This window comes from Hansschlegelia plantiphila, assembly GCF_027922265.1.
GTDB lineage: Bacteria > Pseudomonadota > Alphaproteobacteria > Rhizobiales > Methylopilaceae > Methylopila > Methylopila plantiphila.
On sequence record NZ_BSFI01000006.1, the window covers coordinates 114,865 to 170,748 of the forward strand.

Below are 55,884 nucleotides of genomic sequence, written 5' to 3' on the forward strand. Positions count from 1 at the left end.
GCTCCCGCTACAACACGAACACCGGGGTGCTGACGACGCCGATGTTCGAGGCCGTGTTCGCGCGGGTGCGCAGCTATCTCGGGTAGGGCTGCAGCCTCTACCCCCGGTCGCGCATGATCCGCGACTTGTCGCGGTTCCAGGTGCGCTCCTTGTCGGCCTCGCGCTTGTCGTGGAGCTTCTTGCCGCGGGCGAGCGCGATCTCGACCTTGGCGCGGCCGTGGTCGTCGAAATAGATCTTGAGCGGCACGACCGTCATGCCCTCGCGCGTCACCGCGCCGGAGAGCTTGTTGATCTGCGCCTCGTGCAGCAGCAGCTTCCGCGGCCGCTTGGCCTCGTGGTTGAAGCGGTTGGCCTGCAGATATTCCGGGATGTAGGCGTTGTAGAGGAACATCTCGCCGTTGAACTCGCCGGCGTAGGCTTCCGAGATCGTCGCCTTGCCGCCGCGCAGCGACTTCACCTCGGTGCCGACGAGCGCGATGCCGGCCTCGATGGTCTCGCCGATCTCGTAGTTGTGCCGCGCCTTGCGGTTGTCCGCGACGATCTTGTAGCGCGGGTTCGGCGCCTTGGCGTTCATGGGATGTACTTAAGCGGCGTTCAGCCGTGCGCCAAGGCGCGCACCGGCGAAGAGCTCGGCTGGATCAGTTCGGCGTGCTCGAGCGCCGCCCGCATCCGGGCGCGGTTCGCGTCGGAGCACGGCACCATCGGCAGCCGCATGGTCTCCGAGCAGCGGCCGAGGATCGCGAGCGCGACCTTAGCCGGGCCCGGATTGGTCTCGCAGAACAGGTCGGTGTGCAGCGGCAGCAGGCGATCCTGATAGGCGAGCGCCGAGGCGAAGTCGCCGGCGATGCAGGCCTCCTGGAAAGCGGCGCAGGGCCCCGGCGCGACATTCGAGGCGACGGAGATGCAGCCGTGGCCGCCATGCGCCATGAAGCCGAGCGCGGTGACGTCCTCGCCCGAGAGCTGGATGAAGTCGGTCCCCATCTTCTGCCGCTGCAGGCTGACGCGGGCGACGTTCGCGGTCGCGTCCTTCACGCCGACGATGTTCGGAAGCTCGAACAGCCGCGCCATGGTGTCGACGCTCATGTCGATCACCGAGCGACCGGGGATGTTGTAGATGACGATCGGCAGACCGGTGGCCTCGGCGACCGCGCGGAAATGCGCGTAGAGGCCGTCCTGGCTCGGCTTGTTGTAATAGGGCGTGACGATCAGCAGGCCGTCCGCGCCGTCCTTCTCCGCCCGCTTGGACAGCGCCACCGCCTCGGCCGTCGAATTGGAGCCGGCGCCGGCGATCACCGGCACGCGCCCTCTCGCCTCCTCCACGCACCAGCGGACCACGTCATTGTGCTCGTCATGGGTCAGCGTCGGGCTCTCGCCCGTGGTGCCGACCGGAACCAGCCCGTGGGTGCCTTCCGCGATCTGCCAGTCGACGAGCGCGCGGAACGCGCCTTCGTCGAGCGCGCCGTCCTCGCGCATCGGCGTCACGAGCGCGGTGATGGAGCCGTGGAACTGGGGCTGGGTCATTGATCTGCGGCTTCTGTCACGGACGGGCGCGGACGCCCTGATCGCGGAGGTGTGAGTGCGACGCCATGCCTGCGTCACGTTCGGCCGCCCTTGATACCCGCGCAGGAGCGCGACGGGAAGCCCGCGGCGCGGCTTCCGGGCCGGCGCAGACCGCCCTCTCGGTTAGCATTTCGTAAAGCGCATACGACGAAACTGAGGCTTCAAGACCGTCCGTCGCCCGGGTCATCCCCCCGCCCGGGCCCCGAACCGCAAGTCGAGAGCCATGTTCGCGTTCAACGTCCTGCTTCGCGGCGTCGCCGTCGCCAGCCTGTTCGCCGCTGCGCCTGAGGCGATGGCGGCCGAGGTCGACGCTGACGCATCCTCCGCCCAGACCCTGGCCTCGGCCGAGATCGTGGTCGCCTATGACACGACGGTCACCGGCGCGATCTCCTCGAGCTCGCGCGCGGCGCCGAGCCCCAGCGTGTCGTCGGGAGACGTTGCGCAGATCAGAGCGGCGATCGCCGCGTTCGAGCGTGGCGACGTCTCCGGGGCCCGCGCCCTGCGCTCCTCGATGACCGATCCCGGCGCCGCCACGCTCCTCGACTGGCTGTCGATCCGGCTGGCGTCGCGGACCTGCGGTTTCGCGCAGATCGACGCCTTCTATCGCGCGCATCGCGACTGGCCGTTGGCGAGCATGGTGCGCCGCCGGGCGGAAGAAGCCCTGTGGCTCGAAAACGTGCCGGCGCCGACCGTGCGCGGCTTCTTCGCGGCCAACGGCAAGCCTGAACGCGCCGAGGGCAAGCTGGCGCTCGCCCGCGCGCTGCTCGCCTCCGGTAACCGCGAGGCCGCGGCGTCTCTGGCGAAGGATGCGTGGCGGACCGAGGAACTCGGCGGCCCGCTGGAAGGCCAGGCGCTCTCGACGTTCGGGTCGCTGCTGTCGGCCTCGGACCATCGGACCCGCGCCGAAATGCGTTTCCTGAACGACCAGGTCGACGCCGGCATGCGCGCCGCGGCCCGCGCCGGCGGCGCTTATCTCGCGGTCGCGAAGGCCCGCGCCGCCGTCATCCGCAAGCTCCCGAACGCCAACGCTGCGCTTGCAGCGGTCCCGAACTCCGCCCGCTCCGATCCCGGCTATCTGTTCGCCTTGGCCAAGTTCAACCGGCGCGCAGAGCAGCCGAAAGAAGCCGCTGCTGCGCTCGGCCGGGCGCCGCGCGGCGGCGCGTCTCTTGTGGATCCCGACGCGTGGTCCGTCGAACGGCGCGTCGTCGCGCGCGACCTGCTCGACATCGGCGACGCGCGCGGCGCCTATCAGGTGCTGGCGCGCGACGAGCCGAGCTCCGACAGCGACAAGGTCGAATCGAACATGCTGGCCGGCTTCATCGCGCTCCGGGCGATGGGCGACGCCAAGACCGCCTATCGCCATTTCGGAGCCGTGCAGCGCGAGGCGACGATTCCCGGCACGCTGTCGCGCGCGCTCTACTGGCAGGGCCGCGCGCTCGAGGCGATGGGGGACCAGGGCTCGGCGCGCGTCGCCTATGAGCGCGCCGCCCGCTACGTCACCAGCTATTACGGCCAGATCGCCCGCTCGCGCCTCGGCCTGCGGGACCTGCCGATCCGCTCGCTTCCGACGCCGACCGCGACCGACAGGGCGACCTTCGGCGCCCGGCTTTCGGTGCGAGCCATCGATCTGCTCTACCGCGCCGATGAGCGCGAGCTCGCGCTGCCGCTTGTCGCTGCGCTCGCCGACGATCTCAAAAGTCCCGGCGAGGTCGTGCTGCTCGGCGCGATGACCCAGCGCTACAAAGACCCGCGCGCCACGCTCGTCGTCGGCAAGGCCGGCATCAACAACGGCTTCGCGGTCGACGCCCTCGCCTATCCGACCGGCGGGATACCGAGCTACCGGCCGGTCGGCCCGTCGATCGAGGTCCCGGTCGTTCACGCGATCGCGCGGCAGGAGAGCGCGTTCAATCCGAAGGCGGTCAGCCACGCCAACGCCCGGGGTCTGCTGCAGATGCTGCCGACGACGGCCGCGAAGACCGCCAAGAACGCCGGCGTCGCCTTCGATGCGAGACGCCTGACCTCCGACGCCTCGTTCAACGCGCAGCTCGGAGCGGCGCATCTCGGCGAGCTCGCCCGCGACTTCAACGGCTCCTACGTCATGGTGTTCGCCGCCTACAACGCCGGCGCCAGCCGCGTGACCCAGTGGGTTCAGCGCTACGGCGACCCGCGCAAGCCGGACACCGATCCGGTCGACTGGGTCGAGCGCATCCCCTTCACCGAGACGCGCAACTACGTCCAGCGGGTGATGGAGAACACACAGGTCTATCGCGCCCGCCTCGGCGGCCGCACCGCGCTCCTGATCGACCGCGACATGACCAGCGGCGCCAACCGCTGAGAGCCTAGCCAGAAGCGCACCGGGACACGAGGGCGGCGCAATCAAAACGAATAAAGCCCCGGCGGTGGTCCCGCCGGGGCTTTTCGTTCGGCGTCTATCCCAGCGTCAGAACGCGACCTGCGTCCGGAAGCCGATGACCTTGGCGTCCTTCAGGCGATGGGCCGGACGATCCGGGTCCGGGTCGCCGCCGCCTGGGCGGACGATGTACTGGAAGAACGGCTGGATGTTGAGCCAGCCCGTAACCTTGGCCTGGTAGGAGGCCTCGACCACCATCTCGGCCTTGTGCAGCGGGTCGCCGGCGGCGCGGTCCAGGTCGCGCTGATCCTTGCTGACATGGGCGTAGGCGAAGGCGACGCCGAACACGTCGTCGGCGCGGTTCGGCACAAAGCCCTTGGCGTCGAAGCCGAGATCGAAATACCAGTCGACGAGGTTGCGGTTCGACTGCGGCGCGACGACAGCGCGCGCGAACACCGACAGGCTTCTCGGGTCGGACGGCGTCGGATCCTTGAGATCGCCGCCGCCTTCGGATCCCTGCCAGATCGTCTGGTCGATCACGCCGTAGAGCGCGTAATTGCCTTTGCGGCGCTCGCCGGTCTTGATGTCGTCGAAGTGCAGCGAATTGTACCAGCCGCCGACCTTGTAGGTTCCGGGCAGGCCGGCAGTCGACTTGTAGATCAGCTCACCGATCGCAAACGCCCCGTCGTTCACGGGGAAGTCGAGATTGTGCTTGTTGCGGTCGTCGCGCCCGGCGGGGTCGCCGTTGTAGAGACCGCCCTGGACGCTGAACGCCTCGTTGAACTCGTAGGACGCGTAGACGCCCGGCGTCGGGACGGGATAGGCGGGGCCGCCGCTGTAGAGGTCCGTTCCGTTGAGGCCCGGCCAACCGAAGGTCGAGTTGACGAACAGGCCAGCGGTGTCGCTGGTCGCGAAATCGCCGTCGGCCGCCTGCTGGCCGATCTTGATGACCAGCTTGTCGTCCAGCAGCTTCTGCTTGAAGTAGACCTCGCCGAGCAGGTTCGCGTGCGGGAACTCGATGTTCGAGATCGGCAGCAGGTTGCCGGTCTCATGGCTGCTCAGCCCATGGCCGCGGATGAAATACGCGCCGGCGTAGATTTCACCGCCGGTCCAGCCGACGAGCTTTTCCAGATCGAGCGTCAGGCCGAGCTGCAGCAGGCTGGTGAAACCCTTGCCCTTCTTCAGACCGCCGCCGAGGTTGTAGCTGCTGTCGGCGGTCAGATCGATGTCGATCTCGACCCCTGACTCCCTCAGCTTGGTGCGCGCGCCGCCCCAGTCGCCCGTCAGCTTGCCGCGCTCGGCGAAGTCCCCGGTCAGCTGCGCCGGCTCGTCGTCGCCGGCGAAGGCCGGGGTCGCGGACAGCGCGGCGTAGCACAGCAGCGATCCGGCGACGCCCTTGGCCAGCATCGCGCTGCGCTTGCTCATCATTCGATTCATGGTCTGCCCCAAAGATGCGTCGTTGCGGCGAACCCCTTCGCCGCAATCCGCTTCGGCTCCAGAGCGGAGCCGCAAAGCAAACCTAGAGGGAGCGGATTGTTCGCACAAACGCGTTATGGCGCGTTGCATGGAAACGACCCTGATCGACCGCGTCACGTCGCAAATTTACAACAGAGGATCGTGATTTATATTTATAATTACTCTAAATGACATCGACGCGGCGGCGAGACGAAGCCATCTCCGCGCCCTAGCCGACTGAGCGATCTCGGCGCCAGCGACACGACAAGAAAACGGCCCCGCCGTGAAGCGGGGCCGTTTCGTTTGCATTCAGATCAGACTGATCAGAAGTCGCGCTGGACGCGGAGGCGACCGACGAAGGCGTCGTCGTCCTTGCCGCCAGTGTAGGCGACATCCGCCTTCTTCAGGTTCTTGATGTAGACCAGCTCGCCGCCGATATCGAGCTTCTTCACCGGCGACCAGATCAGGTTCGCGGCGATCATGCCGCTCTTCCAGTCGGCGTCGACCTTGCGATAGTTGACGCTGATGTAGGTCGCCTGAAGGGCGGAGCGCCAGGTCGGGCTCCAGTAGTGCAGGATGCCCAGGTTGGCGTTGATCGCCCGGGTCTTCTCGATGTCGCCGTTGACCAGCACGAAATCGCGCTGCGGGTTGTAGCTCGAGATGTTCTGCGTGGTGCCCGATCCGACGTTGACGTCGCCGAGACCGTTGTAGGAGAGGCCGGCGCCGTCGGTGTAGCCGGCCTGGCCCCAGAGGAAGTCGCCCTTGGCGAGAGCCGGCAGGTTGAGCTTGAAGCCGGCCTGAACGCCCCAGCCCCATGAGCTGTCGCCGCCGCCGCCGCCGGTGCCGCCGCCGAAGGTCTCGGTGAAGTTGTGATTGGTGCTGATCTTATGCGCGACGCCCGAAATCTGCGCCTCGCCCCAGCCCTGCTTCACGCGGACGTTGGCGACGATGTCCGGAATCTCCTGACCGGAGTTCGGCGCGCCGTTGGGAGCGGTGTTGCGATAGCGGGCGGTCGCGTCTTCGAGAGCGATCGACGCGGAGAAGCCGTCGAACTGCGCCGTATAGGCGAGAGCCGGGACCGTACGGTCGGAGACGAACGGGTTGGTGAACGTCGGGTAGGGCTTGAAGTCCCAGAAGGAGTCCGTGACGCCCGCCGTGAGGCCCGCGAACTGGACATAGGCCTGGTCGAACAGCGAGTCGTCCGCGTCGAGGCCGGTCAGGCCATTCGAGATCTTCGCGTCCTGACCGACGCCGCCGGTCTCGCGCTGCAGCTGCAGGCGGATGAAGGTGCGGATCGTACCGTATTCCGACTCGGTGCGCGCATCGAACCAGACGCGGGTGCGGACACGGTAGCCGGTGCGGTTGGCGCTGTCGGACTTCGTGTCGCCGGCGGAGTTACGGACCAGCTCGCCGCTCGTCATTTCGAGGCGGGCGAAGCCGCCGATCTGGAGGCAGGTCTCGCTGCCCGGGATGTAGAAGAAGCCGGCGCCGTAAGCGTCGCAGACCTTTACGTATTCGACCGGCTCAGCGCCGGGCAGATCAGCGGCGCTCGCGCCGGTGACGCCGACGAAGGCGGCTGCAGAGGCCAACGCAATGCTTTTGACCAGTTTCATATCAGACTTCCCCCGAATTCAACGGTTCCGGCGAGCTACAGAAACGCTGCGCCCGTACTCTCTTTCAGAACCGCCGACCCCCGACGATCCTTGGCGCCGAGCTGTGCTCCGCGCTTGCAAACCGACCTTATTCGTGGCGACGACGTGTGCAAGCGCGATCATCATTGTGACGGTTCCAAGTTCAGGCTTTGCTATGCCGTGTGACTGGAATGCCACGGGATCGGCTCCAGAACGCCTGATTTTCCACGGATCCTGCCGACCGTTCGACGCGCCGCCGTCAGCCCGGGCGGCGTTCCGAGCGGATTCAGAGCCGCCTTAATTCAAGGCAGACGCGAGTCGCCGCCCCGATCAGCCGCCTTGACCTTGGCCACGGCCGAGCGTCACCCTCCAGCGTGTCCCGAGCCAGAAAACCGAGATCTGATATGTCCGCGAGCACCGGCGCCGCGCTTCCCAAGGGAGATGGCGCGACGGAACCGCCCCCGGTCGGAAAGGCGGCCTTCCTCGGCGGCTTGCTGGCCTTTGTCTCGGCGGTCGCTTTTTCGGTCGTCGGCGTGGGCCACAGCCGGAGCATCGAGGGCGACGCCAACATCCAGTACTGGGTGGTCGTCGCGCTGGTGGCCGGCGCGCTCGCGGTGGTGACGACGGGGCTCGCGCGAACCACGGCGCGGTCGCGCCTCGGCGAGGCGGCGCGGCGCGCGGCGGTCGCTCTCGCAGCCGTCGGGCTTGTGCTGTTCGTCTGGGAGACTGTCGCGCTCGGTTTCGGCGCCGAGGCCGGTCCGGTCTCCTACGCCATTCATCTGTTCGCGCGCTGAGGCTCAGCCGAAAGCGCAAGCGGGCGTCGCATTGTACGCGCGCGCATCGTCTGGTACGCATCGGTCATTCGCTTCGGTTCCCGACCGGGATCAAAAGGGAATCCGGTGAGGGGTCTCGGACCCCGATTCCGGAGCTGCCCCCGCAACTGTGAGCGGTGAGCGGCGCGCCAGAGACCCAAGCCACTGGATCCGTTCGATCCGGGAAGGCCGGCGCGACCGCTGCGACCCGCGAGCCAGGAGACCTGCCGGCGTGAGCAACGCCAACGCCCTCGGTGGGAGGGCATGAAAGGCCTTATGATGTCGAACGTCTCCTCCGCCCCGACCTCCGCCGCCGCGCTCGCCCCGGCCCGCGCGCTGCCGATCGTGTTCGCCGCCCTGCTCGGCGTCGTGCTGATCGCAGGCTCCGGCTTCGCCTCGACGCCGGCGCTGCACAACGCGGCGCACGATCAGCGCCACGCCATCGGCTTCCCCTGCCACTAAGGGGATAAGTCATGCACATCTTCCGGAATATCGTCTTCGTGGCGGCCCTCGTCGGGCTCGCCGCGGGCCTCGTGCTGACCGTTCTCCAGCAGTTCGGCACCGAGCCGCTGATCGTGAAGGCGGAGGTCATCGAAAAGGCCAACGCCGCGAAGGCCGAGGCTGCTCCTCACGAACACGCCGCCGGCCATGACCATGGCGCGGGCGAGGAATGGGAGCCCGCGGACGGCGCCGAACGCTTCGGCTGGACAGTAGTCGCGAACGTCGTCAGCGGTGTTGGCTTCGCCCTGTTGCTGGTCGCGGCGAGCGAACTCAAGGGCGGCTTGAAGTCGTGGCGCGAGGGCCTGCTGTGGGGCCTCGCCGGCTTCGCCGTGTTCACCCTCGCCCCGAGCGTCGGGCTGCCGCCCGAAGCGCCGGGCGTCGAGGGCGCGCCCTTGATGGACCGGCAGATCTGGTGGATCGCGACCGCCGTCGCGACGGCGATCGGGCTTGCGCTCATCGCCTACGGCAGGTCGCCGCTCACCGCGCTCGCGGCCATCGTGCTGATCGTCGCGCCGCACATCGTCGGCGCGCCGCAGCCAGCCGAGGCGCCTGCGATCCCGCACGATCTCGAGCACGGCTTCGTGGTCGCGGTCATCGTCACCGGCTTCCTGTTCTGGGCCACGATCGGAACGCTCGCGGGCGTTCTCCGTGGCCGGTTCGCGGACGCCTGAGGCGGCGATGCCCTCGCCCGCTCCGCGCGGGTCCGTCACCCTCGTCCTCGGCGGCGCGCGCTCCGGAAAGAGCCGCTTCGCCGAGGGCCTCGTGACCGCGTCGGGCCTCGAGCGCGTCTATGTCGCGACTGCGCAAGCCTTCGACGACGAGATGCGGGCGCGGATCGCCGCGCACCGCGACAGCCGCGGCGGCGCCTGGCGCACGGTCGACGCTCCTCGAGACCTCGCCGCGGCGATCGACGCCGAAGCGACGGAAAATCACGCAGTGATCGTCGACTGCCTGACGTTGTGGCTGAGCAACGCATTGTTGGCGGACGCTGACATCGAACATGAAGCGGGACTGCTTCTCGAAGCGCTCGTCCGCGCGCGCGGTCCGGTCGTTCTCGTCTCGAACGAGGTCGGCTCAGGCATCGTCCCCGACAACGCGCTCGCCCGCGCGTTCCGCGACCATCAGGGCCGCCTCAACCAGCGCGTCGCCGCCATCGCGGACCGCGTGACGCTGGTGGTGGCCGGCCTCCCTCTCGACCTCAAGCTCCCCAAGGAGCCCTCATGACCGAACCCGTCAAAATCCCCGCCACCGTCGTCACCGGCTTCCTTGGCGCCGGCAAGACCACGCTGATCCGCCACCTCCTCCAGAACGCCGGCGGCCGCCGCATCGCGCTGATCGTCAACGAGTTCGGCGACGTCGGCATCGACGGCGACGTGCTGCGCGCCTGCGGCAGCGACGCCTGCGCCGAGGACGACATCGTCGAGCTTGCGAACGGCTGTATCTGCTGCACGGTGGCCGACGACTTCATCCCGACGATGGAGAAGATCCTCGCCCGATCCCCGGCCCCCGACTGCATCGTGATCGAGACCTCCGGCCTTGCGCTGCCGCAGCCGCTGGTGAAGGCGTTCCGCTGGCCGGAGATCGCGACCCGCGTCACCGTCGACGGCGTCGTGACGGTGGTCGACGGACCGGCCGTGCGAGACGGCCGTTTCGCCCATGACGAGGAGGCGCTCGCCGCTCAGCGCGCCGCGGACCCGAACGTCGACCATGACGATCCGATCGAGGAGCTGTTCGAGGACCAGGTGCGCTCCGCCGACCTGCTGGTGCTGCACAAGGCGGACCTGATGTCCGAGGCCGAGCTTCTGCGCGTGAAGGCGGAGGTGATGAGCCACGCCACCGCCGGCGTCCGCGTCGTGGCGGCCTCGAACGGCGCGCTGCCCGCCGACGTGCTGCTGGGCCTGCTGAGCGGCGTCGAGGACAAGATCGACGGCCGTCCGACCACCCACGAGATGGAGGGCGAGACGCAGCACGATCACGACGATTTCGACAGTTTCGTCGCCGATACGCCGGAAGCCGCCGACGCGGCGGAGCTGGAGGCGCGGGTTCGAAAGGTCCTCGACGCTCACGACGTGCTCCGTCTGAAGGGTTTCGTGCCTGTCGCCGGCAAGGCGGCGCGGCTCGTGGTGCAGGCGGTCGGATCGCGGATCGACACCTATTTCGACCGCCCCTGGCGCGACGGCGAGGCCCGCAAGGGCAGGCTCGTCGTGATCGGCGAAAAGGGGATCGACCGCAGCGCGATCGGGGCCGCGCTTGGGGGGTGAGCCTCCGCGCTCGCGTCCCGGCCGAAGAGCCGGGACCCGGACACGCAAGGGGTTCATAATTGAACGAACCGGCGCCGCTCAGATTGACGAGCGCCGCCGCTCCGGGTTCCGGCTCAGGGCCGGGACATCATGTCGAGCTTGAAGGAACCCGATGCATCTCCTGAAGGCTCAAGGCCAGCCGATCGGCGACGGGACGGAGGCGGTCGATCTCGACCTGTCGCCGGCCGACATCGTCATCGTGTCGGCCGCCGACACGGAGATCGCAGGCCTCGCCCGCGCGCAGGCTGCGCTCGGGCCGGGCGCGCCGAGCCTGCGGCTCGCGAGCCTCCAGAAGCTCCGCCACAACATGTCGGTCGACCTGTTCCTGGAGAAGACCGTCGCGCGCTCCAGGCTGCTGGTGCTGCGCCTGCTCGGCGGCGCCGCCTACTGGCCCTATGGCGTCGAGGAAAGCGTGCGGATCGCCAAGCGCCACGGCGTCAGGCTCGCGGTGATGCCGGGATGCGGCAACGCCGACCCGGACCTGATCGCCCGATCGACCGTGCCGGCGGCGGAGTCCGAGCGGCTTTGGCGGACGCTGGTCGAAGGCGGGCCAGACAATCTTTCCGCCGCTTTGCGCGCCTGCCGGTCGTGGCTCGACGGCGCGCCGCCGCCTGACGAGCCGAAGCCCGTCCCCGCCGCCGGCCTGTTCTGGCCGGGGCTGCCCTCGCCCGACCTCGACGTGATCCGCGCGCGGTGGCCGGAAGGCGCGAGCGTCGCGCCGATCGTGTTCTACCGCGCGCAGTTCCAGGCGGGCGACGTCGCGCCCGTCGAGGCGCTGGTCGCGGCGCTGGCGGAACGCGGGTTAGGCGCGCTGCCGATCTACGTCTCTTCGCTGAAGGACGCCGCGGCGGCCGCCTTCGTGCGCGAGACCTTCGCGGCGACCGCGCCGGACGTCGTGCTGAACGCGACCGCCTTCGCGGTGTCGAAGCCCGGCGCCGAATGGGCCGCGACGCCGCTCGACTCGGCGGATGCGCCCGTGCTGCAGGTCGTCTTCGCCGGCATGGACCGCGCGACCTGGGAGGGCTCGCCACGCGGCCTCGGCGCGCGCGATCTCGCGATGTCGGTGTCGCTGCCGGAGATCGACGGCCGGCTGATGACCCGCGCCGTGGCGTTCAAGTCCGCGGGCCGGTTCGATCAGGCGACCGAGACCGAAGTCGTCGCGCTGGAGCCCGTCGCCGACCGCATCGGCTTCGTCGCCGACCTCGCCGCCAACTGGGCCGGCTTGCGCCGGACGCCCAGGAGCGAGCGGCGCATAGCGCTGATCCTCGCGAACTACCCGACCGGGGCGGCGCGCCTCGCGAACGGCGTCGGGCTCGACACGCCGGCGAGCACGGCGGTGATGCTTCGGGCTCTCCGGGACGCCGGTTACGACGGCGAAGAGGCGCCGGAGACCGGAGCAGCGGTCGTCGCGGTGATGACGGCGGCTCTTGAAGCTTCGCTGACGTCCAGGCAGAGGAGCGCTGCTCTTCACCTCTCCCCGGCGGGGAGAGGTCGGCGCGCAGCGCCGGGTGAGGGGGTCCAGCCGTCTCCGAATAACGCGAAGGCCCCCTCACCCGCCGCGGCTGACGCCGCGTCGACCTCTCCCCGCCGGGGAGAGGTGAGCGGCGCCGACGCGCCGCTCCTGTCGCTCGAAGCCTACCAGCGCTTTCTGGATTCGCTTCCCGCCGCCGCACGCGACAAGATGCTCTCCCGCTGGGGCGCGCCCGAGAGCGACCCCACTTTGGACGCGGAGGCCAACGCCTTCCGCCTCGCGATCCGCCGATACGGCAATCTCGTCCTCGGCGTGCAGCCGTCGCGCGGGTTCGACGTCGACCCGAAGGCCGCCCATCACGACCCCGACCTGCCGCCGCCGCACGGCCACCTCGCCTTCTACGCGTGGCTGCGCGAGAGCTTTGGCGCGCAGGCGATCGTCCATGTCGGCAAGCACGGCAACCTCGAATGGCTGCCGGGCAAGGCGCTCGCGCTGTCGGCCGACTGCTTCCCCGAGATCGCACTCGGTCCCCTGCCCCACGTCTATCCCTTCATCGTCAACGACCCCGGCGAGGGCGCGGCGGCGAAGCGCCGGACCTCGGCGGTCATCGTCGATCATCTAACCCCGCCGCTCGCCCGCGCCGAAGGAACAGCGAGCCTGCGCGAGGTCGAGACGCTGGTCGACGAATACGCCGAGGCTCAGGGGCTCGATCCGCGCCGCGCGAAACTGCTCGGGCGGCAGATCCTGGAGCGCGCCGCGGATCTCGGGCTCGACCGCGACTGCGGCTTCTCGATCGCCGACGATCCGGACGACGCGCTGAGCAAGCTCGACGCCTTCCTGTGCGAGGTGAAGGAGCTTCAGGTCCGCAACGGGCTCCACGTCTTCGGCCGCTCGCCGGTCGGCCTGAAGCGGGCGGAGCTTCTGGTCGCGCTCGCCCGCCCGCCGCGTGGAAGCCGGCCGGGCGACGCGTCGCTGCTGAGGGCGCTCGCGGGCGATCTTGGGCTCGAGGGCTTCGATCCGCTCGCCGCGGATTTCGCCGCGCCATGGACGGACCCAAGGCCCGAGAGTCTCGCCGGCCTGTCGGACGACGCCTGGCGCACGGCGGGCGATACGGTTGAGCGGCTGGAAGCGCTGGCCCTGCAGCTGGTGGCGGAGACGGTCCAGACCCCACCGCCGTCGTCCTCCGGCTTGACCGGAGGACCCATGTTCGACATCGAGCTCGACGCCCGAGATGGGTGGTCCGGTCAAGCCGGACCACGACGGGGAGTTTTGGCTTCGGACGGAACGCACGTTTCGCTCCCCGCCACTCACGCGGTGCTCGACGAGATCGCGACCGTCATCGCCCCCCGCGTCGACGCATCCGGCGCGGCCGAGCTCGCCGGCCTGCTGACGGCGCTCGACGGCCGCTTCGTGCGCCCCGGCCCGTCCGGCGCGCCGACGCGCGCGCGGCTGGACGCGCTGCCGACGGGACGCAACTTCTTCGCGCTGGATCCGCGCTCGGCCCCGACCGAGGCCGCATGGACGCTCGGCCGCAAGGCCGCCGACGTGCTCTGCCGCCGCCACTACCAGGACCACGGGGAGTGGCCGAAGCGGCTCGCGATCTCGGCCTGGGGCACAGCCAACATGCGCACCGGCGGCGACGACATCGCCCAGGCGCTCGCGCTGATGGGCGTCGCGCCGCAATGGGAGGCTGGATCGAGCCGGGTCGTGGGACTGGAGGTCCTGCCGCTCTCCGAGCTTCACCGGCCCCGCATCGACGTGCTGTTCCGCATCTCGGGCTTCTTCCGCGACGCCTTCCCGTTCCAGATCGACCTCATCGACGAGGCCGTGCGGCTCGCGGCCGACCGCGACGAGCCCGACGACGCCAATCCGATCGCCGCCCGCGTCCGCGCGGAGCGCGCGGCCGGGCGCGTGGCGCATTCCATATTCGGCGCGCGCCCCGGCGCCTACGGAACCGGGCTCGCGCCGCTGCTGAACGAAGGCGCATGGGAGACGCGCGCGGACCTTGCCGAGGCCTATCTCGCGGCGAGCGGCTTCGCCTATGCGCAAGGGATCGAAGGCGCGCCCGCCCGCGCCGAGCTCGACGCGCTGGCGGGAAGCGTCGATGGCGTCGTGCAGACGCAGGACGCACGCGAATACGACCTGCTGGACAGCGACGACGTCCACGAATTCGCCGGCGGCCTGTCGGCCGCGGTCGAGAAGCTTTCAGGCAGCGCGCCTGCGATCTACCACCTCGACACCTCGCGCACCGAGACGCCGGTCGTGCGCTCGCTCGCCGAGGAGATCGCGCTCGTCGTGCGCGCCCGCGCCTCGAACCCGAAATGGATCGCCGCGATGCGGGAGCATGGCCACAAGGGCGCGGCCGAGATGCTGGCGACGGTTCAGAACCTCTCGGGATTCGCAGCCACAACCGACGCCGTCGGCAGCCATCAGTTCGACGCGCTCTACGACGCTTATCTCTGCGACGCCGAGACCCGCGATTTCATCGCGGACGCGAATCCGCACGCGCTGGTCGCGATGGCCAAGGCGTTTCTGGAGGCCGAGCGACGCGGCTTCTGGCGCCCGAAGCGGAACAGCGCCGCGCCCGACCTCGCCGCGCTCGTGACCTCCAAGCCAGATGGCTCCGCTCTTCACCTCTCCCCGGCGGGGAGAGGTCGGCCCGAAGGGACGGGTGAGGGGGAACGGTCTTATCCGGATAAGGCGGAAGCCCCCTCACCCGCTCGGCTTCGCCTCGCGACCTCTCCCCGCCGGGGAGAGGTGAAGAGCGCCGCGCCACGCGCGCCGCACATCAAGACGGAGGCCCCATGACCACCGAAGATCCCGCCCGCCACGCCGAGAAGATGAAGGCCCGCAAGGCGCATCAGGACAAAATCGTCTCCGAGCGCCAGTCCGAAAAGGGCCTGCTGATCGTCCACACCGGCAAGGGCAAGGGCAAGTCGACCGCCGCGTTCGGCATGGCGATGCGCGCGATCGCCCATGGCATGAAGGTCGGCGTCGTGCAGTTCATCAAGGGTCCGTGGGAGAGCGGCGAGCGCGACCTGCTGCGCAGGTTCCCCGATCAGGTCGAGGTCCACGCCATGGGCGAGGGCTTCACCTGGGAGACGCAGGACCGCGAGCGCGACGTGAAAGCGGCGCGTGAGGCCTGGGAGATGTCGAAGCGGTTCATCGACGATCCGGACGTGAAGCTCGTCATCCTGGACGAGCTCAACATCGTGCTGCGCTACGACTATCTCGATCTGCAGGAGGTGCTGGCGGCGCTGAAGAACCGGCCGGCCGACTGCCACGTCGTCGTCACCGGCCGCAACGCCAAGGACGAGATGATCGAGCTCGCCGACCTCGTCACCGAGATGACGCAGGTGAAACATCCGTTCCGCGACGGCGTGAAGGCGCAGGCGGGGATCGAATTTTGAACTTGCCGCCCCGTCCGTGATGCGCCCCCCCACTCCCGCGATCATGTTCCAGGGCACCGGCTCGAACGTCGGCAAGTCGCTGGTGGTCGCAGGGCTCTGCAGGCTGCTGGCGCGCCGCGGCCTCGCTGTCGCGCCGTTCAAGCCGCAGAACATGTCGAACAACGCGGCGGTGTCGGCCGACGGCGGCGAGATCGGGCGGGCGCAGGCGCTGCAGGCGCGGGCGGCGGGGCTCGCGCCCGTCGTCGACATGAACCCCGTGCTGCTCAAGCCCGAGAGCGAAACCGGCAGCCAGGTGGTGGTCCAGGGCCGTCGGCTCGGCAGCTACAAGGGGCGCGCCTATGCCGACCTCAAACCGTCGCTGATGCCCGCCGTGCTCGAAAGCTTCGAGCGGCTGGCGGCGTACGCCGACATCGTACTGGTCGAGGGCGCCGGGAGCGCGGCCGAGGTCAATCTCCGAGCCAATGACATCGCCAATATGGGATTCGCAGAGGCGGCTAACGTCCCGGTCGTCCTGATCGGCGACATCGACCGCGGCGGCGTGATCGCGACCCTCGTCGGCACGCATGCGCTGCTGCCGGCGCAGGATCTCGCCCTCATTCGGGGGTTCCTCATCAACCGCTTCCGCGGAGATGTTTCGATCTTCAATGAGGGGCTTAGAACGATCTCTTCACGCACTGCTTGGCCCTCGCTCGGCGTCGTGCCGTGGTTTTCAGACGCCGGCAAACTACCGGCCGAGGATTCGGTCGACCTGGCGTCGCGGACCCGGAACGCTTCCGGCGCGGTGAAGATCGTGGCGCTATCCCTGCCGCGGATCGCGAATTTCGACGACCTCGACCCGCTCTCGCTGGAGCCGGGTGTGGCGCTGGAGCTGTTGCCGCTGGGCGCGCCGATCCCGGCCGACGCCGACCTCGTGCTGATCCCGGGCTCCAAGGCGACGATCGCCGATCTTGCCGCGCTCAAGGCCTGCGGGTGGGAGTCCGACGTCATCGCGCATGTCCGCCGCGGCGGCCGCGTGATCGGGCTCTGCGGGGGCTACCAGATGCTGGGCAGGCGCGTGGCGGACCCAGACGGCGTCGAGGGCCCTCCCGGCGAGGCGGTTGGGCTCGGCCTGCTCGACGTCGAGACGGTCCTCGGCGGCGACAAGACGCTCGCCCGCGTCTCGGGGCGCCATAGGGCGAGCGGCGAAACGGTCGCGGCCTATGAGATTCATATGGGACGCACCTTCGGACCCGACTCGGCACGCGCGCCGTTCGAGATCGACGGCCGGCCCGAGGGGGCCGCGTCAGCGGACGGGCGCGTGATCGGGTGCTATCTCCACGGCGTCTTCGCCGAAGACGGCTTCCGGCGGGCGTTCCTCGCCCAGCTCGGCCTCACGCCGGGCGGCTTCTCCTACGAGGCGACGGTCGATTCCACGCTCGACGCGCTGGCGGACCATCTCGGGGCGCATCTCGACGTCGACGCGATTCTCGCGATCGCGCGGTCGCGGGCGTGAGCGCGCCGTCAGCGCGCCGCGAGCAGGGCGGCGCCGAGGACCAGCGCGATCAGGCCGGCATGCACGAGGCAGGCCGCCCGGAAAAGCTTGAGCGAGACGATAAGATCCGCGGGCGTCGCCGCTTGACGGCCGCCCGCGTTCATCCAGGGGTCGTCGACCAGCGCGCCGGAATAGACGCGCGGACCGCCCAGCGCGAGGCCGAGCGCGCCGCCCATCGCCGATTCCGGCCAGCCGGCGTTGGGCGAGGCGTGACGGCGCGCGTCGCGTCCCATGGCGGCGAGCCCGGCGCGCGCGTCACGTCCCGTGAGGAGCGCGGCGATCACCACCACAAGTCCGGACAGCCGCGCGGGGATCAGGTTCACGAGGTCGTCGAACCGCGCCGACGCCCAGCCGAAGGCGCGATGCAGCTCGGTCTTGTGGCCGATCATGCTGTCGGCGGTGTTGATCGCCTTGTAGGCGAACAGGCCGGGCAGCCCGAACAGCAGGCACCAGAAGGCCGGCGCCACCACGCCGTCGGCGAAGTTCTCGGCGCACGATTCGATCGCCGCCCGCGAGACGCCGGCCTCGTCGAGGCGCTTGGGGTCGCGCCCCACGATCATCGACACCGCCTGCCGGGCGGCGTCGAGCCCGCCCGCCGCGAACGCCTTGCCCACCGCCGCGACATGGTCGTGCAGGCTGCGCTGGGCGATGAGGATCGACGCGACCGCCCCCTCCAGAACCACGCCGAACGGGATCGTGCCGAAGGTCCGGGCGATCAGCCCGCCGACCAGTGCTGCTCCTGCGATGATCACGACAAGCGCGACGACGCCCCGGCGTCTTCGCGTCGCCTCGTCGAGCTCCAGCCGGTTGAGCCGCTTGTCGAGCCAGCCGATGGCCCGGCCCATCACCACGACGGGATGGGCGAGCCGCCGCCATACGGGGGCCGGATCGCCGAACGCCGCGTCGACGGCGAGCGCGATCAGCAGGAGCAAGGCGTTGTGAACGAGGTACAAGGCGTCGGTCGCTCCATCGGCCGCGGCGACGGGAGTCTCGCGCGGGCCGCGAAACTCCGCGACACGGCGGGCGCCGTCAACGCATTCCCGGAGACGATTTGAGATGACGGCGAAGACCACCCTCACCGTCTGCAGCACATGCCGCCCGGACGGCGCGGCCGACGCCGAGCCTCGCCCCGGCGCGCTGCTCGGACAGGCGGTCGCCCGCGCGCTCGATGGATCGGACGCCGGGCTAAGGATCGAGGCGCGCGCCATCGCGTGCCTCTCAGCATGCTCGCGCGCCTGTTCGGCCTCGGTCGCCGCGCCCGGCAAGTTCGCCTATGTCATCGGCGGGCTGGAGCCGGCCGACGCCGAGGCGCTGATCGCCTTCGCGACGGCGCATGCCGAAAGCGCCGACGGCGTGCCGCCGTGGCGCGCCCGACCGGAGAAGATCCGCAAGAGTACGGTGTCGCGCACCCCGCCTCCCGGCGTCGCGCACCCGCTGGTCGCGGAGATCGCGGGCGAGGACGCCCTCACCCCCCGTCGATGACGTGCAGGAACGAGCCGCAGATCCGGCCCGAGGTCAGCCCGGCCCCGGCGCCGTCGCCCAGACGAAACAGCGGCTCGCCCTCCTCGTGGAGGATCGTGGCGTAGTGGAATTCATGGGCGCGGTAGGCCGCGCCGGCGGGGCCGAGCGCGCCATCGCTTGCGAGCGCGGCGCTCCGGTAGCCGAGATGCAGCCTGCGCGCGGCGAACGATGTCCCGACCTTGAGCAGACCGAGCATCTCGTGGAACGCGCCGTCGGCGTCGACGATCCCCTCCCCCAGCGTCATGTACCCGCCGCACTCGCCATAGATCGCGGCGCCGCGGTTCGCGGCGGCGCGCACGCCTGAGCGGAACGTCCCGGCGGACGCCAGCCGCCCGCCGTGAAGCTCGGGATAGCCGCCGGGCAGGAAGATCGCGTCGGCCGCCGTGGCGGGCGCCTCGTCTGCGAGCGGAGAGAAGAAGCTCAGCTCCGCCCCGGCCTCGCGCCAGCCGGCGAGCAGATGCGGATAGGAGAAGCGAAACGCGGCGTCGGCGGCGACCGCGATCGTCTGGCCGAGCGGCCGCAGGGGCGGCGATGCGAGCCGCGCGCCGGGCCTCGGAGCGGTCCGCGCGATCGCCCGCAACGCGTCGAGATCGACATGGGCGGCGACGAGCCGCGCCGCCGAGGCCAACAGGGCGTCGAGCTCAGGCAGCTCCTCGGCCTGCACGAGACCGAGATGCCGCGACGGCGTGCGCAGCTCCGTCGTCCGGGGCAGCGCGCCGATGACGGGAACGCCCGCCGCGTCGCAGCCCGCGCGCAGCAGGGCCTCGTGGCGCGGGCTCGCGACGCGGTTGAGGATGACGCCCGCCACCTCGACGTCGTCGCGGAAGTCTGCGAAGCCGCGCGCGATCGCGCCGGCGGACTGGGCCATGCCGGAGGCGTCGAGCACCAGAACGACCGGCGCGCCGAGCATGGCTGCGACGTCTGCCGTCCCGCCATGGCCTTCGATTCCACGCTCCGCCGCATGATCGAAAAGGCCCATCACCCCCTCGACCACCAGAATCTCCGCGCCCCTGCCCGCCTCATGCGCAAGCGCGAGGGCCCGGTCGCGGCGCATCGCCCAGCCGTCGAGGTTGAGGCAGGCGCGGCCGCTCGCAGCCTCGTGGAAGCGAGGGTCGATATAGTCCGGGCCGATCTTGGCGGAGGCGACGGCGACCCCTGCGTCGCGGAAGGCCCGCAGCAGCCCCAGCGTGACGATGGTCTTGCCGGAGCCGCTCGACGGCGCGGCGACCACGACGGCGCGCGCCATGGTCAGGCTTCTACGAGCGCTGGCGCGATCGGCGCGAGCACCGGCGCGAGATCGACCACGCGGCCGATCACGATCAGCGCGGGCGCCTCCGCGCCCGGCGCGTCGCCCGCCGCGAGGCGCTCGAGCGTGGTGCGCAGGACCGTCTGGCGCGGCGTGGTGGCGTGGCTGACGACGGCGACCGATTCGTCGGGCGCGCGGCCGGCGGCGAGCAGGCTCGCGCCGATCTCGCGCATCAGCCGGACGCCCATGTAGATCACAAGCACCGGCGAGCCGGCCGCGAGCGCCGCCCAGTTCAGCTTCTGGGAAAGGCCGCCCGAGGCGTCGTGCGCGGTCACGAAGGTGACGGACTGGTTCACGTCACGATGCGTCACGGGGATGCCCGCCGCGGCGAGGCCGCCGATTCCGGCGGTCACTCCCGGCGCGACGCGGAACGGCGTTCCCGCCGCCACGAGCCCCTGCGCCTCCTCGGCGCCGCGGCCGAAGACGTAGGGGTCGCCGCCCTTCAGACGCAAAACGCGCTTGCCTTTGCGGGCCGCCGAAACCAGCAGCGCGGTGATGTCGGACTGTTTCGGGGACGGGCAGCCGGCGCGCTTGCCGACGAACACGAATTCGGCTCCGCCGCCCGCGAGCCTCAAAACGTCCTCATTCACCAGCGCATCGAAGAAGATAATATCGGCCTGAGCGAGGGCCCAGGCCGCCTGCAACGTGAGAAGGCCAAGATCGCCCGGCCCTGCGCCGACGAGCCACACGCAGCCAGCCGGAAACGGCGGCATCGCGTGGGCGAGCGCCGCAGGAAGGACGACGGGAGAACGCGGGAGGGCGCCATGAGGCAGAGCGGGCGACATGCGGCGGACCATGCCTATTCGGCCCCGTCCGCACAATGCGCGAGCGTGCGGCGGACCGGACAAAACGCCGGATACGGGAGGGCGTATTGACCGCAGCGGCGGCGGCGCCCTCCGCTGGACCACGCATCCTCGTGCTGGGGGGCTCGACGGAGGGTTTCGCGGCCGCCGAAGCGCTCGCCAACCTCGGCTATGACGTCGTCTCCTCCTTCGCTGGTCGCACCAGACGTCGCCGCCACGCGGCGGGCGCCGAGCGCATCGGCGGATTCGGCGGGGTCGACGGGCTCGCCGCCTACCTTGCGGTCGAGGACGTCGCGCTGGTGGTCGACGCCCTGCATCCCTTCGCCGCGACTATGAAAGCGAACGCCGCGGCCGCCTGCGCCGAGGTCGGCGCGCCTCTGATCCACATCGATCGCCCGCAATGGGCCCAGGACCCGCGCGACGACTGGCGCCTCGCGCCGGACGTCGCGACCGCGGCGGCCATGACGCCCGCGACCGGCGGTGTGTGCTTTCTGACGATCGGCCGCCAGCAGATCGACTGCTTCGAGAAGCGCACCGACCTCGACCTGCTGATCCGCGTCATCGACCCGCCGGAGCGGCCGTTCCGTCATCCCCGCGCGAGCTTCCTCTGCGCCCGCGGACCCTTCAGGCTGGATGCGGAGCGCGCGCTGTTCGAGGAGCGCGGGATCACATGCCTCGTCACCAAGAACAGCGGATCGGCGGCGGCCGAGGCGAAGCTGATGGTCGCGCGCGAACTCGGCCTACCCGTGGTGATCGTGGACCGGCCGCCTCCCCCTGGCGGCCAGGCGTTCGCGAGCGTCGAGGAGGCGGTCGCAGCCGCCGCCGCGCTGCTCGGCGACGAAACGGCGTGGTAAGGTCGCCGACCGATCGACCGCGCAGAAGCTGAACGCCATGCCGTCCGCCGCCGCCTCGCTTTCAGCCCCGCGCGCTTTGCGGTGGCTCACGGTCGTCGGAATCGGCGAGGACGGCGCCGGCTCGCTGTCGGACGACGCGCGCGCCGCGTTGGCCGGGGCCGAGGCGCTGGTCGGCGGCGTGCGGCATCTGGCGCTCATTCCGGAAGACGCGACGCCGCATGCGACGCGCCATGCATGGCCTTCGCCGATGCTGCCTTTCGTCGACGTGATCGCCGGCTGGCGGGGCCGGCGCGTCGTCGTGCTTGCGAGCGGCGACCCGTTGCTGCACGGCGTCGCCGCGAACTTTCTCGGCAGGATCGATCCGGCCGAGATGGTCGTGCTGCCGGCCGTCTCCGCCTTCCAGCTCGCCTGCGCCGCCATGCTGTGGCCGGCCGCCGAGGCGCGGCTCGTCACCGCCTGCGGCCGGCCGGTCGAAACGCTCGCGCTCGAACTGTTCGACGGCGCGCGGATCGTGCTGTTCTCCGCCGACGGCGGCACACCGGGCGCGGCGGCGCGACTGCTCGTCGAGCGCGGTTTCGGCGGCAGCCGGCTCACCGTTCTGGAGCGCCTCGGCTCGCCTCGGTCCCACGCCGTCACCCTGACCGCGCGCGATGTCGGCGAGCGCCGGTTCGACGCGCTGAACACGGTCGCGATCGAGGCGGTCGCCGGCCCCGACGCCTCCGTATTGTCGCGCACGCCCGGACTGCCGGACGACGCCTTCGTCCATGACGGCCAGATCACCCGCCGCGAAATCCGCGCGGTGACGCTCGCAAAGCTCAGCCCGACGCCGGGCGCGCTTCTGTGGGACATCGGGGCGGGATCGGGATCGATCGGGATCGAATGGATGCGCGCCGGCGGCCGCGCGATCGCGCTCGAGCCGCGGCCGGACCGGGCGGAACGTATCCGTCAGAACGCACGCCGGCTCGGCGCCCCCGGCCTCGACCTTCGCGAAGCGCGGGCTCCGGAAGGACTCGCGGGCCTGCCGGCGCCCGACGCCGTCTTCATCGGCGGCGGCGCTTCGATCGCGGGCGTCATCGAGACCTGCTGGGCGGCCCTCAAGCCCGGCGGCCGGCTCGTCGTCAACGCCGTGACGCTCGAGACCGAATCCCGGCTGCTGGCGGCGCGCGGGGAATTCGGCGGAGACCTCACGCGGATCGACGTGGCCTACGCCGACGCCGTCGGCCGCATGACGGGCTGGCGGACGGCGATGCCAGTCACCCAGTTCGCGGCGACCAAGCCGGGCCGCGCGTGACCGTCCATTTCATCGGCGCGGGCCCCGGCGACCCGGACCTGATCACCGTGCGCGGCCGCGACCTGATCGCGCGCTGCCCGGTGTGCCTCTACGCCGGCTCGCTGGTGCCGGCGGCGGTGGTCGCGTACGCGCCGGAGGGAGCGAGAGTGATCGACACCGCAGCGATGTCGCTCGACGAGATCATCGCCGAAATCGAGGCGGCGCATGCGCTCGGCCACGACGTCGCGCGGGTGCATTCCGGCGACCCGTCGCTCTACGGCGCGACCGCCGAGCAGTTTTCGGCGCTCCGCGCGCGTGGCGTTCCATACGAGATAACCCCGGGGGTCCCGGCCTTCGCGGCCGCCGCCGCGCGGCTTGGGCTCGAGCTCACGGTTCCGGAGATCGCGCAGACCGTGGTGCTGAGCCGGCTTTCGGGCCGGGCGTCGAAGATGCCCGACACCGAAACGCTGGAGGCCGTCGCCGCGCCGCGCGGCACGCTGGTGCTGCATCTCGCCGCCAGGCAGCTTGCGCGGATCGCATACGAGCTCACGCCGCTCTACGGCGCGGATTGCCCGGTCGCGCTGGTCGCGCGCGCGACATGGCCGGACGAGGCGATCGTGACGGGCACGCTGGAGGACATCGTGGAGAAGGCCGCGCCGCTCGGGATCGAGCGGACCGCGCTGATCATCGTCGGCCGCGCGCTGAATGGGATGGGCGCGAGGCCGAGCGCGCTCTATGCGGCCGAACACGACCGGCATTTGAAGCCGAAGGGTTAGCTCGGAGGGCCGCCTCCCGGCCGAACCCTAATTCGCGCGCCCGACGATCGCGCCGTTCCGGTCGACCGCGATGACCTCGATCGCGACCTCGGCGCCCCGCAAGGCCTCGATCGCCGCGGCGCGCGCCTTGGCGGCGACCGCGTCGCCGAGGCCGATCGCGCCGCCGAGCCGCAAGGCCTGCAGTCCCGTCGGAGCCGCCGCGATCTGTGCGACCAGCTCGGCGGTGGCGCCGCGCTCGGCCGCGAGTTCCGCCAGTCCTGAAAGATCCACCTGGCTGCGGCCGGAATGCAGGTCCATCGAGCCCGCGGCGAGCTTCGACATCTTGGCGAAGCCGCCGGCGATGGAGAGCTTCGGCACGGGATGGGCGCGCAGGTATTTGAGCAGACCGCCGGCGAAGTCGCCCATGTCGATCAGCGCGGTGTCCGGCAGGCCGTAGAGCCGCTTCAACGCGCCTTCGGACGTCGCGCCGACCGCCGCGCCGATGTGGGCGTAGCCGACCGCCCGGGCGACGTCGACGCCGCGGTGGATCGAGTGGATCCAGGCCGAGCAGGAATAGGGAACCACCACCCCCGTCGTGCCGAGCACCGAAAGACCGCCGACGATGCCGAGCCGCGGGTTCCACGTCCGAAGAGCGAGCGCGGCCCCGTCGCGGATCGAGATCTCGATCTCGACGTCGCCGGAAGCCCCCTCCTCCGCCGCGACCTCGGCGATGGCCGCGCGCATCATGGCGCGGGGCGCGGGGTTGATGGCGGGCTCGCCCGGCGGGATCGGCAGGCCTGGCATGGTCACCATGCCGACGCCCTCGCCGGCCTTGAACACGACGCCGGAGCCCGGCGGCAACAGCCTGACCCGAGCGACGATCAGCGCGCCATGCGTCACGTCGGGGTCGTCGCCGGCGTCCTTGACGATCCCGGCCCGCGCGAAGCCGTCGCCGCGCTCCTCGAGCGCCAGAGCGAAGGATGGTCGCTCGCCCTTGGGCAGGACGATCTCGACGGGGTCGGGAAAGACGCCGGTCAGCAGGGCCCGGTAGGCCGCCTTCGCGGCCGCGGTCGCGCAGGCGCCGGTCGTCCAGCCGCGGCGCAGCGGGCGGCCGTCGTCCGGCGGATCTTCGGGTTCGGCGTCCATGCCTGCGGAGATTAGCGCTCTCCGGCCTCCGGCGCTGCGGTTTCATTGAGCGTTTCGTAGACGCGCGGCGTGAACATCCAGGTCTTGCCGTCGGCGCGCGCGAAGGTGCGGGTGCGCGACGAGCCGACGACGATCAGCGTGCGCATGTCGACCACCGCCGGATCGAGCTCGGCGAGCGTGGTGATGGATATGCGCTCGCCGGGCCTTCCGACGTTCCACGCCAGCGCCACAGGTGTCTCGGGCCGACGATGGCGCCTCAGGATGGCGAGCGCATCCTCCAGCTGCTGGCGGCGGCGCAGCGACGCCGGATTGTAGAGCGCGAGCGCGAAGTCGGCTCCGGCCGCCGCGTCGAGGCGGCTTGCGATCGTCTCCCACGGCTTCAACTGGTCGGAGAGCGAGATCACCGCGAAATCATGGCCGAGCGGGGCGCCGAGCCGCGCCGCCGCCCCTTGCATCGCCGACATCCCCGGCGTGACCTCGACCAGCACGCTCGGCCAGCGCACGGGATCGGCGGCGAGCGCCTCCATCACGGCGGCCGCCATGCCGAAGATGCCGGCGTCGCCGGAGGAGACCACCGCAACCTCATGACCGAGCGCCGCCAGCGTCAGCGCGGCCTGCGCACGCTCGATCTCGACGCGGTTGTCGGAGCCGTGGCGGCGCTGGCCGGCCCGCTCCGGCGCCATCGCCAGATAGCCCTCGTAGCCCACGAGGTCGCTGGCGCGGTCGAGCGCGGCGGCGGCTTCCGGGGCCAGCCATCCGGGCGAGCCCGGTCCGAGGCCGACCACCGTCACGCGCCCCTGCGCGCGGCCGATGCTTCCGGGGTTTACCGGGGCAGGAAAGCGATGGATGCGCAGCCCCGGCTCGCCATGGACGATCTCGCCCGGAGTGATCCGAGCCTCGACGACGCGCAGCGGAATCCTGCGTGTGGCGAGCGCCTCGGAGAACAGATGATGGATCGGCGCGCCTTCCGGCGCGGTCGCGGCGGCGAGCGACGCGGACGCAAGGCCGAGCGCCGCGAAGGTCTCGTCCATGCGCGCCAGGGTCGCGGCGTCGGGCCGGTCGAACTCCGCGACGAACAGCTTTGGATGATAGAGCAGCCCGCCTTCCGGCGGGGCGCCGCTTTCAGCTGAAACCTTCAGCAGCACCTCGCCCGAGGCGTCGAGCGGCAGGCCGGACGCCTCCAGCCACGGCGCGTCGCCATCGATCCGGGCGGACGCGCCGCCGAGCAGCGCCGCGGTGACGGACTTTGCGTCGTTCGGGTTCGCGAGCGCGAAGCCCGCGGGCGGCGCCTCGAGGATCAGCCCGAAACGGCGGGCCCCCGCCCCGGTGATGGCGGCGGTCGCGCCGAGCGCCTCGGCGATCGAACGCGCCATCGCGTCGGCGCCGGTCAGGCCGCCGAGCAGCGGCAAGACGGTCGCCCCGTCGTCGCTCAACGCGAGGACCGGCGGCTCTGCGCGCTTGTCGCGCAGCAGCGGCGCGACAAGCCGGATCAGGATGCCGGCGGCGCAGACGCCGATGATCGGCCGTCCGGCGCGAAACAGGCCGGCGACCGTCGCGGCGGAATCCTCGAAGGTCGAATCGACGTCCTCGACGCGTCCCGCGAGTCCCAGCGTCTCGCCGCCGACGATCCCGGCGACGCGGCGCGCGATCCCGGCGCCGGAGGCGTTGAACGCGAGGATCGCCGGCCGGCTCACGGGATTTCCCGGCTCGGCACGACGACGATCGAGAAGTAAGGCACCGAGGACACCTCGACGTCCGCCGCGCGCAGCGTGCGCTCGGCCTTCTGGCTGGCGCGCTCGACATAATAGGCCCGGTCGAGCACGCCGGCCTCGTCGAGCGCGGCGCGGACCTTGGCGAAGGTCCGCCCGAGCTTCATGACGACGGCGGCGTCGGCGTTCTTCAACCGCCGGACGAGTTCTTCGGACGGCAGCGTGCCGGGGATGACGGTCACGGTCTCGCGCCGCATGCATAAGGGGCGGTCGAGCGCGACAGGCCCCGCCATCACCGACGAGACGCCCGGCGTCACGGTGGTGTCGTAGCGGTCCTTCAGCCGGGCGTGCCAGTAGATGAACGAGCCGTAGAAGAAGGGGTCGCCCTCGCACAGCACGCAGACGTTGCGTCCGGCGTCGAGCTGGACGGCGATCTCTTCGGCGCTGCGGTCGTAGAAATCGCTCATCACGCGGGGGTAGGACGGCAGGTCCGCCTCGGGGCTCGCGGTGATCGGGTAGACCAGCGGCAGCAGCACCTGGTCGGCGCGCAGATGCGGCCGGGCGGCGGAGAGCGCGACGCCGTCGCCGGGCTTCGCCGCGGGATAGGCGATGACGTCGGCCTCCTGGATCAGCCGCAGCGCCTTCAGGGTGAGCAGCTCCGGGTCGCCCGGACCGACGCCGACGCCGGAGAACTTGCCGGGCGTCATTCCTTGGGGTCCGCGAGCGCGTTGAGGGCGGCGACGGTCATCGCGCTGCCGCCGCGGCGGCCGAGCAGGGTGACGAAGGGGACGCCGCGGGAATCGCGCGCGAGCTCCGCCTTGGATTCGGCGGCGCCGATGAAGCCCACCGGCAGGCCGACGATCGCCGCCGGCCTGGGCCAGCCCCCGTCGAGCCGCTCGAGCAGATGAAACAGGGTCGTGGGCGCATTGCCGATGGCGACGACGGCGCCTTCGATCCGATCGCGCCACAGCTCGACGGCCGCGGCCGACCGGGTCGTGCCGAACGTCGCTGCGAGCTGCGGCGTCGCCGCGTCGTCCAGAAAGCAGAGCACCTCGTTGCCGGCGGGCAGACGCGGCCGCGTGACGCCGGAGGCCACCATCTTGGCGTCGCAGAGGATCGGCGCGCCGGCCTGGAGCGCCGCGCGCGCCGCGGCGACGATGGCGGGGTCGTAGCGGACGTCGCCCGCGAGGTCGGTCATGCCGCAGGCGTGGATCATTCGCACCACGACGCCCGCGACGTCGCCGGGCAAGGCGGACAGATCGGCCTCTGCGCGGATGGTCGCGAACGAGCGCCGATAGATCTCCGCCCCGTCCTTGATGTAGTCCATGCCCACGCGTCGCCCCGCCTTTCGCGACAGCCTTGTGAAGGCCGGGCCGACGCAAGGCAAGGCATTCCTTCGGCGCGGCGTTTCAGCCGCGGGCTGCGAGAAGCCGCAGGATTTCCGCAGGGTTAGGATCGTCAAGCCGGGCGCAGGCGGCTTGCGCCGCGCGAGGGCTTGCGCCGCGATGGACGCTCCAGCCGCTTCGCCCGGAGGCGCCCAGCAACAACAGGTCCGATGCCGAGGAGCCGGCGCAGCCCTTCGCGCACGCGGAAAGGTGCACCTGCGCGAGGCTTGCGGGCAGTCGGCCGGGTTCGGCGGCGAGCGCGAGCAGCGCCGCGCCGAGCGCCTTCGCCGGCTCGCGGGCCCGCTCGCAGGCCGGCGCGCCCGCGCAGGCGACGACTGAGAGCCGTTCGGCGACGGCCACGGGGGTGAAGCCGACTGCTTCCGACCCGGCGAGCAGCGCCGCCGCGCGATCCCGCGCCACCCCGGGCAGGACGACCGCGGACCATGGCGCGAGACGCAACGTCCCGTCGCCCTCGGCCTCGGCCTGGTCTGCGAGCCAGATCAGCATCGGGGCGTCGAGCCGTCCGACCGGCACGGGAACGGCGACGGCGGCCTCGTCCGCGATCCGCGTCGGAATCGCGCCGTAGCGCGCGGACATCGATCGCCGTTGTGCGATGGGAGCCGTCCGAACACCCGGAAGCGCGCAGAGAGCGTCGACGGTCGCGGTCACCTGAAGATCGCGGGCCCTCGCGTCCGGCCCGAGCCGCGCCGTCGAGTCCGCGATCGTCAGGAGGGCGGACACCGCCGCCTCGGGCGCCGCGGTCACCGCGAAGGCTCCTGTGCCGAAGACGACCTCGACGCCCTCCGGAACGGCGGTCGCGCTGACGTCGGAGGCGATCGCCCCGATCCCGGCTTCGCTGCCGCCGTCGATCGCGAACGAAAATTTGGGCGAGAGCGCGCCGATCCACCCGGCCTGCGTCAGCGCCCGGTCGAGAGCCTGCGCAAGCGGACGGCAATCGCGGACCTCGGCGGGATCGAGGCCGGAGAACGGGTCGAGCAGGATGTTACGTCGCCGGTCGGCAGGCCCGTCCGCGCCAAGACCGATCTCGAACAGGGCCGCGGCCAGCCTTGGACCGGCGTCGAGGCTCAGCCCTCTGATCTGCAGGTTGGCGCGGTTCGTGAGGTCTATGACGCCCGAGCCCATCCGCGCCGCAGCCTCCGCGATCACGCGCGCCTGCGTCGCCGACAGCGATCCGCCGGGCACGCGAAGGCGCGCCAGACCGCCATCGGCCATCGCCGCGAGATGGAGCACGCCGGGACATTCGGCCATCCCGTTTCGTCGCGCTTTAAGCCGCCGATGGCAAGGCGCGGGGCCCGCTTCAGCGGAACCGGTCTGCTCGTTCTGCGTTGTACAGCCGAGCGGCGGGGTTTCCGCCATCCCAAGTCACGAGGTGCACGATGATGGACAAGAGCCTTATGAAGGACCCTAGCACCCAGCTGGACGACCTCAAGGACGCGGTCGCAGATCTCGGGCAGCGCGTGTCGGAAATCGCGAGTTCGAGGGCGCAGCAGGCGAAGAAGCGCGCCAACGCAGCCGCGAAGTCGGTCCGGAACTCCGGCGGGCAGATTTACGAGGACGGCGTCGAAGCTCTGCAGTCCGCAGGCGATTCCGCGGTCTATTACGGCCGGCGAGCCGGGACGGTCGTCCGCAACAATCCGGGCCTTACGTTGCTCGGCGTCGCGATCGGCGTCGGCGTTCTGGCCGCCATCATCTATGCGTCGCAGGAAGACGATCGCCGCTGGTACGACAAGCGCCGCACCGGCTGGTTCTGATTTTTCAGCGATTTTTGAGAAAAGGCGGCGCCATCGGGCGTCGCCTTTTTGTTATGCGCGCGCGGCCGCGCCAGGTCGCTGTTTTCGCTCAGGGCGCGACCTTCCAGTCATTTCCCGATCAGTTTCACGTCGTCCGGCTGGGGAAAGCACGTCTGCGCCCTGCCCTGGCCCGCCTCCCAGCGGCCGACCGCGACGCGGGTGCGGAATCCGACCAGACCGTCCGCGCTGCCGACGTCATGTCCCTGAGCCTCCAGCCGCCGCTGCATCGCGGCGATGTCGGCGCGCGCGACCCCCCTCGGCGTCGTCCACTTTCCCTGGATGGGGCCGCCGCCGCGCAGCCGGTCTCCGAGGTGCCCGACGAACAGCGCGTAGAGGTCGGACTCGTTGTACTGCTTGATGACGTAGAAATTGTCGGAGACGAGAAAGGCGGGCCCCGTCCGCCCCGCAGGCGTCATGAGATGGAGGGCCGCGTCCTTCGCCTTCGGCAGGCTTCCGCCTGCTTTCGGGCGCACGCCGAGCGCAGTCCATTCGGCGACCGTCTTGCTCTGGTCCGGCCCCTCGAAGGTGCACGCGACCCCGACGGGCAGATCGACCTCCACTCCCCAGTCGCGCCCCGGCTTCCAGCCGTGCCGGCGGAGATAATTCGCGATCGAGCCCAGCGTGTCCGGGACCGAATTCCAGATGTCGCGCTTGCCGTCGCCGTCCATATCGACGGCGTTCTCGAGATATTTCGACGGCAGGAACTGCGGCTGGCCCATTGCGCCGGCCCAGGAGCTCTTCATCTCGGCGAGCGCGACGTGGTCGCCGTCGAGGATCTTCAGCGCCGCGATCAATTCGGGCAGGAACTGGTCCTTTCGCGCCCCCATGAAGGCTTCGGTCGCGAGCGCCCTCACGGCGACGTTGCCGATTTTGGCCTTCCCGAAACGAGACTCGCGCCCCCAGATCGCGACCACGATCTCGCGAGGCACGCCGTATCTGCGCTCGACGGAGTCGAGCGTCCCGCTCCAGCGCGCGAGCTCCGCCTTGCCCTCCGAGGTCAGCGCCGCGAAGTTCGCTTCGGCGACGTAGCGTCCGGGATCGGCGAACTCCGGCTGGCGCTGCGGACCGCCGAGGGGCGGCGCGCCGGGCGGCGCGAGGTCGGGCAGCGACCAGTCGAGCGTCAGACCGGCTGTCGCGGACCGGATGGTCGCCGCCGACACGCCGGCTTTGGCCGCCGCCGGCTGGACCGTGGCGGAGAGCCAGCCTTGGAACTGCGCTTCGACGGCGCCGCGGTCGATCGCCGGCGCCGCGCGGGCGACGTTCGCGCCGCCCAGCGAAATCAACATGGCCGCCATGAGCAGGAGGCGGCAGTTCGCGAGGAACTGGAAGGACTTCAGCGCGTTCATGCGATGGATCGGCCTTGATCGCCCTCACCCCGAGACCATCACAGGGCAGGGAATCGGTTAAGAGGGTTAACGCGCCGTTAATCTTTGGCGCGCAGCCTGACCCTACGGTCGCGCCGCAGGAGCTTCGCCTATGTCTTCCGCCGCAGTCGCGTCAACCGCCGGCCTTCGCATCCGCCCGACTCTGGTCCCGGAACGGGAACGCGCGATCGGCGACATGCAGGCGTTCCTCGCCCGCGTCCACCCGCAGACGCCAGCCGAGGCGCTCCGCCTCCTCCGCAACGCCTATCCCGAGGCTGCGCTCAGCCTGCGCGTCGCGGCCTGCGGCCTGAACGGCTAAGTCAGCCGATCTCCATATCGTTATCGACGGGATCGCGGGCCGCACGTCCGCTCTCCGCTTTGTCCTGCGCCACCAGCCGCCTGTGGTGCACATAGGCGAAGGGCAGCGTCGCGAGATAGCTCACCACCAGAGCGGTCAGCACCAGCGCAGGGTATCCGATCAGCAGCGTCACGAGCAGCGCCGCCCCGATCAGCGCCGGCGCGATATACGCCCGGTTGATGCGCGCCCCGAGCTGCTTGCCCGACCACGTCGCGAGCGGGCTCACCATCAGCAGCGCGACAATGATCACATAGGCGAGCACGACCGGCGCCGCTACCGGCGTGCGCGGGAATCCCAGAAGCTCCAGATAAATCGGCAGCAGGGAGCAGACCGCCCCGGCGGGCGCAGGCACGCCGGTGAAGAACGCGCCGGCCCATGCCGGCTTCAGCGGATCGTCGAGCGCGACGTTGAAGCGCGCCAGCCTCAGCGCGCAGGCGATGGCGAGGATCAGCGCGCCGATCCAGCCGACATGGCCAAGCCCGTTCAGCCCCCAGACATAGAGGATCAGGGCCGGGGCGACGCCGAAATTCACGAAGTCGGTCAGGCTGTCGAGCTCCGCTCCGAAGCGGGAGGAGCCTTTCAGCAACCGCGCGAGCCTGCCGTCGACGCCGTCGAGCAGAGCGGCGAGCACCACGAGATAGACCGCCAGCTCGAGCCTGCCCTCGAAGGCCATCCGGACGCCGGTCAGCCCCGAACAGAGCGCAAGCAGCGTCACGAGGTTTGGCAGCAGCAGGCGCAGCGGCACGCGCGCCAGCCGCCTGCGCTGCACGGGCGCGCCCTCCGGCGCGTCGGGAAGCCCTGCCACGGCGATCTCCTCAGCCCGCCCTGAACGTTCGGGCGTCGGGAGCCGCCGAAAGATCGGCGATCACGGTCTCGCCAGCGGTCGTCCGCTGCCCGACGCCGACCAGCGGCTGGGCTCCGACAGGAAGATAATGGTCGACTCGGCTGCCGAAGCGGATGAGCCCGAAGCGCTGCCCGGTCACGATCGCGTCCTGCTCGCGCGCGAAGCAGACGATGCGGCGCGCCACCAGTCCCGCGATCTGCACCACGCCGACCGGCCCATGTTGGCTTTCGATGACCAGGCCGTTGCGCTCGTTGTCCTCGCTCGCCTTGTCCAGGTCGGCGTTCAGGAATTTGCCCGGCGTGTAGGCGATCTTTCTGATGCGCCCGGGGACCGGCGCCCGGTTCACGTGGACGTCGAACACGTTCATGAACACAGCGACCCGCGGCAGCGGCTCGAAGCCGAGGCCGAGCTCGGGCGGCGGCACCGCGGCGCGGACGTCGCAGACGACGCCGTCGGCGCCGCTCACCACCAGCCCGGCGCGGACGGGGGTCACCCGGTCGGGATCGCGGAAGAACAGCGCGCACCAGATCGTCAGCCCGAGCCCGATCCAGCCGAGCGGCTGCCAGATCAGGAACAGGATGAAGGTCACGATCGCGAAGGCGGCGATGAACGGCCGCCCCTCCCGATGGATGGGGACCATGACCTTTTTCGCCGAGGCGACGACGTCGTCTAGCAGAGCCATTTTGCTTTCCGCCAATTGAGCCGCCCGTATAAGGCCGGTCCGCTCCGGGACCAAGCGAAACACTGCCGCCGTCATGCCGGCCGAAGTGCCGGCATCCAGAACCACGACCTTGCCGAGCCAGGCTTAGCGACTGGGAGAGCATCGCATAGCGCCCGTTGCGCGGCTGGATGCCGGCACTTCGGCCGGCATGACGGCGCGGTATTATTCGGGACGTTCTGTGAAGCGCGCCGCCGTCGTGGTCCGGACTAACCGACGACGGAGTTCTGAACCGTTCGATGATCGAACGGCGCTTATTCCGCCGCGGGCGCGATCTCGGTGCGATCCTCGAAGCCGCCGGGCGCGTCGAGATCGCGATCGTCGTCCTGCGCGGTGATGCGCGCCAGCGTCTCGCGCACCTCCTCCGCCTTGCGCTGGCGGTTCCAGAGGCTGGCGTAGAGCCCGTCGGCCGCGAGCAGCGCGGCGTGGGTTCCGCGCTCGACGATCTCGCCGGCCTCCAGCACGAGAATCTCGTCTGCTGCGACGATCGTCGACAGCCGGTGCGCGATGACGATCGTGGTGCGGCCGCGTGAGACCCGGTCGAGCGCGTCCTGGATGTCCTTCTCGGTCGCGCTGTCGAGCGCGGAGGTCGCCTCGTCGAGAATCAGCAGCGGCGGCCCTTTGAGGATCGTCCGGGCGATCGCCACCCGCTGCTTCTCGCCGCCGGAGAGCTTCAGGCCGCGTTCGCCGACTTCCGTGTCGTAGCCGTTCGGCAGATCCTGGATGAAGCCGTCGATCTGCGCGAGAGCGGCGGCCGCCTCGACCTCCGCGTCGGTCGCGTCCCAGCGGCCGTAGCGGATGTTGTAGCGCACGCTGTCGTTGAACAGCACGGTGTCCTGCGGGACCATGCCGATCGCGTCGCGCAGCGAGGTCTGCATCACGTCGCGGATGTCCTGCCCGTCGATCGTGATGCGGCCCGATTGCACGTCATAGAACCGGAACAGCAGTCGCGAGATCGTGGACTTGCCGGCGCCCGAAGGCCCGACGATCGCCACCGTCTTGCCGGCGGGGACCTCGAAGCTGACGTCTCTTAAAATCTGGCGTTCGGGGTCGTAGGCGAAGCCGACCTTCTCGAACCGGATCGTGCCGCCCGCCACGACGAGAGGCCTGGCGCCCGGCCTGTCGTCGACCTCCGGCGACTTCTCGAGCAGCAGGAACATCGCCTCGAGATCCGCGACCGCAAGTTTGATCTCGCGATAGACGAAGCCCATGAAGTTCAGCGGCACGTAGAGCTGAACCATCATGGCGTTGATCAGCACGAAGTCGCCGACCGTGTTGCGCCCCGCGCGGATGTCGGCGACCGCCATCGCCATGCAGATCGTGAGCCCGGCGGAGAAGATCAGCGCCTGCCCCGCGTTCAGCCAGGCGAGCGAGGTGTAGGTGCGGATCGCGGCCTTCTCGTAACCCGCCATCGAGCGGTCGTAGCGGTCGGCCTCGCGGGTCTCGTTGCCGAAATACTTGACCGTCTCGTAATTGAGCAGGCTGTCGATCGCCTTGGAGCTCGCCTCGGTGTCGTTCTCGTTCAGCACCCGGCGGAACCCGATCCGCCACTCGGTCGCGAGGTAGGTGAAGAACAGGTAGACCACCACCATGACCGAGACGACGGCCGAATAGGCCCAGTCGAACTGGTAGGCGAGCACGCCGAGCACCAGCAGCAGCTCGAGGACGGTCGGCACGACCGTGAGCAGAGCGGTGCGCGTCAGCGTCTCGATCGCGAGGCGCCCGCGGTCGACGATCCGGCTCATCGCCCCGGTGCGGCGCTCAAGATGGAAACGCAGGCTCAGCCGGTGCATGTGGCGGAAGACGATCAACGACAGACGCCGCACGGCGTGCATCACCACAGGCGCAGTGATGCCGTCCCGGAGCTGGGCGAGCGCCACCATCAGGACGCGGCCGAGACCGTAGGCGATCACCATCGCCGTCGGGGCCGCGACCGCGAGCGCCGTCCAGGTCGAGGCGTCGGCGGGCGGCCCGCCCTTCGAAATCTGCGTGAGCGCGTCGGTCGCGAACTTGAAGCCGTAGGGCACGAGCACCGTGACCAGCTTCGTCAGCACCAGCAGCACGACCGCGACCGCGATCCGGCGCTTGAGGTCCGGCCGGTCGCCCGGCCACATGAAGGACTGCAGCCGCCGCATGGTCTGAAAAAAGGCGAAGCCTTCGGCGGTCACCTCGCCGGGAATCGTTTCACGCCGCCGCCGCCTCATGAAGCGGCGCCCCGGCCGATGGCTTGTAATGTTTCGAAGGTCATAGCAGGCGGAGGTAAGCCTCCCCCGCCGCAAGGACAAGGCGGCGTTGCGCTTTCGGACCTGCCCGTCTCAGCGTCTCAGCGTCCGCCGGCCCGCTGGGACGGCAGGACGAACACCTGTCCGGGATAGATCAGGTCGGGGTTTCGGATCTGGCCGCCGTTCGCGGCGAAGATCACGGTGTAGCGCTGCCCGGCGCCGTAGGATCTGCGCGAGATGCTCCACAGGCTGTCGCCGCGTTTCACGGTCACCGAATCGAGCGACGGCACCACCGCATTCGCGGGGCTTGGCGCTGAATCGGCCGGAACGGCCGCAGCCTGCTTTCCGTCGGCGGTCCCGGAGGCGGCGGTCGGCGCGGGCTCCGCCTTTGCGGTCTCGCCGGCGTCCGGCCGGTAGGCGAAGCGCGCGAGCGCGCGGCCGATCACCTTGCCGGCGTCGTTCTCGATCTGGTCGACCCGCAGATCGTAGTCGCCCGGCGCGAGGCCCTGCTCCACCTTGAGCGACCAGCGGCCGTCGGGGCCGGCGACGGGGCCGGCGATGAACGAGCCGTTGAGATAGATCCTCAGCTGCGCGCCGGAAGCCGCCGCGCCCTGCACGAAGAAGCGCCCATTCTCCGCGTCGACCGCGCCGACCGAAAGTCCGCCGGCGGCGTCGGCGGAACGCGGCTTCTCCGCGGCGGCGGTCTCGCGCTGCGGCATGGCCAGCACCCGCGAGGGCGCGCCGGGAGCGTTCAGCACCACCATGACGTCCTTGGAGGGCGCCTTCGGCACCGAAATCGTGACCGTCTGGTCGGAGGCGAACTCCTTGCCGTCGGGCGTGCGGACCTTCAGGCCGAGCACGTAATCGCCCGGCGCGAAACGCGGCGAGGCCATGCTCCAGCTTCCGCCTGCGTCGGCGACGGTGCGGTCGTGCACCACGCCGTTCGCCAGCAGCTCGACCGAACATCCCGACGGGCAGCGGCCCGCGATCACGGATTCGCCGGACGGCTCGACGCGCACCACGTCGAAAGCGCCCTTGTCCGCCGGCGCTTCGGGCTTCTTCGGTTCGGTCGGCGTTTGCGGCCCGAGGCCGGCTATCTCGTTCGGGGCGGCAGGCGGCGGCGTCTGCGCAGGCTGCTGCGAAGCCTGCGGCGCGCCCGCCTGCGCTCCGGACGACGCCGGGGGCTGGTCGCCCTGCCGCGCCGGGTCGGCGGGCGGCTTCGGAGCGGCGGGGCTGGGAGCGGCGTGGTGCTGCGGAGCGTTCACGAGGTCGCTCGGCCCGTCGAAGGCCCCTTCGCGCCACGCGTACCAGCCCGCCGCCGCTACAACGACGACGAAGCCGAAGCCGATTGCAAAACCGCTCTTGATGGCGGGGTCCATCGTCGCCTGACGCCTCGTCGTCTGCGCGAAAAACGCGAAATGCGTCATCCGTCACGGATGCTTCAAATCCACTGTCCTAAAACCGGACAGTTCGCCCCTAACCCCTACAAGGCGCGACGCTTCGACTCAACCGGCGGCGACTTGACCGGGCGCCGCGCGCAAGGCTCACTCGATTGATGACACGAATCCGAACCGTCTGCGTCTACTGCGGCTCGAGCACCGGGGCGCGTCCCGAGCATATGGCGGCCGCCGAGGCGATGGGGCGCGCGCTGGCCGAAGCCGGCGTCGGCCTCGTCTATGGCGGCGGCAACATCGGCCTGATGGGCGCGGTCGCGCGCGCAGCCCTGGCCGGCGGCGGACAGGTCACGGGCGTGATCCCGCAGTTCCTCGTCGAGCGCGAGGCGATGCTGGCGGACGTGCAGGAGCTCGTCGTCACCGCCGACATGCACGAGCGCAAGCGAATCATGTTCGAGCGCTCCGACGCCTTCGTCGCGCTGCCCGGCGGCATCGGCACGCTGGAGGAGCTCGTCGAGCAGCTCACCTGGGCGCAGCTCGGCCGCCACGACAAACCGATCCTGATCGCGGACCTCGACGGTTTCTGGTCGCCGCTGCTGGCGCTGCTGGACCACATGACCACCGAAGGCTTCGTCCGTCCCGGACTCGAGGCGCCCTATATCGTCGCCACCACCGTGGAGGAGATCCTCCCCGCGCTCGAACGCGCCGCCCCGATCATCGAGGCGATGATGGACGCGCAGGAAGGCGCCTCGGTCGAGCAGTTCTGACGTCTTCGGGTTCGGTCAGAACGGCGGCGGGCGCCGGCTCGCCCGCCAGAGCCGCAGCAGCGTCCGCCAATGCGCGCGGGCGGGCGGCTCCTCCAGCGGCGACCGCGCCTTGTCGAGCGCGGCGAGCTCCGGCTCGAGCAGCGCCAGCGGCAGGAAGGCCGCCGCGGCGGCGGGGTCGAGATCGCGGAACGACAGCCGCGCCTCCGCCAGCCGCTTGCGGGCGAGCGCGCGCAGTTCGGCGGCGAGCGCCGCGAGCTGCCGGGTCGGCTTGGCGTCGAGCACGTCCTCACGGCGTAGCCCGAGCGCGGCCATGCGGTCGACCGGCAGCAGCAGCTTTCCGCGCGCGGCGTCGCGCGGCAGGCGGCGCAGCAGCTGCACGAGTCCTCGCGCGACGCCGCCATAGCCCGCCGAAGCCGCGCCGCCGGGGTCCGAACCGCCGGCGGCGATCAGGCTGGCCAGCCGCAGCGCCGCCGACGAGGTCGCTCCCAGCCGGCCCTCGAGCTCCGCCACTGAGGGAACCGGATCGTCGTAGAGGTCGTCCACCCGGGCGTCGACGAGCGCGACGAGCGCCTCGCGCGGCAGGCGTCCGAAGGCTGCAGCCTTCTCCAGCGCGTGGGCGACGGGGTGGGCGGCGGCGTCGGCGCGTTCGGGCTCGGCGAGCGCGTCGCGCCACCATTGCAGGCGCAGCTCCCCCACCATCGGTTCGCTGACGAGATCGCGGACGCGGGCGAGCTCGATGTCGAAGGCGTAGAGCGCGAGCAGATGCGGCCGCGCCTCCGCCGGAGCGAAGAGCGTCGCCGCGTAGCGGCCGAAATCGAACTCGCGTACGAGCGCAGCGACGGGGTCAGACGCGGCCTCCGTCACCGGACCGCAAGCAGCGCGGCCGCGACCCGCCTGCCCTCGCCCACCATGACGTTCCACGTCCGCGCGGCGGCGCCCGTCGCCATCGCCTCGACGACCACTCCATGCGCCTGCAGCGCCTCGCGGACGGCGCGCCTGAGCGGCGCCACGTCCTCCCCCGTGCCGACGAGCAGAGTGTCGATCTCGGCGGCCTCGCTGACCACGCGTTCGAACGCGGCGTCGGTGAGCTGAAGCGGTTCGCGATAGGGCCAGGCCCACATGCCGGACGGCAGCCCGAGCAGCGAGCCGCGATGCGACAGGCCCGCCAGTCGAAAGCCCCCGCCGCCATAGGCGTCGATCAGATGCCGGCCCGGCAGATGCCGCTCGTCGCCGTTGGACATGGCTCTTCGCTCCGACGGCGGATCAGGGCCGCTACCGGGAGCCCTTTATCTACGCCTACGCCGGCCGGCGCGAAACGTTCGCGGCCTTGGCGGCGAGCGCGGCCTTCTCTTCGGCCGCCGCGCGGGTCGAGGTCTTCACGCCGAGATAGATCAGCATCGGCGACGACACGAAGATCGCGGAATAGGTGCAGATGATCACGCCGAACAGCATGACGTTGGCGAAGCCCTCGATCGCCTGGCCGCCGAACAGCACCAGCGCGAGCAGCGACAGCGCGGTCGTGGTCGCCGTCATCACGGTGCGCGACATCGTCGAGTTGATCGAGAGATCGAGCAGCTCGTCGGTCGGCAGGTTCTTGTATTTCCGCAGCAGCTCGCGCGTGCGGTCGAACACCACCACGGTCTCGTTCAGCGAATAGCCGACGATCGTCAGGATCGCGGCGATCGAGGTCATGTTGAACTCCTGACGCGTGATCAGGAAGAAGCCGACAGTGAGCACGATGTCGTGCAGCGTGCCGATCACCGCGCCGATCGCGAGCTGCAGCTCGAAGCGGAACCACAGATAGCCGAGCACCGACACGATCGAGAGCACCACGCCGAGCGTGCCGGACTGCACCAGCTCGCCCGAGACGCGAGGGCCGACCGTCTCGACCCGGCGGATCTCATAGTCCTTCTCGAACGCGGCGCGGGCGCGGGTGACGAGAGCGCTCTGCGCGGGCTCGCCGCCCGGCTGGATGCGGAAGCGCAGCGAAACCTGGCCGCCCTGCCCGAACTCCTGGACCTCGACCTCGCCGGTCTCGAACGACTGCGCGGTCTCACGGACCGAGGCGAGGTCGGCCTTGCCGGACTTCGACTGCAGCTCCATCAGCGTGCCGCCGGTGAAGTCGATGCCGTAGTTCAGACCGACGGTCAGGAACAGAACGATCGTCGCGACCGAGATCGCCGCCGAGAACGGAAAGCTCAGGACGCGCCACCGGACGAAGCGGAACTTGCTGTCGTCGGGGAAGATGCGGAGAAGGCGCATGGATTGAGGCTCGCTCGGTCAGAACGGCAGGGCTGTGGGGCGCGTGCGGCGGTACCACAGCGCGATCATCATGCGCGTCATGGTCACGGCCGTGATCACGGTGGTGACGATGCCGAGCAGGAAGACGACCGCGAAGCCGCGCACGGGGCCGGAGCCGAGCAGGAACAGGATGATCGCCGCGATCGCCATCGTCGAGTTTGAGTCGACGATGACCGCGAAGGCGTGGCGGAAGCCGGCCTCGATCGACGACACCATGCTGCGCCCGGCGCGGAACTCCTCGCGGATGCGCTCGTAGATCAGCACGTTGGAATCGACCGCGGTGCCGATCGTCAGCACGATGCCGGCGATGCCGGGCAGCGTCAGCGTCGCGCCGAGCAGCGACATCAGCGCGAAGATGAAGACGACGTGGATCGTCAGGGCGATGTTGGCGAACAGGCCGAAGACGCCGTAGGTCGCGAACATGAAGATCACGACGAAGATCGCCGCGTACCAGGTCGCTCGCGTGCCGGAGCTGATCGAATCCTGGCCGAGGCCGGGGCCGACGGTGCGCTCCTCGATGACGGTCAGCGGCGCCGGCAGCGCGCCGGCGCGCAGCAGCACGGCGAGGTCGTTCGCGCTCTCGACCGTGAAGTTGCCGGAGATCTGCCCCTGACCGCCGGTGATCGGCTCGTTGATGCGCGGCGCCGAGATCACCTTGTTGTCGAGCACGATGGCGAACGGCTTGCCGACGTTGGCCTGCGTGGCGTCGGCGAACTCGCGCGCGCCCTTGGTGTTGAACTTGAACGAGACCACCGGCGAATGGTCCTGCGACGAGAAGGTCGCCTGGGCGTCGGTCAGGTCCTCGCCCGCCACCATCACGCGCTTTTCGATGAGGATCGGGACAGTCTGTCCCCCCCGGTCCTCCTGCAGGACCTCCGAGCCGTCCGGCGGACGGCTGGCGGCGGCCTGTTCGGGCGGCATCGAAAGATCGACGAGCCGGAACTCGAGCTTCGCGACCTTGCCCAGGATGTCCTTCAGCCGCTGCGGGTCCTGCAGCCCCGGCACCTGAAGCAGGATGCGGTCGGCGCCCTGGCGCTGGATCGACGGCTCGACGGTGCCGAGTTCGTTGACTCGTCGGTCGACGATCTTGAGAGACTGGTCCACGGCGGAGCGGATGCGCGCCTGAACCCCGGCCTCGCTCAGCGTCGCCGTGACGACATTGCCGTCTCGCGAGTTGACGTCGACTTCCGCGGGACCGGCCCCGCCGAACAGCGAGCTCGCGACCGGCGCCGCCAGCGGCTTCAGCTTCTCGAGCGCGGCGGCGAGCTGCGCGGGGTCGCGCAGCGTCGCGTTCACCGTCGTCCCGCTCAGCGTGATCGCGGTGGTGCCGATGCGGGCCTCGCGGAGCGCGCGGCGCACGTCTTCCTGAAGAGCGACGGCGCGCGACTTGCGCAGCGCCTCGCCGTCGACTTCGAGCAGCAGCTGCGAGCCGCCCTGCAGGTCGAGGCCGAGCACGACGGTGCGCGCCGGGAACCAGCTGGGATAGGCGTCACGAACCGACTGCGGGAGCACGTTGGGCAGCGCGAACAGCACGCCGAGCGCGCACAGCGCCAGCACGGCGACGGTCTTCCAGGTTGAGAAGTACAGCATGGGGCGTCGTCAGCTTTCGTTCCCGCTTCTCGCGGCGGGCGTCTTATACGTCTTTCGGGCGCTCAGGGAGTCTCGGTCTTGACCGGCTCGCCCTTGGCGCGCACGTCGGCGATCATGGCGCGCGACAGCCTGGCGCGGACGTTCTCGGCGATCTCGATCTGGACTTCGCCGTCGTCGATGACCTTCACCACCTTGGCGATGATGCCGCCGGCCGTCACGATGGTGTCGCCGCGCCGGACGTTCTTGATCATCTCGGCCTGGGCCTTGGCGCGCTTCTGCTGCGGCCGCAGGATCAGGAACCACATGATCACGAAGATCAGGACGAAGGGCAGAAGCTGGATCAGGAAATCGGTGCCGCCGGGGGCGGCGCTGGCGGCGCCTTGCGCGAAAGCGGGCGTGACGAACATGGGAGCTCCGGTGGCGGGGTCTTGCGCCTCGCTCGGAAGAGCCGGCTTCAACCGCAAATTTCACGCCGGGAACGACCCCCGGCGAAAGCGCGCGGACTATAGCCACGGCCCCCGCGAAATCAAATCACACACTGGTATGGCCCCGGCGGCCGCATGCCCCCTATCCGATAGGCCGTGTGGACGGCCTATGTTCGCGGGTCTACCTAGCGCCACGCTTCATCCGACAGCGAGCGCACGCCTTGTCAGACCCGTTCTATTCCATGCCCGCGACCGACACGCGCGACGAACTTCTCCTGCGGATCGCGGAGACTTTGGAGCGAATGGCGCCAGCCCGGCCGCAGTCGCCGGACTTCGAGGCCGCCGACGCCTTCGTGTGGCACGCGGCCGAGAAGCGGCTCGCCCCGGTCGCGAAGGTGTCGCGGGTCGACATGGTTCTGCTCAAGGGAATCGACCGGGCGCGCGATCAACTGATCGACAACACCACCCGCTTCGCCCACGGACGGCCCGCGAACAACGCGCTGCTCTGGGGCGCGCGCGGCATGGGCAAGAGCTCGCTCGTCAAAGCCTGCCACGCGACGGTGTCCGCCGCTCTCGAGGCCGACGGGAAGCCGAAGCTCAAGCTCGTCGAGATCCACCGCGAGGACATCGAATCGCTGCCCGTGCTGATGGGCCTGCTCAGCGCCGCGCCCTTCCCGTTCCTGCTGTTCTGCGACGACCTGTCTTTCGACCTCGAGGACACCTCCTACAAGTCGCTGAAGGCGGTGCTCGACGGCGGCATCGAGGGCCGGCCGGAGAACGTGCTGTTCTACGCCACCTCCAACCGCCGCCATCTGCTTGCCCGCGAGATGATCGACAACGAGCGCTCGACCGCGATCAATCCGGGCGAGGCGGTCGAGGAGAAGGTGTCGCTGTCCGATCGCTTCGGCCTCTGGCTCGGCTTCCACCGCTGCAGCCAGGACGAATATCTGTCGATGGTCACGGGCTACGCCGAGCATTTCGGGCTGACGGTCGCCCCCGACGAACTCCGCCGCGACGCGCTCGAGTGGTCTACGACCCGCGGCTCCCGCTCGGGACGCGTGGCGTGGCAGTTCATCCAGGACCTCGCCGGACGGGCCGGGGTTTAGGGGCGGAGGGCACCGCAGTTCTGGTTTAGCGCGGCCGTCATTCCGGCCGTCGCGCCGGAATCCAGACGCGCGACGAATCCAAAGATACTCGACGGCCGAACAGCTTTCGTTTGCGCGGTCACGCGTCTGGATTCCGGCATTTCGCTTCGCTGCAGCCGGAATGACGGCGGGCATTGAGCAAATCCTAAAACGAAAAATCCCGGCGCGCTTTCGCGGCCGGGATTTTTGCTGTTCGAGGCGAACGGTCAGGCGTTCGGCAGGTGATCGAGCGGGTTGACCGAGGTCGCGCCCTTGCGGACTTCGAAATGGAGCTGAGGCGAAGTCACGTTGCCGGTGGCGCCGGATTCGGCGATCACCTGACCGCGGCGGACGCTGTCGCCGCGCTTCACGTTCAGCTTGCTGTTGTGGGCGTAGGCGGTGACCCAGCCGTTCGAGTGACGAATCAGCACCAGATTGCCGAAGCCCTTCAGCTCGCTGCCGGCGTAGGCGACGACGCCGTCGTCGGACGCCTTCACGTCGGTGCCTTCGGGAACCGCGAGGTTGATGCCGTCGTTCGAGGCGCCGCTCGTCTTGGAGCCGTAGGCCGAGATAACCCGGCCGCGCACCGGCCAGCGGAAGGACGGTCCGGTCGGCGCCGCCTCAGGAGCCGGATCGGAGGTCTTCAGGGACGCCGTCTTCACGTTGTCGTTGGACTGGGCGACCGGCTTGGACGGCGCGGCGAAGGCCTGGCTCTCCGGCTGCTGGGCCTCGACGGCGGGCTTGATCGCAGGCGCCGCCGCAGTCTTCTGGACCGCGGGCGCGGGCTTGAGCGGCGCGGGCTTGGGAGCTTCCGCCCCCTTGGCCTGCGGGCCGGTGACGAACTGCATGCGTCCCTGCTGACCGGCGGCAGGCTGCGGGCGCATCGGTTCCGGCGCGGAGCGCGGCTGGCTCTCCGGCTCGGACGCCGAGGCCATGCGCTGCGGCGCCGACGGGCCGCCGGCGCCCGAATAGACCGGGATCACCAGCTGCCGCCCGGGGCCGACGCCGTTGGCGCTCTGCAGGTTGTTGGCCTGCATGATCGCGCTCGCCGGCACGCCGTAGCGCTGCGACAGGGTGTGGATGCTCTCGCCCTGCCGGAGGGTGACGACCGAACCGCCGTCGCCCGACCAGTTTGACGACGACGCCGGCGCGCCGGCCCTGACGGGCGGCAGGGAGCCGGTGGTGCGGGGCTCGAGCGAGGAGGAGCGGTATTCCCCGTCGCCCCGCCCGCCGCCTTGTCCGCCGTCGAAGCCGCGCATCGGCCGGGCCTGTGGCCCGCTCGGCGCGCCGAGCGGCGCCCGCTCGACCCGCGCGGACGGCGCCGCCTGGATCGATCCGGTCGAGGCCGGCTCGCGCCGGGGCGTGGCCCGCGACGTCTGGTATGGGTTGGCGTCTGGGTCTCCGCCGAAGCGGAATGTGTCGGAGCTGCAGGCCCCGAGCGTGCTGGCGCCGAGAACCACCACAGCGACGCGCGCCAGAAGTTCAGAACGCAGGCACGGAACGATTTTACGCATGTTGGACACTCGCCACGTACACGACCGACATGAAGAGAGTTAAAGCGCGTTGAGGTAAACGGAGAGTTAGTGCGCTGAGCAAAAGCCACGAAGCCGCCGCAAATCTTGATCGCGGGGATAAGCGGGGATCGAGGCGTGTCGTTCTGATCCCTCCTTGCGTCGGCGGCTTCAACCGCAGAGCTCCACCGCCGGCATCGGTCCTCCGGCCAAGCCGGAGGACGACGGGAGCGAGACCCCCAACCGGGCGGACTTAATCTCGCTCTCGCAGAACGAACTCGCCGTGGTCCGGCTCGACCGGACCACCCAGGCCGGGCGTCGAACGCGAAGGCCGGGATTCCCTGTCCCCGCCCCTTCCCCCTTCTCCCGCGACGGAGGAAGGACGGAAAATCCCTCACAGCGCCTTCGCGACGCCTTGCATCAGCGGGGGCACGCGGACGGATGCGATGGTGGTCTCGTCGAGCGATCCGTCCCTGGCCTTTACGAACCGCGTCAGCCGCTGGCCCGAGCCGTCGCCGACCGGCGCGATCATGACGCCCCCGGCCTTGAGCTGGTTGAGAAGCGCAGAAGGCGGCGTCGTGACGGCGGCGGTGATCAGGATGCGCTCGTAGGGCGCGTGCGCCGCGTGGCCGAGCGCGCCGTCGGCGACGATGGCGGTGACGTTTCCGACCCCGCCGAGATCGCCCAGGCGCCGTTCGGCGTTCTCGACCAGCGTTCGCCAGCGGTCGATCGTGAACACGCGGCGCGCGAGCCGGGACAGGATCGCGGCGCAGTAGCCCGTGCCCGTCCCGATCTCGAGCACGCTGTCCAGGTCGCCGACGCCGAGCGCGTCGACCATCGTCGCGATCTGGGACGGCGATTCGAGCGTCTGTCCGCAGGCGATCGGCAGCGCGCGATCGGCGTAAGCCGCGTCGCGCAGCCGCGACGGCGCGAACTGCGAGCGGGGGATGGTCTCGAGCGCGATCAGCGTGCGGGTGTGGAGCACGCCCCGGCTGCGCAGGCCGAGCACCAGCTCCGCCCGGCGCGTGCGCTCCGCCTCGTCGATCTCTGACGCCGTCATGCCCGCCATTGCGGGCGTCCACGACTGTCTCGATATGGGGTCACTCGATGATCCAAGTCGTGGATACCCGGCTCCGCCGGGCATGACGGCCAATGGCCGGGCCCGGCCTTCGCCGACTCAGTCGGCGGCGAACACGGCCTCAAGTCCGTCGAACAGCGCCTCGTCCGTCAAGTCGATCTTGAGCGGCGTCACCGAAATCCGCCGGTCGCGGATGGCGGCGAGGTCGGTGCCCTCTCCCGCCTCGTACCGGCCGCGGCCGAAAACGATCCAGAAATAGGGATTGCCGCGACCGTCCGTGCGGGCCTCGATCTTGAGCAGCTCCTGGTTGCGCTGGCCCTGGCGCGTGACCGCCACGCCCTCGACCTCGTTCGCTTCGCAACCCGGGAAGTTGACGTTGACCAGCCGGTCGCGGGCGAAACCCGCCTTGATGATGCGCGAGACGACGTCCGCGCCATGCGCGCGCGCGGAGGCGAACATGTCGTCGATCTCGCGTTCGCGGTTGAAGTTCTGCGACAGCGCAATCGACGGGATCCCGAGCAGCGTGCCTTCGATCGCGCCCGCGATGGTGCCCGAATAGGTGACGTCCTCGGCGACGTTCTGCCCGCGGTTGACGCCGGACAGGATCAGGTCCGGCCTTATGTCGGCCAGCACGTGGCGCACGCCCATGATCACGCAGTCGCTCGGCGTGCCGCGCACCGCGAAGCGCTTTTCCCCCAGTTCGCGGAGCCGCAGCGGATCGCTGAGCGAAATCGAGTGCGACGCGCCGGACTGGTCGGTCTCCGGCGCGACGATCCAGACGTCGTCGGAGAGCTCCGACGCGATCTGCTCAAGCGCCTCGAGGCCCTCGGCGTGCACGCCGTCGTCGTTGGTGAGGAGGATTCTCATGCGGCGCGTTTCCAGCTGACGGCGCGCATGCGCGCGCGCCATGTAGAGGTGAGGATCACGACGCGCGCTCGATCGTCGTCATCCCGCCCATGTAACCCTGCAGCGCTGCGGGAATCGCGATGGAGCCGTCCGGCTGCTGGTAGTTCTCCAGCACCGCGACCAGCGCTCGACCAACGGCGACGCCGGAGCCGTTCAGCGTGTGGACGAAGCGCGTGCCCTTGCCCTCGGCCGGGCGGTAGCGGGCGTTCATGCGCCGCGCCTGGAAGTCGCCGCAGACCGAGCAGCTCGAAATCTCGCGATAGGTCTTCTGCGCGGGCAGCCAGACCTCGATGTCGTAGGTCTTGCGCGAGGAGAAGCCCATGTCGCCGGCGCAGAGCGTGATGGTGCGGAACGGCAGCTCCAGCCGCTTCAGCACTTCCTCGGCGCAAGACAGCATGCGCTCGTGCTCCTTGAGCGCCTTCTCGGGCGTGGTGATCGAGACCAGCTCCACCTTGGTGAACTGGTGCTGGCGGATCAGCCCGCGCGTGTCGCGGCCCGCGGACCCGGCTTCCGCGCGGAAGCACGGCGTGCCGGCGGTGACGCGTAAGGGGAGCTCCTCCTCGGAGAGGATCTGTTCGCGCACGAGGTTGGTGAGCGAAACTTCGGCGGTCGGGATCAGCCAGAAGTCAAAGCTCGTGCGGAACTGGTCGTCGGCGAATTTCGGCAGTTGCGCCGTGCCGAACATCGCCTCGTCGCGCACCAGAAGCGGCGGCGCGATCTCTGTGTAGCCGTGCTCGGTCGTGTGCAGGTCGAGCATGAAGCTCGCGAGCGCGCGCTCCATGCGCGCCACGCCGCCCTTCAGCACTGCGAAACGCGCGCCGGACATGCGGGCGGCGGCCTCGAAATCGATCAGCCCGAGCGCCTCGCCCAGATCGTAATGCGCCGTGGCGTTCGGCAGGTCTCGCGGGGTGCCAACGCGATGACGCTCGACGTTCGCGGTCTCGTCGGGGCCGTCCGGAACCTCGTCGAGCGGAATGTTGGGGATTTCGGCGAGCGTCGCCTGAAGTTCGTCCTCGAGCGCCTTCTGTTCGGCCTCCGCTGCCGGCGCGTCGACTTTCAGCCGTCCGACCTCCTCGATCAGGGCGGCGGCGCGCGCCTCGTCCTTCGCCGCCTTGGCCTGCCCGACTTCCTTCGACGCCGCGTTGCGGCGCTCCTGCATCGCCTGGAGGCGGCCGATGACCTCGCGCCGCTTCTCGTCGATCGCGATCACCCGCGCGCTCTGCGGCGTCAGCCCGCGCCGCGCGAGACCACGGTCGAAGCTCTCGGGATCGTCGCGGATCAGGCGGATGTCATGCATGAAGGATCGGTCCGAAAAATGATGGCGCTGATGGAGTGCGCGCTCCGACGCTTCCGGCGTCCCGAAGCGCGCGGCGGGCCAGCCCGAAGCGGCCGCGAGCCTACTCGGCGTCGCCGTCGCCGCCGGCCTTGTCCGCCTCGGCCTTCCTCTTCTCGATCATTTTGACCACGAAGATCGAGGCTTCGTAGAGAAGCACGGTCGGCACGGCAAGCGCGACCTGACTGATGACGTCGGGCGGGGTGAGGACAGCTGCGATCGCGAACACGACGACGATCGCGTAGCGGCGCTTGGAGATCAGCCAAGCCGAATCGATGAAGCCCGCGCGCGCCAGAAGCGTCAGAATCACCGGCGTCTGGAAGCAGATGCCGAAGGCGAAGATCAGCGTCATGATCAGCGAGAGATATTCGCTGGTCTTGGCGATCAGCTCGATCGAGGCGTGGCCGTCACCGCCCGCCTGCTGCATCGACAGGAAGAACCGCATCGCGAGCGGCATCGCGACGAAATAGACAAAGCCCGCCCCCATCAGGAACAGGATCGGAGTCGCGATCAGATAGGGGAAGAACGCCGAGCGCTCGTTCTTGTAGAGGCCGGGGGCGACGAACTTGTAGATCTGGGTCGCGACCAGCGGAAACGAGATGAACCCCGCGCCGAACATCGCGAGCTTGATCTGTGTGATGAAGTACTCCTGCGGCGCCGTGTATTGCAGGCGGATCGCCTCGGCGGAGCCGGCCGCGATCTCGTAGGGCACGAGCAGGATGTTGAAGATGTGCCCCGCGAAGGTGAAGCAGATCGCGAAGGCTGCGACGAAGCCGAGGATCGACTTGATCAGCCGCGACCGCAGCTCGACCAGATGCTCCATGAGCGGCGCCTTGGTGGCGTCGATGTCGGCCTGACTCAACTCACGGCTCCGGGCGGGATCGGCGGCTCGTCCGAGGGCGCGGCGATCGAAGGGTCATGGCCGTTCGCATGCGGCGCGGCGGACTGCGCCGCCTCCGGCTCGGGCGATGGAGCGGGGGCGGCGATCGCGGCCAGCTCCGCGTCGGGCTCGGGAATCGGCGCAAGCGCGGAGGGCGCGTCGGCGGCGCCTTCGGCCGCGGCTCCGGAAAGCGCGGACGGCGCAGGCGTCGCGGCGCCGGCCAATGCGCCGCGGATCTCGTCGCGCGCCATTTTGAACGGATCGCGCGCGCTCACCATTTTCGAGGCGGTGTTCTTGATGCCCGTCAGGTCCTTGGCGACGTCGTCGAGCTCGGCCTCGCGCAGGGCCTCGTTGAACTGGGTCTGGAAGTCGCCGGCCATCCGGCGCAGCGTCGCAACCGTCTTGCCGATGGTGCGCAGCAGCGGCGGCAGGTCCTTCGGACCGACGACCACGAGCGCGACCACCGCGACGACGAGAAACTCAGACCAGGCGATGTCGAACATGGAAAAGCCCGCCGGCGGGCGACGCGTGGGGACGGCGCGTCAGACGCAAGCCGTCCCGGCGGAGCTCGTGCTGATTAAGACTGACGACCGTCGACGCTGCTGACGTTCGGACGGATCGGCTGCTCGGCGGGGCGGTTCTCGATCGTCTGGGGCCCGCGATGCTGCGACATGCCCTCGGCGACGTCGTCGTCCTCGGCCATGCCCTTCTTGAAGCTTTTGATGCCCTTGGCGAAATCGCCCATAATGTCCGAGATCTTGCCCCGGCCGCCGAACAGCAGCAGGACGAGCACGCCGACGATCAGCCAGTGGGTGATGCTCATGACATTTCCTCTCGGTCGGCCGGGCGGCCGCTTTCAGGGGATCGACGCGCGGCGACGAAATCCGTTCGACGTGACCGGAAACTAGGTCCAGCCCGCAGCGAACACAAGGACTTCCCATGAGGCGGGGCGTCACGTGCCCGTCAGGCGCGGCCCGTGTCCCGGCGCGGCGTCACTCGTTCTCCTCGTCCCGCGGGAGCGCGTCCTCATCGTCCAGCGGCTCCTCGTCCTCGGTCAGCGCGTCGTGGTCGACCGGCGGCGGCAGGTCGAGGCCGGGGGGAAGGCGGGCGTCGAGCAGGCCCGCGGCCTTGAGCTCGGCCAGCCCCGGCAGATCCGACACCTGCTCCAGCCCGAAATGGTCGAGAAATCCTGGCGTGGTGCCGAAGGTCACGGGCCGTCCCGGCGCCTTCCGGCGGCCGCGGAGGCGGATGAAGCCCGCCTCCAGCAGCGTTTCCAGCGTGTTCCGCGACGTCGCGACGCCGCGAATGTCCTCGATCTCGGCGCGGGTCGCGGGCTGGTGATAGGCGATGATCGCGAGAGTCTCGACGGCGGCGCGCGACAGCTTCCTCACCTCGCGCGCGCCGTCGGCGACGGTCGCGGCCACGTCCGGCGCGGTGCGGAACGCCCAGGCGGAACCGACCCGGCGCAGGTTCACCCCGCGCGGCGCGTAGTCCTCGGCCAGCGCCCGAAGCGCCAGACGGAAGTCGGCGCCTTCGGGCAAGCGGGCGGCGAGCGCCCTTTCCTCGACCGGTTCGGGGGATACGAACAGCAAGGCTTCGAGGATTCGCATGTGCAGCGGGTCGATCGCCGCGCGTTGCTGCGCGGTCAGACGGCCGTCGAAGCCCTCGACGGGGAAGAGCGGGGCGTCCTCGCGGGCGTTCACGGCTCGGTCTTCCGGGGCGACACCAGCGCGAGCGGCGCGCCGCTCCGCACGAACAGCGGTCCGAATTCGCGGTCCTGCCGAAGCTCCACCCTGCCCTCGCGGGCGAGCTCAAGCGAAGCGCCGAAGCCTGTCGCGAGCACGCTTGCGCGCATCTCCGGCGTCATGAAGCGCAGCAGCAGCGCGTCGAGCCGCGCCCAGTCGGCGGAGCGGCCGACAAGCCTCTCGAGCGCGGAGCGGGCTTCCGCCAGCGTCCAGGTCGGACGCCGCGCGACGGTGACGGCCGTCTTCAGCGAGCGGGTGCGCTGGCGCGCGTAGGCCGAGAGCAGATCGTACAGCGTCGCGGTCCACAGCGGCGGAGCGTCCGCGGCCCCGGTCGGTCCGGCCCCGCGCGGAAACACGTCGCGGTCGAGCAACGCGCGGTCGAGCAGCGCCGCGCCCGCCTTGCGCATCGCCTCCAGCCTGCGGAGCCGAAAGGCGAGCGCGGCGGCGACGATTTCGGGCGGGACCTCGTCGTCCTCGACGGGAGCGTCGGGCACCAGCAGGCGGGATTTGAGGTAGGCGAGCCAGGCGGCCATCACGAGATAGTCGGCGGCGAGGTCCAGCCGCTCGGCGCGGGCGGCTTCGACGAAGGCGAGATACTGCTCGGCGAGTTCGAGGATCGAGATCCGCGCGAGGTCGACCTTCTGCCGCCGGGCGAGATCGAGCAGCAGGTCGAGCGGTCCTTCGAAACCGTCGAGATCGACGACGAAGGCGCCGCCCTCATGCGGCGGGCGCTCGTCCGCCTCGAAGGGCGGCGGTTCGTCGAGGGTTCGCTCGGCCACAGGCGACAAAAGCCTCCGGCGGCGTCAGGCGCTCTCGAGGAGGCGGTCGCGCGCGTCGCGCAGGCCCGCGACGTCGACCTCGCCCACCGGCGAAAGCATCTTCGCGGCGCGCTCCGCCCGTTCGGCCGAGCGCCCCTCGAGCCGCGGCGCCGCCGCCGCGACCTCCAGCATTTCGCCCATGGCGCCGTTGCAATGCAAGGCGATGTCGCAACCTGCCGCGAGGGCCGACGCCGCCGACGCGCCGACGCCGCCCGAAAGCGCCTTCATCGAGAGGTCGTCGGTGAGCAGCAGCCCGTCGAAGCCGATCAGTCCGCGGATGATCTCGGAGATCACGATCGGCGACAGCGTCGCGGGCCGGTCCGGGTCGATCGCCTCGAACACGATATGGCCCGTCATGCCGACGGGCGCCGATTTCAGCGCCTCGAACGGCCGGAAGTCGGTCGCCTCGAGAGTCGCGCGGTCGGCCGCGACGCGCGGCAGGTGGTAATGGCTGTCGACGGTCGCGCGGCCGTGGCCGGGCATGTGCTTGATGACCGGCAGCACGCCGCCCGCGAGCATCCCTTCGACGACGGCGAGCCCGAGCGCCGCGACGCCCTCGGCGTCGCCGGCATAGGCCCGGTCGCCGATCGCCTGCGTCATGCCGTCCGCCGGCAGATCGAGCACGGGCAGGCAGTCGACCGTGATTCCGAGGCTCGCAAGCTCCGCCGCCATCAGCTCGGCGCCGAGCCGCGCGGCTTCGACGCCCGCGCTTCTATCCCGATCGTAGAGAAGGCCGTAGCGCGCGGCGGGCGGATGTCCGAGCGCGAGCGGCGGACGGATGCGCTGGACGCGGCCGCCTTCCTGGTCGATCAGCACGGCGGCGTCGTCACGCCCGACGGCGTCGCGGAAATCGGCGCAGAGCGCGCGGATCTGCTCGGCCGAGACGACGTTGCGGCCGAACAGGATCAGCCCCCAGGGCTCGGCGTCCCGGAAGAACGCGCGCTCGTCCGCGGTGAGTTCGGCGCCGGAACATCCGGACACGAAGGCGCGCGTCGCCATCAAAGACCTTTCGGGAAGGAAATGAGCCGGGAGCCCGGTCCGGCGCGGCGATCGGCGCGGCAGGCCCCTCGCCCGACGCGGGTGGCGTCATGTCGACCTCTCCCCGCCGGGGAGAGGCGTAGCCGGCGCCTCCCTTTCCCTCTCCCGCGGGGAGAGGTCGAAAGCCTCAGTTCCGCGAGACCACGCAGTCGCCGCCGGCGGCGCGCAGGTTGGTGCAGACGGTCGAGGCGTCGGCGCTGGAGCCGAACGGCCCGACCCGGACGCGGTAGTAGGTGCCGCGATCGGCGACCGTCGCAGGCTGGATCGAGGCCTGATAGCTCCCCAGCACCTGCGGAAATTTCTTCTGCAGGGATGCGTAGGCGTTGCGGGCGTCCTGCTCGCTCCGCTGCGAGGTGACCTGCACCACGAAGCCGCCGCCTGCGGTCGCGCGGGCCGGCGCGGCGGCGCCGGCGGGCGCCGGAGCGCGCGGGGTCACGGCCGCCACCTGCTGCGGCTCGGAGCGCTGCGGAGCCGGCTTCGGCGCGGCGGGCTGGACGGGCGCGGCCGGCTTCGACGCCGCCTGAGCGGGCTTGGGAGCGGCGGCGAGCTTCGGTTCGGCCGGCTTCGGCGCCGGGGCGCGCGGCGCAGGAGCCGCGCCGCCGTCCATGATGCCGTCGTCGAATTCGCTCGAGGCCTGAGGCTGCCCGGTGCGCGCGAGATCGGCGATCGGATCGGTGGACGGCCTGCCGGCCGAGGCGACCTCGGTCGGAGCGGCGACCGGCGCGTCCGGGCGGATCGTCATCGTCTTCACGCGCCGAGGCTCGTCGCCCGCCGTCGCAGGGGCCTGCGTGCCGGCGGACGCGGTCCCGCCCGGCAGGATGATGCGCGCGCCATCGGAGTGCGGAGCGGCCGACGCCGAGGCCGGCAGCTCGACCGGCTCCTCTTCGCGCGAGACCACCTTGGACTTCTGCTGCCCGTCGGCGTCGACGCGGTCATAGACCGCCTTGTTCTGCTGGGGCGCCTCGTCCGCATTGTCGGGCACGGTCTTCACGGGATCGGAATCGGCCCTGATCAGCGGCGGCTCGCCGCTGAAGCTGTGGCCGCCGAACGCCTTGTAGCCCACCGCGCCGACCGCGCCGACGACGGCCACCGCGAGCACGGTGCCCAGCATGACGAGGCCGCCGTTGCGGCCCGACTTCAGACGCGGCGGGTTCGGCTCGTAATAGAGCGGAGCTCCGTTGTCGTCGTAGCCGTAGGGCTCGTCGGGGTTCGGCGCATAGGCGCGCGGATCGTAGGGGTGCTCGACCTCGTCGGCGTAGCGCTGCTGGTCGGCGTAATACTGCTGCTCGTCGGCCGTGTAATGCTGGCCCGGACGCAGCGCGTAGTCGTCGTAGCTGGCGTCGTAGCCGCCCTGCTGTCCGCCGGCCGCGCCGCGCTTGATCGCCTGATTCTGCATGTCACCGGTCTCCGCACGTCTCTCGACCGACGGGCGGGACGCAAGGACCGTCGGTCCTCGACGGCGCCTGACGCCTCACCGCATCTCGTCGGGAGCCGTGACCCCCAAAATACCGAGTCCCGAGCTGAGCACCAATACGAGGGCTCTCACCAGGGCCAATCGGGCATGCGACGACAATGGATTGTTTTCCATAATGAACCGTAAATCGGGCGAATCCTTGCCGCGGTTCCAGTGGGCGTGGAATTCGCTCGCGAGCTCGTGGAGGAAGAACGCGATGCGGTGCGGCTGGCGCGCCGCCGCGGCCTGTTCGACCGCCCGCGGCCAGGCCGCGATCTTGCGGACGAGCGCGAGTTCGCCTGGATCGCCGAGCTGGGAGAAGTCGGTCGCAGCCGTCGGCTCTCCGTGCATCTCGAGGCCCTTGCGCAGGATCGACTGCATCCGGGCGTGCGCGTACTGGACGTAGAACACGGGGTTGTCGCGCGACTGCTCGGTCACTTTCGCGAAATCGAAGTCGAGCACGGCGTCGTTCGAGCGGAACAGCATCATGAAGCGCACCGCGTCGCGGCCGACCTCGTCGACCACGTCACGCAGCGTCACGAAGTCGCCCGCGCGCTTCGACATCCGCACTGGCTCCCCGGCCCGGAACAGCCGCACCAGCTGGCAGAGCTCGACGCTGACCTTGGCCTCGCCGCCCGAAAGCGCCCGGCCGACGGCCTGAAGCCGCTTCACGTAGCCGCCGTGGTCGGCGCCCAGCACGAACACCATCTCGGAGAAGCCGCGCTCGAACTTCGAGCGGAAATAGGCGACGTCGGCCGCGAAGTAGGTGTAGGAGCCGTCCGACTTCATCAGCGGCCGGTCGACGTCGTCGCCGAAATCGGTCGCGCGGAACAGCGTCTGCTCGCGCTCCTCCCAGTCGTCCGGCAGTTCGCCCTTGGGCGGCGCGAGCACGCCCTCATAGACCAGGCCCTGCTTGCGCAGGTCCTCGACCGCCTGGACGATCAGGCCGCCCTGCCCGTGCAGCGTGCGCTCGGAGAAGAACACGTCGTGCTTGATGTTGAGGGCCGCGAGATCGTCCCGGATCATCGCCATCATGGCGTCGATCGTGGCGTCGCGGACCAGCGGCAGCCATTCGGCCTCCGGCATCGCCTTCAGCGCCGGCCCGTGCTCGGCCGCAAGCTTCGCGCCGATCGGCTTGAGGTAATCGCCGGGATAGAGGCCGTCGGGAATCGCGCCGATGTCCTCGCCGAGCGCCTCGCGGTAACGGAGAAACGCGGAACGGGCGAGCACGTCCACCTGGGCGCCGGCGTCGTTGATGTAATATTCGCGCGTGACATCGTCGCCGGCGAAGGCGAGCAGGTTGGCGAGCGAATCGCCGAACACCGCGCCGCGGCAATGACCGACATGCATCGGGCCGGTCGGATTGGCCGAGACGTATTCGACGTTGACCTTCGCGCCGCTCGCGGCCATCCGCCCGTAATCGGCGCCGGCCTCGAGCGCGGATTGCAGCGCGCGCCGCCAGAAGGCGTCGGTCAGCGTCATGTTCACGAAGCCGGGTCCGGCGACCGAGGCCGCCGCCACGTCCGGATCGGCGCCGAGCCGGGCGGCGATCGTCTCGCCGAAGTCGCGGGGCTTGAGGCCGAGCTCCTTCGACAGCACCATCGCGGCGTTGGTCGCGAGGTCGCCATGGCTCGGATCGCGGGGCGGCTCGACGACGACGCGGGACAGGTCGGGCAGGCGCCCGATCGCGCCTTCGGCTGCTAGCGCCTCGAGGATCGAGCGCAGGCGCGCGGCGAAATCGGCGAAGACGTTCATGGGATTTCCGGCAACGGCTGAGGGTCCGGCGGCTAACGCAATTCCGGGGTCGCGTCAAACAAACGTCGGTGTTCGGTGAGCGCGTAGCGGTCGGTCATGCCGGCGATGAAGTCGGCGACCGCCCGGGCGTGGCCGGTCTCGCCGCCGCGGCCGGCCTCCCTCGCCCATTCGGCCGGAAGCGCCGCAGGGTCCGCGAAATACCGGTCGAACAGATCGCTTACGACGCCGGCCGCTTCCGCCATCACGCGGTCGACCTGGGCGTGGCGGTACATCCGCGCGGTGAGCAGCCGCTTCACCCCGCGCTCCGCCTCGGCAATCGGATCGGAGAACGCGATCATCGCCCGCCCCGCGCCGCGCACCGCGTCGACGTCGGGCGGCGCCAGGGCGTCGATGCGACCGGCGCTCTCGGCGATCGCATCCTCCACCAGCCGGGTGATGACGCGGCGGACGACCTCCGGCCCGCGGCGATCCTCGTCGAGGCCGGGATGACGGGCGTCGACCTCGGCCAGGATGTCGGCGAGCAGCGGGTCGTCGGCGAGTTCGTCGAGCGTGAAGAGGCCCGCCCGCAGACCGTCGTCGATGTCGTGGGCGTCGTAGGCGATGTCGTCGGCGATCGCCGCCGCCTGCGCCTCCGCGGTGGCGTGCCCCTCCAGCGGCACGCCCGCACGAGCCGTGACCT

The 55,884-nt window shown here is 70.3% G+C and carries 53 protein-coding genes and 1 riboswitch (2 of these 54 cut by a window edge); of the genes, 18 read left to right on the forward strand and 35 right to left on the reverse strand.

Annotated features, from left to right (window positions below):
* Positions 1–86: the end of a uracil-DNA glycosylase gene (locus tag PKE75_RS05785; RefSeq protein WP_271167756.1), read on the forward strand. Its footprint begins 571 nt before the window's first position; 86 of the gene's 657 nt are visible here — the last part of the coding sequence; its start codon lies beyond the left edge, outside the window; its stop codon occupies positions 84–86.
* Between the two features lie 11 nt (positions 87–97).
* Here PKE75_RS05785 and smpB read toward each other — a convergent pair whose 3' ends face one another.
* Positions 98–574, reverse strand: coding sequence for an SsrA-binding protein SmpB (gene smpB, locus PKE75_RS05790; RefSeq protein ID WP_271167757.1), 477 nt, complete (start codon positions 572–574; stop codon positions 98–100).
* 20 nt (positions 575–594) lie between these two features.
* Entirely contained in the window at positions 595–1,521 is a 927-nt protein-coding gene (gene dapA / locus PKE75_RS05795; protein ID WP_271167758.1) for a 4-hydroxy-tetrahydrodipicolinate synthase, read from the reverse strand.
* Positions 1,522–1,783: 262 nt separating this feature from the next.
* Here dapA and PKE75_RS05800 point away from each other — a divergent pair, with 262 nt between their 5' ends.
* Positions 1,784–3,895 carry a lytic transglycosylase domain-containing protein gene (locus tag PKE75_RS05800; RefSeq protein WP_271167759.1) on the forward strand — a complete coding sequence of 704 codons (2,112 nt, stop codon included), beginning with the start codon at positions 1,784–1,786 and terminating at the stop codon, positions 3,893–3,895.
* A 105-nt stretch (positions 3,896–4,000) separates the two neighbouring features.
* Here the strand turns inward: PKE75_RS05800 and PKE75_RS05805 are convergent, their stop codons facing one another.
* Together PKE75_RS05805 and PKE75_RS05810 are read right to left on the reverse strand one after the other, a co-directional pair.
* A complete protein-coding gene (locus tag PKE75_RS05805) occupies positions 4,001–5,335 on the reverse strand; it encodes a carbohydrate porin (protein WP_271167760.1) in 1,335 nt (444 codons plus the stop codon).
* Between the two features lie 353 nt (positions 5,336–5,688).
* Positions 5,689–6,978 (reverse strand): porin, encoded by a 1,290-nt coding sequence (locus PKE75_RS05810; protein ID WP_271167761.1) that lies wholly within the window; start codon positions 6,976–6,978, stop codon positions 5,689–5,691.
* Positions 6,979–7,400: 422 nt separating this feature from the next.
* Here PKE75_RS05810 and PKE75_RS05815 point away from each other — a divergent pair, with 422 nt between their 5' ends.
* From PKE75_RS05815 to PKE75_RS05850, 8 genes are all read left to right on the forward strand, one after another.
* Positions 7,401–7,790, forward strand: coding sequence for a hypothetical protein (locus PKE75_RS05815; protein WP_271167762.1), 390 nt, complete (start codon positions 7,401–7,403; stop codon positions 7,788–7,790).
* A 57-nt stretch (positions 7,791–7,847) separates the two neighbouring features.
* Positions 7,848–8,054, forward strand: a riboswitch (cobalamin riboswitch).
* A gap of 33 nt (positions 8,055–8,087) precedes the next feature.
* On the forward strand, positions 8,088–8,270 hold the full coding sequence (locus PKE75_RS05820; protein ID WP_271167763.1) for a CbtB domain-containing protein: 183 nt from the start codon (positions 8,088–8,090) through the stop codon (positions 8,268–8,270).
* A gap of 11 nt (positions 8,271–8,281) precedes the next feature.
* On the forward strand, positions 8,282–8,980 hold the full coding sequence (locus PKE75_RS05825; RefSeq protein WP_271167764.1) for a CbtA family protein: 699 nt from the start codon (positions 8,282–8,284) through the stop codon (positions 8,978–8,980).
* Positions 8,981–8,987: 7 nt separating this feature from the next.
* On the forward strand, positions 8,988–9,533 hold the full coding sequence (gene cobU, locus PKE75_RS05830; RefSeq protein ID WP_271167765.1) for a bifunctional adenosylcobinamide kinase/adenosylcobinamide-phosphate guanylyltransferase: 546 nt from the start codon (positions 8,988–8,990) through the stop codon (positions 9,531–9,533).
* Positions 9,530–10,570, forward strand: a complete 1,041-nt coding sequence (cobW, locus tag PKE75_RS05835) for a cobalamin biosynthesis protein CobW (protein ID WP_271167766.1) — start codon at positions 9,530–9,532, stop codon at positions 10,568–10,570. The genes cobU and cobW overlap by 4 nt, the downstream gene beginning before the upstream one ends.
* A gap of 151 nt (positions 10,571–10,721) precedes the next feature.
* A complete protein-coding gene (cobN, locus tag PKE75_RS05840; RefSeq protein ID WP_271167767.1) occupies positions 10,722–14,888 on the forward strand; it encodes a cobaltochelatase subunit CobN in 4,167 nt (1,388 codons plus the stop codon).
* On the forward strand, positions 14,885–15,490 hold the full coding sequence (gene cobO / locus PKE75_RS05845; protein WP_271167768.1) for a cob(I)yrinic acid a,c-diamide adenosyltransferase: 606 nt from the start codon (positions 14,885–14,887) through the stop codon (positions 15,488–15,490). Before cobN ends, cobO begins: the two co-directional genes overlap by 4 nt.
* A gap of 19 nt (positions 15,491–15,509) precedes the next feature.
* Positions 15,510–16,982, forward strand: coding sequence for a cobyric acid synthase (locus tag PKE75_RS05850; protein WP_271167769.1), 1,473 nt, complete (start codon positions 15,510–15,512; stop codon positions 16,980–16,982).
* 8 nt (positions 16,983–16,990) lie between these two features.
* On the opposite strand, the gene cbiB is transcribed toward PKE75_RS05850, so the two are convergent.
* The gene (cbiB, locus tag PKE75_RS05855; protein WP_271167770.1) at positions 16,991–17,974 is read right to left on the reverse strand and encodes an adenosylcobinamide-phosphate synthase CbiB; all 984 of its coding nucleotides are present in this window, start codon (positions 17,972–17,974) and stop codon (positions 16,991–16,993) included.
* Between the two features lie 103 nt (positions 17,975–18,077).
* Here cbiB and PKE75_RS05860 point away from each other — a divergent pair, with 103 nt between their 5' ends.
* Entirely contained in the window at positions 18,078–18,503 is a 426-nt protein-coding gene (locus PKE75_RS05860; protein ID WP_271167771.1) for a DUF1636 domain-containing protein, read from the forward strand.
* Here the strand turns inward: PKE75_RS05860 and PKE75_RS05865 are convergent.
* The gene (locus PKE75_RS05865) at positions 18,487–19,788 is read right to left on the reverse strand and encodes a cobyrinic acid a,c-diamide synthase CobB (protein ID WP_271167772.1); all 1,302 of its coding nucleotides are present in this window, start codon (positions 19,786–19,788) and stop codon (positions 18,487–18,489) included. The two genes, PKE75_RS05860 and PKE75_RS05865, sit on opposite strands and share 17 nt — an antisense overlap.
* Before the next feature lie 2 nt (positions 19,789–19,790).
* Positions 19,791–20,561 carry a uroporphyrinogen-III C-methyltransferase gene (gene cobA, locus PKE75_RS05870; protein ID WP_271167850.1) on the reverse strand — a complete coding sequence of 257 codons (771 nt, stop codon included), beginning with the start codon at positions 20,559–20,561 and terminating at the stop codon, positions 19,791–19,793.
* 158 nt (positions 20,562–20,719) lie between these two features.
* Between cobA and PKE75_RS05875 the strand changes: the two genes are divergently transcribed.
* Genes PKE75_RS05875 through cobM form a run of 3 tightly spaced genes read left to right on the forward strand, consistent with a single transcriptional unit; the run spans position 20,720 to position 23,551 of the window.
* Positions 20,720–21,505 carry a cobalt-precorrin-6A reductase gene (locus PKE75_RS05875; protein WP_271167773.1) on the forward strand — a complete coding sequence of 262 codons (786 nt, stop codon included), beginning with the start codon at positions 20,720–20,722 and terminating at the stop codon, positions 21,503–21,505.
* A 37-nt stretch (positions 21,506–21,542) separates the two neighbouring features.
* Entirely contained in the window at positions 21,543–22,796 is a 1,254-nt protein-coding gene (cbiE, locus tag PKE75_RS05880) for a precorrin-6y C5,15-methyltransferase (decarboxylating) subunit CbiE (RefSeq protein ID WP_271167774.1), read from the forward strand.
* The gene (cobM, locus tag PKE75_RS05885) at positions 22,793–23,551 is read left to right on the forward strand and encodes a precorrin-4 C(11)-methyltransferase (RefSeq protein WP_271167775.1); all 759 of its coding nucleotides are present in this window, start codon (positions 22,793–22,795) and stop codon (positions 23,549–23,551) included. Before cbiE ends, cobM begins: the two co-directional genes overlap by 4 nt.
* A gap of 27 nt (positions 23,552–23,578) precedes the next feature.
* On the opposite strand, the gene PKE75_RS05890 is transcribed toward cobM, so the two are convergent.
* The 5 genes from PKE75_RS05890 to cobG form a co-directional block, all read right to left on the reverse strand.
* Positions 23,579–24,676, reverse strand: a complete 1,098-nt coding sequence (locus PKE75_RS05890) for a cobalt-precorrin-5B (C(1))-methyltransferase (protein WP_271167776.1) — start codon at positions 24,674–24,676, stop codon at positions 23,579–23,581.
* An 11-nt stretch (positions 24,677–24,687) separates the two neighbouring features.
* Entirely contained in the window at positions 24,688–26,370 is a 1,683-nt protein-coding gene (gene cobJ, locus PKE75_RS05895) for a precorrin-3B C(17)-methyltransferase (protein WP_271167777.1), read from the reverse strand.
* Entirely contained in the window at positions 26,367–27,092 is a 726-nt protein-coding gene (locus tag PKE75_RS05900; RefSeq protein WP_271167778.1) for a precorrin-2 C(20)-methyltransferase, read from the reverse strand. The genes cobJ and PKE75_RS05900 overlap by 4 nt, the downstream gene beginning before the upstream one ends.
* Complete coding sequence (locus PKE75_RS05905; protein WP_271167779.1) at positions 27,089–27,712, reverse strand: precorrin-8X methylmutase; 624 nt, start codon at positions 27,710–27,712, stop codon at positions 27,089–27,091. The genes PKE75_RS05900 and PKE75_RS05905 overlap by 4 nt, the downstream gene beginning before the upstream one ends.
* An 82-nt stretch (positions 27,713–27,794) precedes the next feature.
* Positions 27,795–29,039, reverse strand: a complete 1,245-nt coding sequence (gene cobG / locus PKE75_RS05910) for a precorrin-3B synthase (protein WP_271167780.1) — start codon at positions 29,037–29,039, stop codon at positions 27,795–27,797.
* A gap of 131 nt (positions 29,040–29,170) precedes the next feature.
* Between cobG and PKE75_RS05915 the strand changes: the two genes are divergently transcribed.
* A complete protein-coding gene (locus PKE75_RS05915; protein WP_271167781.1) occupies positions 29,171–29,542 on the forward strand; it encodes a hypothetical protein in 372 nt (123 codons plus the stop codon).
* Positions 29,543–29,649: 107 nt separating this feature from the next.
* Here PKE75_RS05915 and PKE75_RS05920 read toward each other — a convergent pair whose 3' ends face one another.
* Positions 29,650–30,927 carry a lytic murein transglycosylase gene (locus tag PKE75_RS05920; RefSeq protein ID WP_271167782.1) on the reverse strand — a complete coding sequence of 426 codons (1,278 nt, stop codon included), beginning with the start codon at positions 30,925–30,927 and terminating at the stop codon, positions 29,650–29,652.
* 130 nt (positions 30,928–31,057) lie between these two features.
* On the opposite strand from PKE75_RS05920, the gene PKE75_RS05925 reads away from it, so the two are divergent.
* A complete protein-coding gene (locus tag PKE75_RS05925; protein ID WP_271167783.1) occupies positions 31,058–31,264 on the forward strand; it encodes a hypothetical protein in 207 nt (68 codons plus the stop codon).
* Between the two features lies 1 nt (position 31,265).
* Here the strand turns inward: PKE75_RS05925 and PKE75_RS05930 are convergent, their stop codons facing one another.
* The 4 genes from PKE75_RS05930 to PKE75_RS05945 all read right to left on the reverse strand — a co-directional run bounded on the left by PKE75_RS05930 (position 31,266) and on the right by PKE75_RS05945 (position 36,466).
* Positions 31,266–32,108, reverse strand: a complete 843-nt coding sequence (locus PKE75_RS05930; RefSeq protein WP_271167784.1) for a CDP-alcohol phosphatidyltransferase family protein — start codon at positions 32,106–32,108, stop codon at positions 31,266–31,268.
* 10 nt (positions 32,109–32,118) lie between these two features.
* Positions 32,119–32,829 (reverse strand): phosphatidylserine decarboxylase, encoded by a 711-nt coding sequence (locus PKE75_RS05935; RefSeq protein WP_271167785.1) that lies wholly within the window; start codon positions 32,827–32,829, stop codon positions 32,119–32,121.
* Between the two features lie 290 nt (positions 32,830–33,119).
* On the reverse strand, positions 33,120–35,069 hold the full coding sequence (locus PKE75_RS05940; protein ID WP_428979109.1) for an ABCB family ABC transporter ATP-binding protein/permease: 1,950 nt from the start codon (positions 35,067–35,069) through the stop codon (positions 33,120–33,122).
* 119 nt (positions 35,070–35,188) lie between these two features.
* Positions 35,189–36,466 (reverse strand): LysM peptidoglycan-binding domain-containing protein, encoded by a 1,278-nt coding sequence (locus PKE75_RS05945; protein WP_271167786.1) that lies wholly within the window; start codon positions 36,464–36,466, stop codon positions 35,189–35,191.
* A gap of 176 nt (positions 36,467–36,642) precedes the next feature.
* Between PKE75_RS05945 and PKE75_RS05950 the strand changes: the two genes are divergently transcribed.
* Positions 36,643–37,248 (forward strand): LOG family protein, encoded by a 606-nt coding sequence (locus PKE75_RS05950; RefSeq protein WP_271167787.1) that lies wholly within the window; start codon positions 36,643–36,645, stop codon positions 37,246–37,248.
* 15 nt (positions 37,249–37,263) lie between these two features.
* On the opposite strand, the gene PKE75_RS05955 is transcribed toward PKE75_RS05950, so the two are convergent.
* The 5 genes from PKE75_RS05955 to yajC all read right to left on the reverse strand — a co-directional run bounded on the left by PKE75_RS05955 (position 37,264) and on the right by yajC (position 41,546).
* Positions 37,264–38,112 carry a phytoene/squalene synthase family protein gene (locus tag PKE75_RS05955; RefSeq protein ID WP_271167788.1) on the reverse strand — a complete coding sequence of 283 codons (849 nt, stop codon included), beginning with the start codon at positions 38,110–38,112 and terminating at the stop codon, positions 37,264–37,266.
* Positions 38,109–38,489, reverse strand: a complete 381-nt coding sequence (locus PKE75_RS05960; protein WP_271167789.1) for an Mth938-like domain-containing protein — start codon at positions 38,487–38,489, stop codon at positions 38,109–38,111. The genes PKE75_RS05955 and PKE75_RS05960 overlap by 4 nt, the downstream gene beginning before the upstream one ends.
* Positions 38,490–38,544: 55 nt before the next feature.
* A complete protein-coding gene (gene secF / locus PKE75_RS05965; protein WP_271167790.1) occupies positions 38,545–39,510 on the reverse strand; it encodes a protein translocase subunit SecF in 966 nt (321 codons plus the stop codon).
* An 18-nt stretch (positions 39,511–39,528) separates the two neighbouring features.
* The gene (gene secD, locus PKE75_RS05970; protein ID WP_271167791.1) at positions 39,529–41,139 is read right to left on the reverse strand and encodes a protein translocase subunit SecD; all 1,611 of its coding nucleotides are present in this window, start codon (positions 41,137–41,139) and stop codon (positions 39,529–39,531) included.
* 62 nt (positions 41,140–41,201) lie between these two features.
* A complete protein-coding gene (gene yajC, locus PKE75_RS05975) occupies positions 41,202–41,546 on the reverse strand; it encodes a preprotein translocase subunit YajC (protein WP_271167792.1) in 345 nt (114 codons plus the stop codon).
* A 260-nt stretch (positions 41,547–41,806) separates the two neighbouring features.
* Here yajC and PKE75_RS05980 point away from each other — a divergent pair, with 260 nt between their 5' ends.
* Positions 41,807–42,670: an ATP-binding protein gene (locus PKE75_RS05980; protein ID WP_271167852.1), complete on the forward strand. Its 864-nt coding sequence runs from the start codon at positions 41,807–41,809 to the stop codon at positions 42,668–42,670.
* 245 nt (positions 42,671–42,915) lie between these two features.
* On the opposite strand, the gene PKE75_RS05985 is transcribed toward PKE75_RS05980, so the two are convergent.
* From PKE75_RS05985 to PKE75_RS06045, 13 genes are all read right to left on the reverse strand, one after another.
* Positions 42,916–44,202 carry a peptidoglycan DD-metalloendopeptidase family protein gene (locus PKE75_RS05985; RefSeq protein ID WP_271167793.1) on the reverse strand — a complete coding sequence of 429 codons (1,287 nt, stop codon included), beginning with the start codon at positions 44,200–44,202 and terminating at the stop codon, positions 42,916–42,918.
* 391 nt (positions 44,203–44,593) lie between these two features.
* The gene (locus PKE75_RS05990) at positions 44,594–45,268 is read right to left on the reverse strand and encodes a protein-L-isoaspartate(D-aspartate) O-methyltransferase (RefSeq protein WP_271167794.1); all 675 of its coding nucleotides are present in this window, start codon (positions 45,266–45,268) and stop codon (positions 44,594–44,596) included.
* Positions 45,269–45,376: 108 nt separating this feature from the next.
* The gene (surE, locus tag PKE75_RS05995) at positions 45,377–46,144 is read right to left on the reverse strand and encodes a 5'/3'-nucleotidase SurE (RefSeq protein ID WP_271167795.1); all 768 of its coding nucleotides are present in this window, start codon (positions 46,142–46,144) and stop codon (positions 45,377–45,379) included.
* 55 nt (positions 46,145–46,199) lie between these two features.
* Entirely contained in the window at positions 46,200–47,480 is a 1,281-nt protein-coding gene (serS, locus tag PKE75_RS06000) for a serine--tRNA ligase (RefSeq protein ID WP_271167796.1), read from the reverse strand.
* A gap of 100 nt (positions 47,481–47,580) precedes the next feature.
* Positions 47,581–48,378 (reverse strand): twin-arginine translocase subunit TatC, encoded by a 798-nt coding sequence (tatC, locus tag PKE75_RS06005; RefSeq protein WP_271167797.1) that lies wholly within the window; start codon positions 48,376–48,378, stop codon positions 47,581–47,583.
* Entirely contained in the window at positions 48,375–48,899 is a 525-nt protein-coding gene (gene tatB / locus PKE75_RS06010; protein WP_271167798.1) for a Sec-independent protein translocase protein TatB, read from the reverse strand. The genes tatC and tatB overlap by 4 nt, the downstream gene beginning before the upstream one ends.
* Positions 48,900–48,973: 74 nt before the next feature.
* Entirely contained in the window at positions 48,974–49,219 is a 246-nt protein-coding gene (locus PKE75_RS06015; RefSeq protein WP_271167799.1) for a twin-arginine translocase TatA/TatE family subunit, read from the reverse strand.
* Between the two features lie 169 nt (positions 49,220–49,388).
* On the reverse strand, positions 49,389–50,099 hold the full coding sequence (gene scpB / locus PKE75_RS06020) for an SMC-Scp complex subunit ScpB (RefSeq protein ID WP_428979110.1): 711 nt from the start codon (positions 50,097–50,099) through the stop codon (positions 49,389–49,391).
* Positions 50,096–50,920: a segregation and condensation protein A gene (locus PKE75_RS06025; RefSeq protein WP_271167800.1), complete on the reverse strand. Its 825-nt coding sequence runs from the start codon at positions 50,918–50,920 to the stop codon at positions 50,096–50,098. Before PKE75_RS06025 ends, scpB begins: the two co-directional genes overlap by 4 nt.
* Before the next feature lie 24 nt (positions 50,921–50,944).
* A complete protein-coding gene (gene nagZ / locus PKE75_RS06030; protein WP_271167801.1) occupies positions 50,945–51,958 on the reverse strand; it encodes a beta-N-acetylhexosaminidase in 1,014 nt (337 codons plus the stop codon).
* Between the two features lie 166 nt (positions 51,959–52,124).
* Positions 52,125–53,393, reverse strand: coding sequence for an SPOR domain-containing protein (locus PKE75_RS06035; protein ID WP_271167802.1), 1,269 nt, complete (start codon positions 53,391–53,393; stop codon positions 52,125–52,127).
* A 75-nt stretch (positions 53,394–53,468) separates the two neighbouring features.
* The gene (argS, locus tag PKE75_RS06040; protein ID WP_271167803.1) at positions 53,469–55,205 is read right to left on the reverse strand and encodes an arginine--tRNA ligase; all 1,737 of its coding nucleotides are present in this window, start codon (positions 55,203–55,205) and stop codon (positions 53,469–53,471) included.
* A 32-nt stretch (positions 55,206–55,237) separates the two neighbouring features.
* Positions 55,238–55,884: the 3' portion of a deoxyguanosinetriphosphate triphosphohydrolase gene (locus PKE75_RS06045; protein WP_428979111.1), read on the reverse strand. It continues 541 nt past the right edge of the window; the window shows 647 of its 1,188 coding nt (coding positions 542–1,188); its start codon lies off the right edge, out of view; the stop codon is at positions 55,238–55,240.

Coding starts and splice junctions, on each gene's coding strand:
- smpB (WP_271167757.1), bottom strand. CDS start 574: ATGAACGCCAAGGCGCCGAACCCGCGCTACAAGATCGTCGCGGACAAC.
- dapA (WP_271167758.1), bottom strand. CDS start 1,521: ATGACCCAGCCCCAGTTCCACGGCTCCATCACCGCGCTCGTGACGCCG.
- PKE75_RS05800 (WP_271167759.1), top strand. CDS start 1,784: ATGTTCGCGTTCAACGTCCTGCTTCGCGGCGTCGCCGTCGCCAGCCTG.
- PKE75_RS05805 (WP_271167760.1), bottom strand. CDS start 5,335: ATGAGCAAGCGCAGCGCGATGCTGGCCAAGGGCGTCGCCGGATCGCTG.
- PKE75_RS05810 (WP_271167761.1), bottom strand. CDS start 6,978: ATGAAACTGGTCAAAAGCATTGCGTTGGCCTCTGCAGCCGCCTTCGTC.
- PKE75_RS05815 (WP_271167762.1), top strand. CDS start 7,401: ATGTCCGCGAGCACCGGCGCCGCGCTTCCCAAGGGAGATGGCGCGACG.
- PKE75_RS05820 (WP_271167763.1), top strand. CDS start 8,088: ATGTCGAACGTCTCCTCCGCCCCGACCTCCGCCGCCGCGCTCGCCCCG.
- PKE75_RS05825 (WP_271167764.1), top strand. CDS start 8,282: ATGCACATCTTCCGGAATATCGTCTTCGTGGCGGCCCTCGTCGGGCTC.
- cobU (WP_271167765.1), top strand. CDS start 8,988: ATGCCCTCGCCCGCTCCGCGCGGGTCCGTCACCCTCGTCCTCGGCGGC.
- cobW (WP_271167766.1), top strand. CDS start 9,530: ATGACCGAACCCGTCAAAATCCCCGCCACCGTCGTCACCGGCTTCCTT.
- cobN (WP_271167767.1), top strand. CDS start 10,722: ATGCATCTCCTGAAGGCTCAAGGCCAGCCGATCGGCGACGGGACGGAG.
- cobO (WP_271167768.1), top strand. CDS start 14,885: ATGACCACCGAAGATCCCGCCCGCCACGCCGAGAAGATGAAGGCCCGC.
- PKE75_RS05850 (WP_271167769.1), top strand. CDS start 15,510: ATGCGCCCCCCCACTCCCGCGATCATGTTCCAGGGCACCGGCTCGAAC.
- PKE75_RS05860 (WP_271167771.1), top strand. CDS start 18,078: ATGACGGCGAAGACCACCCTCACCGTCTGCAGCACATGCCGCCCGGAC.
- PKE75_RS05865 (WP_271167772.1), bottom strand. CDS start 19,788: ATGGCGCGCGCCGTCGTGGTCGCCGCGCCGTCGAGCGGCTCCGGCAAG.
- cobA (WP_271167850.1), bottom strand. CDS start 20,561: ATGCCGCCGTTTCCGGCTGGCTGCGTGTGGCTCGTCGGCGCAGGGCCG.
- cbiE (WP_271167774.1), top strand. CDS start 21,543: ATGCCGTCCGCCGCCGCCTCGCTTTCAGCCCCGCGCGCTTTGCGGTGG.
- PKE75_RS05890 (WP_271167776.1), bottom strand. CDS start 24,676: ATGGACGCCGAACCCGAAGATCCGCCGGACGACGGCCGCCCGCTGCGC.
- PKE75_RS05900 (WP_271167778.1), bottom strand. CDS start 27,092: ATGACGCCCGGCAAGTTCTCCGGCGTCGGCGTCGGTCCGGGCGACCCG.
- PKE75_RS05905 (WP_271167779.1), bottom strand. CDS start 27,712: ATGGACTACATCAAGGACGGGGCGGAGATCTATCGGCGCTCGTTCGCG.
- cobG (WP_271167780.1), bottom strand. CDS start 29,039: ATGGCCGAATGTCCCGGCGTGCTCCATCTCGCGGCGATGGCCGATGGC.
- PKE75_RS05915 (WP_271167781.1), top strand. CDS start 29,171: ATGGACAAGAGCCTTATGAAGGACCCTAGCACCCAGCTGGACGACCTC.
- PKE75_RS05920 (WP_271167782.1), bottom strand. CDS start 30,927: ATGAACGCGCTGAAGTCCTTCCAGTTCCTCGCGAACTGCCGCCTCCTG.
- PKE75_RS05925 (WP_271167783.1), top strand. CDS start 31,058: ATGTCTTCCGCCGCAGTCGCGTCAACCGCCGGCCTTCGCATCCGCCCG.
- PKE75_RS05935 (WP_271167785.1), bottom strand. CDS start 32,829: ATGGCTCTGCTAGACGACGTCGTCGCCTCGGCGAAAAAGGTCATGGTC.
- PKE75_RS05940 (WP_428979109.1), bottom strand. CDS start 35,069: ATGAGGCGGCGGCGGCGTGAAACGATTCCCGGCGAGGTGACCGCCGAA.
- PKE75_RS05945 (WP_271167786.1), bottom strand. CDS start 36,466: ATGGACCCCGCCATCAAGAGCGGTTTTGCAATCGGCTTCGGCTTCGTC.
- PKE75_RS05950 (WP_271167787.1), top strand. CDS start 36,643: ATGACACGAATCCGAACCGTCTGCGTCTACTGCGGCTCGAGCACCGGG.
- PKE75_RS05960 (WP_271167789.1), bottom strand. CDS start 38,489: ATGTCCAACGGCGACGAGCGGCATCTGCCGGGCCGGCATCTGATCGAC.
- secF (WP_271167790.1), bottom strand. CDS start 39,510: ATGCGCCTTCTCCGCATCTTCCCCGACGACAGCAAGTTCCGCTTCGTC.
- secD (WP_271167791.1), bottom strand. CDS start 41,139: ATGCTGTACTTCTCAACCTGGAAGACCGTCGCCGTGCTGGCGCTGTGC.
- yajC (WP_271167792.1), bottom strand. CDS start 41,546: ATGTTCGTCACGCCCGCTTTCGCGCAAGGCGCCGCCAGCGCCGCCCCC.
- PKE75_RS05980 (WP_271167852.1), top strand. CDS start 41,807: ATGCCCGCGACCGACACGCGCGACGAACTTCTCCTGCGGATCGCGGAG.
- PKE75_RS05985 (WP_271167793.1), bottom strand. CDS start 44,202: ATGCGTAAAATCGTTCCGTGCCTGCGTTCTGAACTTCTGGCGCGCGTC.
- PKE75_RS05990 (WP_271167794.1), bottom strand. CDS start 45,268: ATGGCGGGCATGACGGCGTCAGAGATCGACGAGGCGGAGCGCACGCGC.
- surE (WP_271167795.1), bottom strand. CDS start 46,144: ATGAGAATCCTCCTCACCAACGACGACGGCGTGCACGCCGAGGGCCTC.
- serS (WP_271167796.1), bottom strand. CDS start 47,480: ATGCATGACATCCGCCTGATCCGCGACGATCCCGAGAGCTTCGACCGT.
- tatB (WP_271167798.1), bottom strand. CDS start 48,899: ATGTTCGACATCGCCTGGTCTGAGTTTCTCGTCGTCGCGGTGGTCGCG.
- PKE75_RS06015 (WP_271167799.1), bottom strand. CDS start 49,219: ATGAGCATCACCCACTGGCTGATCGTCGGCGTGCTCGTCCTGCTGCTG.
- nagZ (WP_271167801.1), bottom strand. CDS start 51,958: ATGGCGACGCGCGCCTTCGTGTCCGGATGTTCCGGCGCCGAACTCACC.
- PKE75_RS06035 (WP_271167802.1), bottom strand. CDS start 53,393: ATGCAGAATCAGGCGATCAAGCGCGGCGCGGCCGGCGGACAGCAGGGC.
- argS (WP_271167803.1), bottom strand. CDS start 55,205: ATGAACGTCTTCGCCGATTTCGCCGCGCGCCTGCGCTCGATCCTCGAG.